The sequence below is a fragment of the Methanobrevibacter sp. genome (assembly GCF_015062985.1).
Lineage (GTDB): Archaea > Methanobacteriota > Methanobacteria > Methanobacteriales > Methanobacteriaceae > Methanocatella.
This window is the reverse complement of the sequence record NZ_SUTI01000007.1, coordinates 57,672-98,908: the sequence shown is the minus strand read 5'-3', so window position 1 is coordinate 98,908 and position 41,237 is coordinate 57,672. Positions and strand designations below refer to the sequence as shown.

Genomic DNA, 41,237 nt, shown 5'->3' with positions numbered 1-41,237 from the left:
GATTTGTTATGGACAAATTAGGAGAAGAAAGAGAAAGAGGAGTAACTATCGATTTAGCTCACCAAAAATTCTCCACCAACAAATACGACTACACTGTTGTAGACTGTCCTGGACACAGAGACTTCGTTAAAAACATGATTACCGGTGCATCCCAAGCTGACGCTGCTGTATTAGTAGTAGATGCTAAAGATGGTGTAATGCCACAAACCAAAGAACACATGTTTTTATCTATGACTTTAGGTATTAAACAAATCATCATTGCAGTCAACAAAATGGATATGGTTGATTACAGTGAAGAAAGATTCAATGAAGTTAAAGAAGAAGTTGGCGTTTTACTCAAATCCATTGGTAGAGATCCTGCTACCGTACCTTTCATCCCTCTTTCCGCATTTGAAGGAGACAACATTAAAGAAAAAAGTGACAACATGCCTTGGTACAAAGGTTCCCCTCTCATGGATGAATTAGACAAATTAACTCCACCTGAAAAACCTGTCGACTTACCATTAAGAATTCCTATTCAAGACGTTTACTCCATTACTGGTGTAGGTACCGTACCTGTAGGAAGAGTTGAAACTGGTATAATGAAAAAAGGTGAAAACGTTATCTTTGAACCTGCTGGAGCTTCCGGAGAAGTTAAATCTATCGAAATGCACCACGAAGTATTCGACGTAGCTGAACCTGGTGACAACATCGGATTCAACGTAAGAGGTGTTGGTAAAAACGATATCAGAAGAGGAGACGTAGCTGGACACACTTCTGACGCACCTACTGTTGCTAAAGAATTTACTGCACAAGTTGTTGTATTACAACACCCTGGTGTAATTACCGTTGGATACACTCCTGTATTCCACTGTCACACTTCCCAAACTGCATGTACTTTCTTAGAATTAACTTCAAAATTAGACCCTGCTACTGGTCAACCTCAAGCTGAAAAACCAGACTTCATCAGAACTGGTGACGCAGCTATCGTACAAATCAAACCTACCAAACCTATGGTTATGGAAGAAGCTAAAAACATTCCTCCTATGGGTAGATTTGCTATCAGAGATATGGGTCAAACTGTTGCTGCTGGTTTATGTCTTAAAGTTACCCCAGCAAAATAAGTTTGTAAACAATAATTAGAAAGTATTTTTTACTTTCTTTTATTTTTGTTTTTTGGAGGAAAATAAATGAATCAAGCAAGAATTAAGCTTACAGGAACAGATCCAGAAAAATTAGCTTATGTATGTGATCAACTCAAAAAAATTGCTGAAAGAACTGGTGTTGATTTATCTGGTCCTATCCCATTACCTACTAAAAAATTAGTAGTGCCTACAAGAAAATCTCCAGATGGAGAAGGTAAAGCTTCTTGGGAAAAATGGGAACTTAGAATTCATAAACGTTTAATCGGTATTGGAGCTGATGAACGTGCTATGAGACAAGTTATGAAAGTAAATGTTCCTGATAATGTAAGTATTGAAATTGAACTTAAAGGTTAAATATTTAGATCCTTTCTAAATATTCCTTTTCATATGCCGAGATAGTCTAGTCTGGTAAGGCGCAGGACTTGAAATCCTGTGAGGTAACCCTCGCCTGGGTTCAAATCCCAGTCTCGGCGTTTATTTTTATATCTATTTTTAAAAAAAGTTTTTTTAATTTGATGTCTAATTCATCCAAATTAGATACTACATCTTTTTTATTTAACTCATCTATTTTTGGTCTTTGTATCATGACTACTGCAATGTCTTTTTTGTTTGCGGCTTCTATTTTTTCGATTACACCGCCAACTTCACCGCTTTCCTTTGTAATCATGACACTTGCATTGTATCTTTCAATCAATTCGATGTTCTCTTCAGTAGTGGCGGCCCCTTTCATTGAGATTATGTGTTCCGGGTTTATTCCAAGGGAATTGCATTTTTCAATTGAACTTTCAACTTTCAAAATCCTTGGATAGAACCTTTCGCTTTCAACATTTTCCAGCACATCAGCCATGGTGTTGGCTCCTGCAAAATGCAGTACATTTCCTTGACTAAACTTTTCTGATATTAATTTTCCTGCTTCAACAAATGAATCTACATAATGAATATGGGAAGTGTCTATGTTTTCAAGGTTTGTGGTAGGTCTCTCAAAGCGGATATATGGAATTTTCAATTCATTTGCTACACTTATGCTGGTTTGTGTTATGTGTGATGCGAAGGGATGTGTAGCGTCAATCAGAATGTCATAATTTCCGTCAGCTATTATTTCAATTATCTCTTCTTTAGGTAGCGGACGAGCTATTGTATCGTCACTTCCGCCTTCACGAGCCAGTCTTGCACCATATTCGGTTGTGGTGGTTGTTAAAATGTATGCATCATAATTCTCTTTAATAAATTCTATGATGTTTATTGAGTCTTTGGTGCCTCCTAAAAGAAAGATTTTCATTTCATCACCTTATCCATTATTCTCTGTGAGACAAGTATTGTTGATGCAACAATTACTATGATAATCCATTCTGTTAATCCGATTGATGTTGTTCTGAATATGATTTGAAGCTGCGGCAAATAGATTATTAGTAATTGGAGTATAAATGAAAGTATGATTCCAATATATAGGTATTTGCTTGATTTTTCGGAGTTTGCCCTACAGTTAAATGCATTAAACAGCTGATAAACCACAAATAATGTGAATGCAACGGTCATTGCTTTTTGGGTTGAAACGCCACTTGTAATCTGCCACCAGAATACGATTACTGTTCCGATTGCCATTACAAGGCCTGCGCCAAATATCTGGAGCAATGTATTTTTCGTTATGATGTCTCCGGTTTCAGGTGGCCTTTCCATTGTGTCCTTTTCAGCTCCTTCGATACCTAATGTCTGTGCGGGAGGTCCGTCCATCACGATGTTGAGCCACAATAGCTGTGCAGGATTAAATGGCAGCGGCAGACTCAAAAGTGAAGTTCCGATTATTGTAAGTATCGCCCCGACATTTGTTGATACCTGGAATTTTACAAATCTTTTGATGTTGTCATAAATTTTACGTCCTTCTTTTATAGCTTTAACGATTGTTGTAAAGTCATTATCCTGTAAAATCATATCTGATGCTTCTTTAGCCACATCAGTTCCATCACCCATTGAAACTCCAATAGATGCTTTTTTAAGGGCAGGAGCATCATTGACTCCATCTCCTGTCATTGCAACAATGTTTCCTAATTTCTTAAGAGTTTCAACAATTCGCATTTTCTGTGCGGGCTTGACTCTTGCATAGACTTGAATGTCTTCTGCAATTGACAGATACTCCTCGTCTGTCAGTTCTTCCAGTTCGTCACCGGTTATCACTCTGCCTGTAGTCAATATTCCGAGGTCTTCTGCAATTGCGCATGCTGTTTTTTGGTGGTCTCCTGTAATCATTTTAACTTCGATTCCTGCTTTGATACAGTCATCGATTGATTTTTTCGCATTCTCTTTTGGAGGATCCATCAGTCCCAGCAATCCGGTAAATATTAAATTTTCTTCAGGATTTTCAGTTTCATTAATCTTATATGCAAATCCGATTACTCTTAGAGCATCGTCACTCATTTCGTCAATTTTTTTCAATATGTTTTCCTTTATTTGAGGAGTAATTATTTTTATACTTCCATCATCATCTATATGATTGCATTTGTCTAAAATTATTTCTGGAGCACCTTTGGTCAAGACAATGTTATTTTCATTATCTAGTCTATGTATAGTAGTCATCATTTTACGATAACTGTCAAGTGCGATTTCATCAACCCTTTCAAGGGAGGCTTCATAATCGTTTGAATATTTTAGGATAGCTCCATCTGTCTGGTCTCCAATTAGTTTACCATTGTTGATGGCTGCATTATTACATAATTTTGAAATTAAGAGTGTTTTATCCTCATTCAGGAAAAAACTATCCACAACAGTCATTTTATTTTCAGTCAGGGTGCCTGTTTTATCACTGCAGATTATTGTACATGAGCCCAATGTTTCCACTGACAATAATTTTTTAACGATGGCATTTGATTTTGCCATTTCGGACATCCCCAATGCGAGTGTTAAAGTCAAAACTGCAGGCAGGCCTTCGGGGATTGCGGCAACTGCAAGTGAAACGGCTGTCATAAAAGTTTCAACAAGTGATGTCCCCTGCAACAGTTCGATAATAAAGATTGCAACACAAACGACAATAGCTATTGCAGACAATATTTTTCCAAGTTTCCCCACTCTGATTTCAAGGGGTGTGGGATCTTCATCTTCCTGGACGATGCTTGCGATTTTCCCGATTTCTGTTTCCATTCCAATTTCACTCACGACTCCCAATGCATGTCCTGAAAGGATATTGGAATCCATATACACCTTATCATTGACTTCTTTTTTTACGGCTTCGGATTCTCCTGTAAGTGAAGATTCATCGCAACTCAAATTTTTCGTTTCAATTAGTATTAAATCTGCAGGTACCTTATTGCCTTCCTCCAAAACCACAATATCTCCGAGAGTTAATGTTTCGGAGTCAACTTCAATGGTAACATTGTTTCTTTTGACTATTGCTTTTTCAACGATTAAATTCTTAAGGCTTTCCACGGCTCTTTGTGATCTGTACTCCTGAATAAAACCCATTATCGTATTCAATAAAACGGCAAGGAGAATTACTCCAGCATCAATTATGTCTCCAACAAAAAATGCGGCAACTGCAGCAATTAACAACAACCCAATTAGGATATCGACGAACTGGGATAAGAATAAAACGATTAATGGTGTTGGTTTTTTTTCATCCAGCTTATTCAGCCCATATTTTTCATGTCTTTTCAGGACTTCTTCGTCGCTGAGCCCATTTATTGATGTATTGAACTTGGATAATATGTCACTCATCAAATCACCTTAAACAGTAAAAACTAGCTTTTTTAAAGTTTTTTAATTTCATTTTTATTTTACCAGTATTTAAATCTTCATTTGTCAATGGCTTAATTATAAGCTGCGAGTCGATTTTCATGGCCAGGTCTACGAGGTATGGCTGAAGTTCACTTGGAGGTCTGATGGAATATATGATGTCTACATCTCTGTAAAGGTCAAGATTGGGCTTGGTAATATCGTCTTTGATGATTGTATCGTCTGCCGGCAAAATGTCAATTTTAATAACGGTTATATTTTCTTTTTCTGATAGGGTTTCGGCAATTTTATCAAATTTTCCAACACCTATTTCCGCTATTTTAACCTCATTGTTCCCAATTTCATTCAGAATATAATCCTTGAAATCTTCCCACATGATTTTTTCCTCTAATTAAATATTAACAATACAAACTATTAAATACATTGTTTTTAATAATTAATGTTAATATGATTATTAGAAAGTTTGTTCCAACTGATTTAAAAAGAGTTTTTGAAATAGAAAACATGTCATTTAACCAATCTTATGGAATAAACATGTTTCAGCAGTTATATGAGATGGGAATAGGTTTTTTGGTGGCTGAAGATGAAGGATATGTTATTGGATATGTGATGTTCTGGGTCAAATATGAAAATCAGGGCCATATCATTTCAATAGCTGTTGATAAAAATTACAGAAGGAAAGGTGCCGGAACTCAGCTTTTAGTAAAGGCCATAGCCATATTGTCATTGTTGAATATTGATACTATTTTTCTTGAAGTAAATGAGAATAATGATGGTGCTGTTGAGTTTTATAAAAATTTTAATTTTAAAATAGACAGAACCGTTCCGGGATACTATGAAAATGGGGATGGCGCCATAATAATGTATCTGCCTTTAAAGAGAGCTAAAGTTGCCCGCTAATATTTGCTGATAATTGGTCAGTATGTCTCCGGAGAGATTTCCTGTTGCATAAAATATCGCAATTAAGAGTATGTAGAATCCGAAAATGGCCAATTGGATATGTCCATGTTTTCTGTATACGGGATCTTTTCTTGTTGAAAGGTATATTGCGATGATTAATCCTAGAATGCCTCCCAAAATTGAAAATACGTACCCGAATACTATAAGCCACATGTTCGGTTGTTTTGTCCTTTCAAATGAGTGGCTATTTAGGTCATTTTTTCTGATAATGACTGGTTTCACATCACTATTTTTGAAAATCAGTGGGGTTCCACACTTTACACAAAAATCGGCTTCATCAGGATTGGAATATCCGCATAATGGGCAGGTATTCTGTTCAGGTTCCATTTTTGGAAATTCATACCCGCACTTTATACAAAAACCATAGACATCATCGCTTGTTGAGCCGCATTGAGGGCATCTTCTTAAAACCATTTTATCACTTAATTATAATTAATAATGCTATGTATAAATAAAGGTTGTCTTAATATTTAAATTATTCATTCCGGCGCTGATGTTTTTAGAAAAATTGTTCGGAAGTTAATAGGAGATAATTATATTAAACTTGGTCAATATATTATTAAAGTAACCACTAATGATTATTTAACAATTATTGATATTTATGATTGAAAAAATAGAAATTACTCAGAGATTTAACTTTAAACGTCTTAACCGCCATTATGAATGTTTTACTATAGATTTCAATAGTAATATGGCGTATTATAAAATTTCTGAACGGGGAAGCGGTGATAAGTTTCTTGAGGAAAGTTCCCTTTGTGATGATTCATGGATAGATATATTGGTCGGTCTCAGGCGTAATATGACCAGTGAAATTCGCACATTCGATAATGAAAAGGCGGACAGGTTTCTTTTTGATTTCAATAAACTGGATTTGTTCGATAATTTTGAATCAGAGAAATTTTTCTATTTTGAAAAATTGGAATTGATCTATTCCTGCAATGTCATCATATACTCCAGCGATAATTATGAGGAGTACAGCTTTAAAAATAATTTTCCACAGGCCTGGGAGAGGTTTGGCGAATTATTAAGGGATTTTTTCGGTTTTGATGTTTTGCATTTGGATTATCAGAAGCATTTAGCAACTCCCCTGTATTATGATATTAAAAAGGATGGAGTTTACTTTAACGGAGTGAAGTTAAAAATCAGGACTATCGAATTCGGCCATTACCAGGCATATCCCTATGACATTCCAAAACCTCGGCTGATAATCAATTTTGATGAGAGGACAATTAACGGATATATTGAAAAGGAATTGTCGCCGGAGGATGAAAATAAAATTTTGGAACTTTTGGGGAACTTCCATGTTTACTCATGGATTTTCGATGAATATCATCTCAAATCCAATACTCGAGACCCTGATGATTTGGAAGGCTATGACTGGTATCTGGAAATAGTTTTTGAAGGTGATGTCATTTGGCATCTGTTTGGTTATAACGAATATCCGGACACATATGTTCATCTGGCTCGTGAAGTGCTTGAAATAACAGACATGGATTTGCTTGAATTGAACACCATTTCCGAAGAGGATATAAAATTATTTAATAAATTTGGAGATAAAATTTTATCTTAATCGCTATTTTTTAATTAATTATTTATATTCCTATTAACATAATTATAAATATTATATTAATTTAATTTTTATAGGGATAATATGTCAGGAGTTTCATCAAAAGAATTATATGAATTTAAAAAAACCTTAAAGGAATTAGCTCAAAAGAGAGGTAGAGGTACTGAGCTTGTTTCCGTATATATTCCACCAACCAAACAATTAAGTGATGTTGGTAAGCACATGAGAGATGAAATGGGTCAGAGTGCTAACATTAAGAGTAAACAGACAAGAAAAAATGTACAGTCTGCTATTGCTGTAATCTTGGAAAGCATAAAATTATACAGGCAACCTCCCGAAAACGGTCTGGTTTTATTTGTGGGTATGATTCCTAAAGGCGGTCCGGGTACCGAGAAAATGGAAAAATATATTATTGAGCCACCGGAACCGGTTACAACCTATTGGTATAAATGTAATAATGAATTCTTCTTAGAGCCTTTGGAATATATGATAGAGGAACGCGACATTTATGGGGTAGCAGTAATTGACAGAAACGAAGCTACATACGCTACATTAAAAGGTAAAAAAGAAACTATTCTTGGCCATATAACAAGCGGTGTTCCTGGAAAGCACAAAGCGGGTGGTCAATCACAAAGAAGGTTCGATCGTGTAATCGAAGATCTCGCTCACCAATTTTTGAAACGTATCGGAGACCATATGAACGAGGCATTCCTGCCAAATAAAGATGATTTGAAAGGAATCATCATTGGAGGACCTGGTTTCACTAAAAAAGACTTCTATGAAGGTGACTATCTTCATTATGAACTTAAAGAGAAAGTCATGTCCATTGTAGATACATCTTACACTGGTGAAGAGGGTATCCGTGAAGTTATAGCAAAATCAGCTGATGATTTGGCAACTCTTGATGTAATGCAAGAGAAAAAACTTGTTCAGAGATTCATTCAGGAATTGAGAAAGGATAAGGGGCTTTACTCATACGGTGAAGATGAGGTTAGAAAAAACTTGATTATGGGTGCTGTTGACACATTGCTCTTATCTGAAGACTTATCAAGCATGCGTAAAACCTTTGTTTGCCCAAGCTGCGGTACACAAAAGGAATTCACTGTCAAAACTCAAGCAGAAGCAGATAAAATTGAGGAAAGATGTCCTAATTGTAATGAACTGATGAAAGAGGAATCTTCCATGGATTTGGCAGAAGAATTCGTTGAAAAAGCTGAAGAAGTAAATACTGATGTCGAGTTTATTTCCACCGAAACTGAAGAAGGAATGCAACTTTTCAGAGCTTTTGGTGGAATAGGTGCGATTTTAAGATATTACGTTGAATATTAAGTATTAGGGGAATTTGGAGATTAATCCAAATTTTTTATAATATTCTCTTTTTTTTATTTTTTTTATGCATGTTTTGGGATTCATTTTAAATGTAATATTTTTTTTACAAAATCTGTTTCATATTCGGAATTTTTCGGTTGGCAAATATTTTCCGACTTTGTACATTAATTAATAATTATCATTAGACATTTTAAATTTTTACCTTAAAAGAAATATCCAGTTAATTATTTTTTTTAATATTTTTTATAATATGTTTAAGATATATTTACAATTTTATGAATAATATTCGATTATTTTATTAAAAATTGAAAAATATTTAAATATTAGAAGATGCATATAATTAAATATATTGTTAAATGTTGCTGAAATTCCAGTGACAAATTTGAAAATTTAATGATATCAAAAAATAAATCTAAATGTAATTTGGAGGAATATTTTTGTCATACGTAGATGAAGTAATTGAAACCATTATTGAACAAAACCCTTCAGAACCAGAATTCCATCAAGCTGTACGCGAAGTAATGGAATCCTTAAGGGTTGTAATTGAAGAAAACGAAGAAGAATACAGAAAAAATGCACTTCTTGAAAGATTGACAAATCCTGAAAGACAATTCAAATTCCGTGTCCCATGGATAGATGACAACGGACAAGTGCAAGTTAACACAGGATACCGTGTACAATTCAACAGTGCAATTGGACCTTACAAAGGTGGATTACGTTTCCACCCTTCTGTAAATTTAGGTATTATCAAATTCTTAGGTTTCGAACAAATTTTCAAAAATTCATTAACCGGCCTTCCAATTGGTGGAGGAAAAGGTGGATCCGACTTTGATCCTAAAGGAAAATCCGATAGGGAAATCATGGCATTCTGTCAAAGTTTCATGACTGAATTATGCAAATACATTGGAGCTGATACTGATGTGCCTGCAGGGGATATCGGTGTAGGCGGTCGCGAAATCGGTTTCTTATTTGGCCAATACAAAAGAATCAGAGGATTATATGAAGGAGTGCTAACCGGTAAAGGATTATCATTCGGTGGTTCCCTTGCAAGAACTGAAGCTACTGGATATGGATTATTATACTTCACTAACGCAATGTTAAAAGCTAATGATATTGATATTGCAGGAAAAACCATTGCAGTATCCGGTGCAGGTAATGTTGCAATTTACGCAATCGAAAAAGCTCAACAATTAGGCGGTAAACCTGTATCCTGTTCCGATTCAACCGGTTGGATTTACGACCCTGAAGGAATCGACGTTGAGTTATTAAAAGAAATCAAAGAAGTAAGAAGAGAAAGATTAACTGCATACGCTGAAGCAAGAGAAAGTGCTGAATACCATGAAGGTAAAGGCGTATGGACTATTAAATGTGATATCGCTCTTCCATGTGCTACCCAAAACGAATTACAATTAGAAGATGCAAAAACCTTAGTTGAAAATGGTGTAATTGCTGTGGCTGAAGGAGCAAACATGCCAACAACCATTGAAGCTACTGAATACTTACAAGAAAATGGAGTTTTATTCTCACCGGGTAAAGCATCCAATGCAGGTGGTGTAGCTACTTCTGCTTTAGAAATGTCACAAAACTCACAAAGATTATCATGGACCTTTGAAGAAGTAGACAACAGACTTCAAACAATCATGGAAGACATCTTTGCAAATGTTGCAGCTGCTGCTGAAGAATATGGTTTAGATAAAAACTATGTTGCAGGAGCAAACATTGCTGGATTCAAAAAAGTAGTTGACGCTATGAACGCACAAGGAATCGTATAGAGTTCCTTGTTTTTCTTTTCTTTTTTTATTTTCATGTCCTGAATTAATATTCGGATAATTTATTTAAAATGAACAACAATTTATTATTGGTAGATATTATGGCTAATTTCGAGTCAATTGAAGAAGCAAGAGAATTTTTTTACAAGGATAAATTTGCAGTAAACACTGGAGTAACATTGGATAGCTTAACAGAGGATGAAGCTATCTGCAGTCTGGAATTAACTGATGAACACAGGAACGCTTATGGAGGCGTGATGGGTGGTGTGATATTCACATTAGCCGATTTTGCTTTCGCAGTTTTGTCTAATCAAATTCACCAGTTAACTGTTGCTCAGCAAGTGAGCATTAATTATTTGTCCGCTCCAAAAGGGGATAAATTAATAGCTGAGGCATATTGCCGTAAAAATGGGAAAACTTCTTCCATAGTTATTGTAAATGTTTCAGATGATATCGGTCGTGATGTTGCTCAGTTTGTGGGAACCGGTTTCAAATTATAATTATTATCATCTTTTCATTGAAACCATTTAATTTATATTATATGACTTCAAAATATTAAATTGACTTATAAAACAAAGTCGTGAAAAATTTTGATTTCAGGGTTGTTTCAATGACTCTGAAATTTTTTATATATACTTATTTTTAGCAAAATCAACTTATTGATTAATTATGTTGATGGTGAGGTTGTTTTAGGTAAAAAATTATTTTTTAATAATAAAATCTGTTTTTACGCTTGTTTTTAATGAGTAGCTTATCAATAAAATCTAATTTTTCAGAAACAGTTAAATTTTTTAATATTTCATCAATCTTTTGGAATGATAATGTCTCATTGCTTGCGTATTCATATTGGAATATGTTGCTTTTGTATGTTGCATAATTGAGTGTGTCATCAGCGGTGCATGACCCTACGAAGTCTTTGGTGAAAAAGACATTTTCACGGACTATTTGAATTGGATTTCCCTGAGCGAGGATATTTGAATGAATCACTGCATTTGGAGGCAAGTAACTGTTCACGCCTATTATTGAACCTGAGCCTATTTGACTACCTTTAGAAACATAGGAACGGTTATCAATCCAAACATGGTCACCGATAAGGATACTGTCTGAAAAATTAACTCTCTGTTTTGTTTCGAAATCATAAATAGGATATGAATCACATGTTCTAATGCTGACTCCACTTCCAATGATGGAATCGTCACCGATGATTACGTTTTGATGTTCTTCAACATGAATCTCAGTGGATCCGATTTTATTGTTTTTTCCAATAAACAATGCAGAATTATTTCTGATTATTATATTGAAACGGTAGGTAACTTGAGAGTATGATAAATAAACGATTGAATTACTACCATTAAATGAAATATTTGCATTTGTTAGTTTTATGTCTCCTTCACAAACCAAGATATTGTTTGTTCCGGCAAACTGTATTCTTGTATTTATTAATTCGGGTTCGCCAATTAAACGATTATTTTCTAATTTACTAATGTCTTCTGAATTCCTAACTAATTCCATAAAATCCTATCCCTTTAGTTATTTAATATATAATCCAATAAATCTTGAAGTATAATTGTATTTATTTTAGTTTTTTTATATTATTTAAACTATCGTGTGTTTTTAAGGTAGTATTCTCGTTTTGTACCAAAATATGAAATTCTAAATTTAAATTATTCGGAAAACTTAGATATTTAAAGTGATTTTTTCTTTAGTTGATTCATTTCAGCAAGTTATTTTTAAGTTCATTGCTTTCAGTTTCTTCTTTGTTGTATAGATATGTTTTAACAAATTCCCTGATAATATCTACGGATTTTTGAACAGGAAGGGGACCATGTGTTGAATCCTTAATTTCTCTATAAAAGTGAATTATCAAATCATTGTTGAAGTAAGGAAGTTTTTTAATATCATTGATGAAAGGAATACAATGGTTATAAAGGTCATCATCTGATTCAACATTTACGTAATAAGTGATGGGCGGTACATATTTTTCTTTTCTGAATAACTTGACCATGTCTAGCCTATGGCCTATCTTATTGATAATTTGGTTTTTTGTTAAGCCCGGAAATTCCTTATATAATATTCTGAAAAGATGGTCGATGTGGAATTCATGATAATTCATAACATTCATTTGGGAATTATTAACCAAAACCTTAGATCCTTTTATTAGAGCTCCAAGCCCAATTGAAGTAAATCCTCCTCCAGAACTGCTGTAAAATAAGATATTATTGGTATAAATGTTTTGATTCTTACAGATTTTTTTGATTATCTCTGAAAGAGTTTCGAGATACCATTGGTTTTTGTCTCCAACTAGCCATCCTAGGGTAATTCGTTCATCATAAAAGAAAATCGGGTCTGCATATGCAATAAATGATTCATCGAAATATTTGAACCATGACCATCGATGAATAAATGGAGGTTTTTTATATTTGCCGTCTGAGGTCTTCACGGTTCTTCCATGAGCTCCGGGTCCGCAGCAAATTAAATTTTTATTATTGGAGGATAATCTAATAACAAGACAATACTTAATGCCTTTATAGTTAACTTCCAGTCCAAAAGGTTCATCTAATGGAAAATTATAATTTTCCACATCATCATAATCTAATTCGATAACTTTATCAACTAAGTTTTTCATATTTTTCCCATTTTTTTTAATTTCATTATTCATAACGTCATTTTACAGATTCGTTAAGTTTAAATCTGAATGAATTGCAAATTATCCATTTAATTAATTCATTCTTAATAATTATAATTTGTATTTCATTATTTATAATCAATACGGGTTGTTGTTGTATCAAATTTAGTTTTTACATTATGATTTCATCATTTTTTAATTATTAAAAAAGATTATGCCATATTCTGAAATTATACTAAATATTTAAATAATTTATTTTAGAGAAGTATATGTATAATATAAATTTTTATTAAAAAATATAAAATGTGGGCTTTTATGAAAGTAGGTAGTAAAGGCAATTTTTTTCTTTTGGAAGAGATAGTTAAGAAAAATTTTGCATCAAAATATAAAGATTCCGTACTTGGAATTTTGTGGAGTGTTTTAAAACCATTATTAATAATGATTTTATTAACAATCATTTTCTCTACAATATTTGGACGTAGAATTGAGAATTATCCTGTTTATTTCTTAGCAGGTAAATGTTTATTTGATTTTTTCACTGCAGGAACAAATATGTGTATGAATGCTATTAAGGGCAATCAGAATATTTTGGTAAAAACTGCAGCTCCAAAAAGTGTTTTTGTTTTGGGAAGTGTTATTTCAGAATTTTTAAATTTCATAATTACATTAATCATTCTTGCTGTAGTTATGGTTGCTACTAGAGCACCGTTCCACTTTAATACAATACCTTTTTCAATCATACCTATAATTTCATTAATAATGATGATAACTGGTATAGGGCTCGTATTATCAATTTTATGTGTTTATTACACTGATATTAAACATTTATGGGGTGTAGTAACCATGATGCTGATGTATGCATCTGCGTTATTTTATCCAATGGAAATTATTCCAGAACCATATCATCAATATATGATTCTTAACCCTACATTCTGGGTTATAGATCAATTTAGACATTTTGCAATTTGGGGAACAATTCCGGATGTATTGAATATCATTAATTCATTATTGCTTTCCTCAATATTTTTAGTATTCGGTATTATTATCTTTAAAAAATATCAATACAAAGTAGCAATGAAGTTTTAGAGGGGATTTAAATGAGTCAGGATAAAAAAATAACCTTTGGAAAATCATTAAATAGCGATTCCATTAATGAAAATAATGCACCTCAAAATGAAAATTCTAATGAGGGTCAAAGACAAAGAATAATAAGGAAATTAATGGAAAAATATGATATTTCTCAAGAAGAAGCTGAAGCAGTATTGCAACGCATAGAAAATAAAGGCCAGACTCCTTCTGAGAAATCAAATGCACAACCTGCTAAAAAAGATAATCAAGTAATTAATAAGGTTGTTGATGAAAAGGATTCTATGGGCAATGTCAATCCGGCTAAAAAGTCTGTAAAAGATAATAATCAAGTCAGTGATAATGTTAAATCTAAAGAAAAGTCTGAAAACACTTCTAAACCAACTAAAAAACCTATGAAAAAGTCTAATTTACAAAAATTAGACACTCATGATGATGCTGATGTAATCATTCCGCAACATGTTTTGGATAGGGAAAAACAAGAAAATCAAGAAAAATCTGCTGTTTCTGATTCAAGAAAAATAAGTGATATTATTCCTGAAATTTCAGAGGGCTATGACAAATCAGGCCCTGATGAGGAAGTTTCTTTGAAGGATAAGTTTATGGAAGATAATGCATCTGAAGTGAATTCCTTGAAAAAGGAAGATGATGTTGAAAACAAAGGTAAATTCAGTTCTTTAAAGAAAATTGTTTCTAATGTTGGTTCCAAACCTAAGCCTTTGAAGAAGGATGCTGATGTTCCGGTATCTGAACCTAAGCCTTTGAAGAATGTTGAGGAAGTTGATGGTAAAGATGATGCAGAAAATTCTTCAGACGAAAATAAATCCTTGGAGAAGGCGGATGTAGTTGGAGACACTTCCACTGTTGATTCTTTAGTTTCAGATATTGTTCCAGGATATCAATCCGATGTTTCTATTGAAGTAGAACATGTTGATTTAAGCTTTGATGTTGCTACTGATAGAATTGATACTCTTAAAGAATCTGTTATTCGTACAATTAAAAGAACAAAACATAAAAAAATCAAATTCCAAGCATTAAAAGATATTTCTTTTAAAATTTACCAGGGTGAAAAAGTAGGTATTATAGGATATAATGGTGCAGGTAAATCCACTTTATTAAAAGTCATTACTGGTATTTATCCTCCAGATGAAGGTAAAGTCGTAACTCGTGGTAATATTTCACCATTGCTTTCATTAGGTGCTGGTTTTGACCGTAATTACTCCGGTCGAAAAAATATTTATCTTAATGGGGCCGTTCTGGGTTATAGTAAGAAATTCTTACAAGAAAAAGAAGATGAAATCATTGAATTTTCAGAATTGGGTGAGTTCATCGATTTCCCAATCAGGAATTACTCTTCAGGTATGATTGCAAAACTTGGTTTTTCAATCGCAACCATGGTAAATCCGGACATTTTGATAATCGATGAAATTTTATCTGTTGGTGATGTGAATTTTAAAAGAAAAAGTAGTGATAAAATCAAATCTTTAATGGATGGTAAAACTACAGTGGTTCTTGTTTCACATTCTATTCCTCAAATAAGATCCTTATGTGATAGGGCTATTTGGATAGACAAAGGAGAAATCAGGGAGATTGGGGATGTGAATGATGTATGTAACCATTATCTAAAAGATTCTGAAAAAGCAAGCAAAGAGCAATTAAGAAATATTCAATTTAGATAATTCATTAATTGAATATTTTTTTATTTTTTTTTAAATCATACTTTAATAGAAGAAAATTTGCTTTTAATTTTTTTCAATTTTTATTATTATTTTTGGTGTTATTTAGGAATTTTTATTATTCTTCTTTCGTATTCGATTAATTTTCAAGGTTTTTATTTAAATTCAGTTCATTTTTCTTTATTGTTGCTATAACAACATTATACATATTTATTTATATTATGTTAATTATAATAAATTTATATGAACAATGAGGACTCTTTTATTTTTTCAATAGTGATTGCAATTTATAATACGGAAGATTATTTAAAGGAAGCTATTGATTCTATTATTAATCAGACTTTAGATTTTAAAGAGAATACTCAATTGATACTTGTTAATGATGGGAGTTTGGATAATTCTTTGGATATTGCATTAGATTATCAAAAGAAATTTCCCGACAATATTGTTCTGTTATCTCAAGAAAATCAAGGTCAAGCAAGTGCCCGTAATAATGGTCTAGATTATGTTAAGGGAAAGTATGTAAATTTCTTAGACAGTGATGACCGATTATCCGAAACTACCTTGGAAGAAGTAAATAATCTTTTCTCAGCTAATTTTGATGCAATTGATGTGGTTGCTATTAAAATTATGGAGTTTGAAAGAAGCAATAAGCCTCACCCATTAAATTTTAGGTTTGACTCTGATCGTATTATAGATTTGGAAAAAGAACCAAAGAATCCTCAATTATCTGTTTCAAGTGCATTCATTAAAAAATCTGCAATCGGAGAGCAAAAATTCAAAACAAATCTTGTAAGTTCTGAAGATTCTAATTTTATGAATAGGATATTATTAAATAAAAAAGCATATGGTGTATTAAAAGAGCCTACTTATTATTATAGGAAACGTATGGATAGTTCTTCATCTGTTGATACTAATTTAACTAAAAAAGGATATTTTACAGATAGGTTAAAGTATCATTTTATGGATTTAATAGAATATTCTTTAGACAAAGAAGGCAGAATTCCTAAATTTTTGGAATATACCTTGGCATATAACATACAATGGATGGTCACCCGGGAGTTCCCTCCGTTTGATACTGAAGAAGAAGCTAATGAATTCAGGTATTATTTTAGTAAAGTTTTAAAATATTTGTCTATTGACTCCTTAACTTCTAAAAAATTGATTAAAAGCAGTCCTCTTAGGAATTATCTGATTTCAAAGCACAATGATGACATACATATGGATTTTGATTTAAAAAAGAATGATGCATATATCCGAAGTAAAAAAAGACAGTTCGATAGATTGGGCAATCACCAGTTATGGATAGATATTGTTGAACTGAAGGACAATCATCTTAATATATCAGGTTCCTTAAATTCATTTTTCCATCCGAAATATATTGCAATTAAAGCAGTTAGGAAAGATAGGGATAATAATACTTTTATTTATGGTTCAAAAACAGTTGAGTATACTGCCAGAAAAAACCTTACTTATTTCTCCGAGACAATGCAATATAAAAATAATTTTGACCTTTCTATTCCATTGGATGAAGGAATAGATTATCAAATCGGAATTAAAGTAATGTTTTATAAAAATGGGGACATTAATGATTTTAAAAAAGGAAATGTATTGTCCCATTTCTTAAACATAGGTTTTAGAAGGCATTCGGCAATTTCAAAATATTGCAATTATTTTGTAAAAGATTCCAGAATTGTTTCATTTAGAGATAATAAATTTTATGTTAAAAATTATAAGTATTCTGATGTAGTTCATCATGAAAGGGAGACCTTGAAGACAATTAAGGAGGCGAAACTGCCTAATTTCAGGAGTATCGCATTTATCAGGTGGTTGGCGATATTTTTATATCCTCTATTCAAATATCAGACTAAAGGTAAAAAAACTTACTTATTCATGGATCGCGTTGATAAGGCAGATGACAATGCAGAACATTTATATAGGTATGCACTCAATCAAAAGGATGATATTAATAAGTATTATGCAATTTCTTCTGATTGTAATGATTATTCCCGTTTAAATAAGGAATTAAAGCATGTTGTCAAGTTTGCTTCATTAAAACATAAATTATTATTCTTATATGCGGATAAAGTTATTTCATCAAATCCTGAAGATGGTGTTGTAAACCCATTTGATGTTTCTGGTGAGATATTGCCGTTTTCTAATTCCATTAAAGTTCCAAAATATTATATTAGGCATGGTGTTACTCAGGGGAACATGTCTAATTGGTTAAGGAAATATGATAAGAATTTATCTTTATTATTGACTTCTTCAACAATTGAAAGAAACTCATTCCTGGATTCAGGTTACGGTTATAATGAAGATAGGATTGAAGTATTGGGTCTTCCAAGATTCGATAATTTGAGAAATGATAATGTAAAAAAACAGATTCTCATCATTCCGACTTGGAGGAACTATTTGGCAGGCAATAAAGATAGATTTTTAGAATCTGACTATTTCAGATGTTTAAATGACTTATTAAATGATGATGATTTCGTCAATATGGCTGAAAAGCAAGGTTATGAAATTGTATTTAAGCCACACCCTAATTTGGAAAAGGTAATTGGGGATACTGATGAGCGTTTTATTGATTTATTTGATATTCATGATAAAATAACTGTTTCTCGTGAAGGAGACTATCAAAAGCTATTTAGAGAATCCGCTATTATGATAACAGATTTTTCATCAGTATTTTTCGATTTCGGATATTTGAAGAAACCTATTGTATATTATCAACCTAATGATGACCATTCATTCAGCGGAGGATATTTTGATTATGAAACCATGGGATTTGGTGAGGTTACTAAAAACTTATTAGATTTGAAGTCTAAAATTAAATATTATATTGAATCAGATTGTAAAATTGAAAAAATGTATGAGGATAGAATAAATAACTTCTTCGACAATATTGATCAGAATAATTGTGAAAGAGTTTATACTTGGATTAACAATCATTAATATTATTAAAGAATAATTATTTTATTGGGGTTTTATATGTTCAGTGATTTATTAAATAAAGACAAGAAAATTGCAGTTGTTGGATTAGGCTATGTTGGACTACCATTGGCCAAATTACTATCTACTAAATTCGACGTTATCGGTTTTGATATTAGCGAATTTAAGATAGAAAGTTATAAAAATGGAATTGATATAATTGAAGGAGATTCACTGGATGAATATGATATTCATTTCACTAGTGATGAAAAAGAGTTGTCTAATGCCAATTTCATAATTGTCACAGTTCCAACACCGATTACTGATGATAATGTGCCGGATTTAAGTTTCATTGAATCATCTACTGAGACAGTTGCCAGAAACATGCCAAAAGATTCCATTGTTGTTTATGAATCAACAGTTTATCCTGGCGTCACTGAAGATATCTGTATTCCAATTCTTGAAGAAGGTTCTGGATATAAATGCGGTGAAGATTTCAAAGTAGGATATTCCCCTGAAAGAGTAAACCCTGGTAAAAATAATAAAAGAATAGAGGAAATCACTAAAATCGTATCTGGAATGGATGACGAATCACTGGATATTATTGCTAATGTATATGATTCTGTTTTAAATAATGGAATATTTAAAGCCAAATCAATTAAGATTGCTGAAGCTGCTAAAATCACTGAAAACATTCAAAGAGATGTGAATATTGCTTTAGTCAATGAACTTTCAAAAATTTATAATACAATGGGCATCAATATTAATGATGTGATAGAAGCTGCAGGAACCAAATGGAATTTCGTTAAATACCAGCCGGGTCTTGTAGGCGGACATTGTATTGGAATTGATCCTTATTATTTAATTTATCAATCAGACAAGTTGGATTGCGATGCTAATTTGATGAAAACAAGCAGGCAAGTCAATGAATCCATGATTGATTATGTTCATGATAATATTGTAAACACATTGGCCCAAAATGATGTTGACATTAATGATGCGGATATTTTGGTATGCGGTGTTACTTTTAAAGAAAACTGTAATGACATTCGTAATAGTAAAATAATCGAAATTATTCAAAAATTAAAAGATAGTGGAGCTAATATAGTTTTGAATGATCCAAATGCAATCCCTGAGGAATTAGAAAGGATACATAATTTGAATTTATCTGAAAAGTATGATACTAATTTTGATGCAATTGTCATTGGTGTAGCTCACTCAGAATATGAAAATTTAACTGTTGATGATTTGGAGAACATATCAAAAGATAAAATAGTTTTATTTGATTTAAAAGAAACTGTTCGCGAAGAGTTTGAAAATAAAGATGATGTCATATATTGGTCTTTATAATTTTTTTTATTCAGAGAGGGGGTTTGAATGAGAGTAGAAATTCTGAATAAATCACTAAATATTAGAAGTCCATTTGTATATAGGTTAAGAACAAATGCAACTAGTTTTAAAATTTTTTATGAACTTGAATATGTGAGAAAAGGCACATTTCCTCATATAGGTGTTACTGCAAGAGAAGGTCTTTTAGTAATGTTTAAAAGGCCTAAAGATAAGTCTTGGATGGTTGTAAATGCATATTCCCGTAAGTCTCCAGTAACAGTCAATATGAAACTTGTAGTTAATGAGGGGGAGGAATATGACTTATTGATTTATGGCCCTATGCTGGCAACGTTTTCAGAATTATATCTGGATATCCCTGAAGGTTGTCCTATTGTAAGCATTGAAGAAAATGAAATTGATAGGATCTTAATTGCTGGTGGAAATAATAGTTTCGGTGTTGGATGTACAACAACAAGCATGTTATTTTCAAACATAATAGGTAGAAAAACTAATTCCATTATAAATAATTTCTCTATAAATAAAAATAATTTCCTTAAAGAGTACCATGCAATGTATATTGGGGGAAATAGAAAAGTGCCGATGCATGACTTCTGTATTTTAGAACTTGATTCATATCCTCAGTCTGAAGAAGACCTTGAAAAATATCTGAAGGATGTTGTTGATTTATTTAAGTCACGTTGTAAAAAATTAATCTGTTGGTTTGCTTTGCCCCCTGAAAATGAATCAAAAAAATATCTGATTAAGGAATTATTGAAGGATTATGAAGATGAAATCATAATTGAAGACATATCCTGCATTTTTAGCAAGGAATACGCAGATATGTGTGTTTATAGTAATAGATTTATTAATGACACAGCGAATGTGATGATTTATAAAAAATTAAGTAAATGGTTGGATTAGTATGGAATATCTAACATCAGTTCATGATAAATTAGAAAAAATTAATGAGGACTCTATTGAGTATATTGACCTTTTCGAACATCCGGAATATATTTATGGAACTATTAACTTTGCTTCCTCAATAACAGACTTTTCAAAATTTCCTAAGAAATCTCAGATGGAAATGGAAGAATTCGGGGGATCTGCGGTTAAGGAGATGGGTGATTTCCATAATGGTGCTTCCGGAACAAGATTGCGTTTTAAAACCAATTCAAAATGGATTATTTTCAAAGTCCAATTGCGCAGAAAATGGGGATATAAAAAATTAGTTAACTGGAATGCAATGGGTTTTGATATTTATGAAGTAAGCGATGATGGGGAATACACTCATGTCGGTGTCTTCGGGCCAAAAGATGGTGAAAATATATTTGCAGAAAGAATTAAAGTTCCAAAAAGTGGCCAAATCTGTATTTTTTTACCTAATTATAATACAATTCAAGAATTTTTATTAGGTCTGGAAAAAGGTTCCTCCTTAGAAACCTTTGATTATCCTGTCGAAAAAAGGTTGCCTGTTTTATTTTATGGAAACTCTGTAACTCAAGGTGCTGCAGCTTCCAGAAGTTCAAATGCATTTCCTAATGTTGTTAGTAAGAAATTAAATAGGGATATAATTAATTTATCCGTCTCTTCAGGTTGTAGGGGAAATGAGAATATTGCCGACACTATTGGTAAAATCAATTGTCATAGTATTATTATTGATTATACTAGAAATGCAGGGGCTTTAAGTGAATTTAGAAAGATGTATGAACCATTTTATAAAAGAATTCGCATGTATCATCCGGACAAGACAATCGTGCTCATGACTTCAACATCATACAATAAGAAGAACTTTTACAAAAGATTGGATCAGCATGTTATTGAAGTCTATGAAAAAGCTGTGGAACGTGGTGAAAATACCAAATTGCTACATCAAACAGATTTATTTGATGAAGAAGACTATGATCTCGTATCTGTAGATGAGTCTCATTATATTGATTGGGCCATGTTTAAAATTGCAGATAAAATTTGCGAACTAATTGATTGATTACAAATTTTTTTAACAGGATTGGTACAATAAAATTAAATATAATTATTAATATATTCTATATTAGGTGCATAAGATGTCAAAAAAATATTTATTGTTAATTGTTTTATGTGTTATAGCAGTGGCTGGGGCATTGATTTATACACAGATGCCTGCTCACGATTTAAAAGTCGGTTCTAGTGTAGTGGAAATACCTAAAGGTTACACTATCTTACAGCAATCTGAGCATGGTGGAGTATTTGTTAATGGACAAAACAAGATAACTGTTTACGAAAATGAGAACTCTACTCAGGATTCTATAAAGGATTATGCTAAAAAACATAAAAAAGATTTATTGAAGAATAGTACAGAAAAAATAGCGGGTGTTACTGTATACAAGTTTGTATTAAAGGATAATTCAACTAATCAGACTAAAATTACCCATTTATTCTTTGATAAACATTCTACACCATATCATATCTTTTTCAGAGGAGAATATGATGCCAAGGCTATGAATTCAATAATTAATTCATTATAATAACTTTTATTTCACTTAAAAGTTATTTATTTTTTTTATTTGACAATTTTTAGTTTGAAAAAAATTTTCCGATACGGCCATATATTGGGGTTATATTTTATATTATGGGGGCATATTAATTGGGATTTAAATTTTCTGTTGTGATGGCAGCATATAATTCTGAAAATGACATTGCAGAAGCTTTAGATTCAATAATTAATCAGAGTCTTGATTTTAAGGATAATATTCAAATTATCGTAGTTAATGATGCAAGTAAAGATGGTACAAAGGACGTTGTACAGAAATACTGTGAAGAATATCCTCAAAATATTATTTTAATTAATAATGAGTCTAATAAAGGTGCAGCAGGCACCAGGAATGTTGGGTTATCCGAAGTTCAGGGGGAATATGTTAATTTCTTGGACAGTGATGACACCATCTCTAAAAATACTTTTGAAACTGTATATGACTTTTTAACAGAGCATGATGATGTAGATATTGTTTCCATTCCTATTTACTTTTTTGGAGATAAGCGAGGCGGACATGTCTTGAATTATAAATATGGGAAAACTCAAGTCGTTGATTTATTGGAAAACCCTGATTACATTCAACTTTCAGGAGCATCATCTTTTTTTAGAGCATCCAAAATTAAAGATCATAGATTTTCAACCGAATTGGAGGTTTCAGAAGACCCGTTATTCATCAATCAGCTGCTTTTAAAAAATCCGAAAATGGGTTTTATTAGGGAAGGCAGATATAATTATAGGAAAAACAATCAGCAAAGTTCTTTAATTTCCTCATCAATCTATAAAAAATCTTATTTCACTTCAAGAATAGACAATTACTTTTTAAAAATTATAAATGATGCATTGGAAGTTTGTGGTGAAGTTCCTAAATTTATTCAACATCTTGTGACATATGATTTATATTGGCTTGTCAACATTAGATCTGTCGGCGGTTTGTTGGATGAGGATGAACTTAAGGTATTATACAGTAAATTGGTCAAAATTTTATCATACGTTGATGATGATGTTATTTATAATATGCGATTCGGAGTTGATTTTCTTAAGGCGCATATGTTACTTATTAAACATTTCAAGGAAGATTACTTGAATTATGAATTTTCAAATTTCAGACTTGAAGGTCCGTTAAGGGATGAACTTTTGGATCATTTTGTTTTAAATCAAGCTCGTCTGGATATCTTCGAGTTTAAGAATAAAAATGAAATATATATTTCAGGAATTTATAAATCGTTGCTGCCTCAGGAATCCGACCTTTATGTTGTTTTGGATGACAAGGAATTGATTCCAGTTTCTGAAATAAGGTACCCTCAAAGGGATTCCTCTTCCCTTGATTATTCCTATGGTCATAATCATTGTTTTGAAGTCACAATTCCAGTTTCCAGTAAGATATCCTTCAGGACTAATGAAAAGGATTTGATTATGGGTTACAATCATCCTTCCAGAATTTCCCCATTTTCAAAATATATGCTATCTAAGGATTATATAGCAATGGACTGTGAAGACCATATTGAAGTTACCAATAAAACATTTTCCAAAGTTTTGAAAATTGAATTTAAAATTTTAAAAACAATGCTGAGTAGAAAAAGGAGAGGTTGGAGAACCGGTGTACTGTTAAGAGTATTATATTTTGTTTTATATCCGTTTTTCATTAATAAAAGAATCTGGCTATTTGGTGATTTACCAGGCAGGGCAGATGACAATGGATTCAAATTTTTCCAATATGCCTTGAATTTCGAGAAGGATGTAAAGAAGTATTTTGTTGTTAAGAAATCCTATGACAATTATTTCAGGCTTTCAAATTTTGAAAAATTGATGGTGTTGTTAGGTTGGGATAAGCCAAATTCAGAATATCTCAAAGTTAAAAAGGCTGGGCCAGTCATTCCATATGGTTCTCTTAAACATAGGTTTTATTCATTATATGCTGAACTGATTATTACTTCCCACCCGGACAATCCGATTATTTATCCGTTCTGGGGTAATTTCAGGCATTTGGCAGGTCTTGTAAGGTCAAAAACAGTTTTCCTGCAACATGGGGTAACCTTGCATGATGTTTCATTTTGGCTCAATAAATTTGATAAAAACTTGGCAATGTTAGGCACAGTTTCCCGAAAGGAATATGAATCCTTTTTACAATCCAATTATGGATATTCAGAAGATATCATTAAATTATGTGGATTCCCTAGATTTGATTATCTGGAAAAATTAGAGGATGAAAAGGAAATTGTAATCATGCCAACCTGGAGGCGTAAATACAATAGGGTTAGTGAAGATGAATTCGTAAAATCCGAATTATTTGAAAACTTCAATACTCTTTTGAATGATGAGGAATTAATTAGTTATTTGGATTCAAAAGGTTACAAATTGGTATTCAAGCCACATCCAAACTTAATGAAGTTCATTGATAGTTTTGATAGGCATCCTCTGGTTGAATTCAGTGATAAAACCTATGCAGATATTTTTAACCATTCTTCCTTATTGATTACCGATTTTTCATCTGTAGCATTTGACTTTGCTTATCTTAAAAAACCATTAATCTATTATCATTATGATATTGACGAGTTTCATTTTGATATTGATAAGGCATATTTCAAATATGACACTATGGGATTCGGTCCAATCGTTCAAACTCCGGATGATTTAAAGAACCATATCATCGATTTGGTTGATAATGACTGTCAAATGGAGGATTTATACAAATCCCGTGTTGATGATTTCTTTGAATACACTGATAAGAATAACTGTAAACGCGTTTTGGATGAAATCAAAAAGATTGATAATTACTATTAATTTAATCTTTTTATATCATGAAATTCTTATTTTTAAATATGATGTTAACAGATTTAATGCTTAAAAGAAGAAGCACTCGAAAGTTTAATGATGATCCTATCACTAAAGAAGAGCTTGAAAAAATATTGGAGGCTGCACTTCTTGCACCAACAAGCATGAACAGGAAGCCATGCAACTTTATGGTTGTTGAAAGAAAAGAAGTTTTAAAGGAATTGTCCGAGTGCAAAGACCATGGAGCAAATTTAATAGAAGGTGCCGATAAAGCTATTGTAGTTATTGCAGATACATTGATAGCTGATACCTGGATTGAAGATTCATCAATCGCATTGACTCATATGCATCTAATGGCAACGGAATTGGATATTGGCAGCTGTTGGGTTCAGGTTCATCTAAGAAATAAAGATGGTGAAGACTCAGAGGAGATTGTTAAAAATATCCTAAAAATCGATGATCACTATAGGATTGTGGGCATTTTGGCATTGGGCCATTCAGATGACATTCCGGAACCTCACACATTATCCGAATTGGATAAGTCAAAGATTCATTTTCTTGTTTAACCAATTTAACCCTTTAAAAGTGACAAAATCTTTAAATAGATTCCATTGTTAATTATAATTAAGGATACAAGGAGACTTTTAAGATGCATGTAAAAGATTTATTGGACGATTTAGGATTAAGACTCAAATTACCTCAACATTGGTATTCCACAGACATTAGTAATGATTTTGAAGAGCCACAATTAATTCAAAATGATGATATTGTCAAGATTCAGGCTGAGGGTGAAAAGAATATAAAAGTAATAGTTATTGATGTTAATGATGGTATGAGTGTTGTAACCAAATTCCCTGATGGAAAGGTTATAGGTGTAAAATACCTTGATAATAAGGACGATTTTGAATATATCGGTCATCCATCAGAGTTATATTTTTAATTTTAAAACGATAACTCCGCTTATAATACCAACCATCATCCCAACCAAAACATCACCAGGAAAATGCACTCCACAATAAACTCTTGAAAATGGGATTATTAAACTGAAAATTGCTAAAGCTACCACTAAGGGTTTGTTTTCCCGAAATTCATGGATTAAAACTGTTGCAATACTGAATATTGATGAAGTGTGGCCGGATGGAAATGAATTAGGTTCGCTCGGAACCACCAATTGTCGAACATTATTTAAAGTCACGAAAGGTCTTTCTTCAGCAATTGCTAATTTTAAACATAATGTAATTCCTCCTGATATTAATAGGGCAAATAAACACAATTTTGCTATTCTAAAGTATTTTTCATTTTTGTAATGTCGGGTTATGAGCAAACAGGCAATACAAATCAGAAGCAATCCTGCAAAACTTCCAAAATTAGTAAATATTGGCATTATAAAATCAAATATTGGATTTTGAAAATTGTGGTTAATTATGTAGAAAAGTTCGACGTTAAAATTCATAAATATCTATTGGATTTATGTATTTATATAATATTCTGATTACAAGTATACTTACAAAATATTTAAATATACTTAAAATATATCTTTATTCAACAAAATATTAGGAGGATTTTCTCATGGCTGATAAAAAAGCTCCCGCTGATGGTTGGCCTGTAATTAGTGGAGATTACATAGTAGGTGACCCTGAAAGTCCAGTAGCTGTTACAACTCTTGCTTCTCACATTGAAGCTGAATTAAGTGGTGCAGCAATTGCAGGGCCATGCAAAACAGAAAACTTAGGTATTGAAAAAGTTGTCGCAAATATCATTTCTAATCCAAATATCAGATTTTTAATTTTGGCAGGTGCTGAAGTGCAAGGCCATATTACTGGTCAAAGTATTCAAGCATTATATGATAATGGTGCAGATCCGGACAAGAAGAAAATTATCGGCGCTACAGGTGCTATTCCTTTCGTAGAAAATGTCCCTCTCGACGGTATTGAAAGGTTCCAACAACAATTGGAAATTGTTGATTTAATCGATACTGAAGATATTGGGGCCATTCAATCAAAAATCAACGAATGCGTAGAAAAAGATCCTGGTGCTTTAGAGGAAGACCCTATCGTCATGGAAGTTGATGAAGAAAACGAAAGAATGGTCATCGTTGACAAAAAAGATAAAAAAGATAAAAAAGAGGAAGCTGAAGAATAGTTTGGCTTTCTTATTTACCATTTTTTTTAATATCAAACCATACCACACCATACTATGCAAGTATTTTTGTAAGTTTCAGTGATAATTTTCGCTTCTGTTTTTTTGCTTTTTCTTATAAAATACAAAAAGTTTATATACTATGACGAATATATTGTTACTCACGCACAAAAATTATGTATTTTTCATAAAAATGCGTGCTAAAAAAGTTAAGTTTATATACTATGGTGTACAACTTATGATTACAAATTTGTATTTTTATTTCAAAAGTACATTATATTGGTAATTATATTTTGGAGAAGAAATGTTGAATGCAGTTCCCAAAAAGGGATTAAAAAAATAGAAGGTGATAATGTGAACAGTTATCCGACAAACTCCATCAACTGGAGCGAAAAAGTTAAAGATTTAGATGCAAACATCAGACGTGAAATTGGACTCGAAGATGATAATGAGGCTAAACATATTCTTATCAGAGTTCAAACCAAATCAGCCGAAGCCATTGAACCAGCATTCATAGTAGGGGAAGACGAAACATTCCTTGATTTATTTGTCCTATCTCCGCAGGGGCCGGGAATCACTTCCACAGCCGTCCTTAAAAATAACATTCAAAGTGTTGGTGTTATTGGTGGGGTTTCTGCTGAAAAGTTGGATCCATCTGAAGTTCCGGATGAGAAGCCAATGATTGATGAAGTAAGTGCATTGTACCAATAGGAGGAGCAATGTCCAGATATAGGTGTTATAAATCAACTAAGAAAAGGAATAATGTGTATTTTGAAAGGGAGAAGCTAATTAACAGGAAGATTAGAGAGTTTAAAAACAATTATTATAATCTTTCAAATCCTCCAATCGCATCTGAATACCACGAAATGGATGTGTTAAGGAGGGAGATTAAGCATTTACTTAGACTTCAAGAGTATCAAGTATGGCAAAGGTCATACAGACGCAAACATGCTTATTTCAGCCAACTCACCTTATTCAAATCAATTTATATGATGTGGAAAAGATTTACCTGCTTTGTTTACCTTGAAGAGTATCATCATGTTCCACACCATATAGCAATGTGGGCCAAATATATTGGCTCAACCTTGGTTCCGGGCAGGTGCTTCGGAACCTAATCTTTTATATTTTAATAAATAAAACTATTACTAGTGAGAAAAATGCAAAAAGTAAAACTGGGAGATATTGCAGAGGTATATTCCGGATTATCATATAGGCGTTACCTTGATGATAATGGAATCAAATGCAATGTCATTGTGCAGCGATCAATTAAAGCTGATGGACAATTATCTGATTTTGAAGAATTGAAACTTAGGGACAATATTAAGGACAGGTTTTTTTCAAAACCTGGCGATGTATTGATGAAACTGCCATATCCGTTTGATGTAGTTAAGGTCAATACACCGGGCCTAGTCATCAGCGACAGAATAGCAATTATAAGAATGAAAAAAGGGTATTTTGACCCAACATTCATTTCACACCTTTTAACCAATGCCCATGTAAAAAAACAGCTCCATGAAGCCGGAGGTACAGAAAGGCTTTCCCACGTCTCCATTAAGGAAATCAAGGAACTTGAACTTAATCTTCCAGACATTGAAACACAAATGAAATACGGGGAGCTATTAAACACCATTAATGAAAAGATTATCCAGGACCAAAAGGTTGTTGAATATGACAGGCGCCTCAAAGAGGGGATTTTAAACAAGATTTGGGGTGAGTGTGATGATTGAGAAATCACGATATTCAAATAACTATAACATATATAGAACCATCAAATCAAAATTAAGGCAATCTAAAATGCCTAGGGATTTATCTTATCTTTTAGTTTTAACTTTTCTTTATAAATATTGCTCTGACTCTCTAAAAGACCACTTTTTATTATCAATAAAAGATAAAGGGATTACATTAGATGAAGCCTTCAAAAATGACCGGATTGAAATGGAATTTGAAGACGATGCATTTCATATGTACGGGTATTATATTAAAAATCCGAAAGCATTTATTGATGAGGTAATAGAGAATACATTCGAAGACAAATGGTTTATACAAAGGATGTATGTCACTTTTAGAGATAATGTTTCTTTTGTCAAAGGTTCAAACTATGAGAAATACTTTGATTTCATCTTTAATTGCATTGAAAGCCAATGCAAGTTGGAGAGAATTGAATACGACCCAAAAATCAATTTTGTCATTAAGGATATCATATATTCAATTTCAAAATTGGATATTTACGAACAGGAATTCACATATGAGGATGTTTTTAATGGAATATGTAGTTTAAGACCTATTCTGGTTAACAGTGATCCTGATTATATGAATGAAATACTGGCAGAGATTGTATTTTCAACAAAATCCACACCAATGGATGTTTACACCCCATTTTTAAATGATGCTTCCTTATTAGTTAAGATGTTTTCAAAAACAAACTTCGGATATGGAAAATCCTTTGCTAAGGGATATGATCCAATAACATTCTGTTGTGCCATCGCCAAACTTTTCATTCATTACTTTAATTTGGATAATGTATTTTTGGAATTTGAAAATGCATTCGATTCAATAGACTTTTATGGAAATTCATTTGATGTTATAGTGTCAAACCTGCCGTCTTTTGGAGGATGGAGTTCCAAATCAATAAATACAAACAGAGAACATGAAATTTTAAAAATAAATAGGCGTCGCCAGCTTCAGAATATGTTAAGTGAACAATTCAACGTTAATGAAGACTCTTTTGCTGAAGATAATAAATTAAGCAGTGCTCTTGAAAGCATAATTGATGAAATTGATTTAAGTAATGCCAATAACTTCACCGGGGAATATGAATCGCTTAAGGATAATGAATATCTGTTTTTAATAAATTTGATTGATTCTCTCAAGGATGATGGGGTAATGGTCGTATCTATCGCTCAAAGTTTTCTATTTAAAAACTCTCTTGAAACATTGCGCAAATACTTGACTTATGAAAATAACTATATTGACTGCGTTATAAGTATTCCTGGAGATTCCCGAAGGTATATGAGGCCGGAGATAATCTGCGTATTTAAGAAGAACAGACTTTCGGAAGACGTTCTCTTCATTGATTTGGCTAAAGAAGACATCATTAAAAAAGTTCCTCTCTCAAGAATAACTAGTGCTAGAAAATACAGTCAATTAAATGATGAAATAATTAAAAGACTCATTGATACTTATACAAAAAGGAAAGTCATTGACAAATACTCAAATGTTGCAAGCATTTCAGAAATTGAAGCAAATGGATTTAACCTATCAGTTTCAAGATATGTTGATACTTTTGAAGGTGAGTTTATACAGTTAAATGACTTGGCCAATGAAAAGGAAGAAATCACATCCAAGATTAAGGAACTCAACAAAAAAATAGATGAAATGATGGAAGATTTGGATATTAAGTTTTAGCAATCTATATTCCCATATCCATATTTTTATTTTTTTCATACTAGTTCATTTTAACAAAAGCATCGCCTGATAAAATGAAGTAGTTGTTATGTAGAATAGTTTTTAATGGGGTTAATTTTCAAGTAAATCTATTGATGATGGGTCTGGTATTTTTTCTAAAAAAATAAGGGGATAGTAGAATTATAATCTACTAACTTTTATTAAAGATTCAACAGGAATTCCTTCAATTTCAGAGAGTCCTGCCTTATCGATGAGTACAACAACACAAAGAGGTTCTCCACCTAAGTCTTTTACTGTATGGATAACTTCTTTTGCGGTTTTTCCACTGGTAATGACGTCATCAACGATAACAACTTTTTTACCTTCCACGCTTCCGAAGTTGGTACTGATGGTTCCTTCATCATCAGTTTCATCATTATCTTTTCTGTGTTTGTTTGGGTGGAAGATGGCTAAAGAAGTATCGGTACCGGTCATGTCTTCCATGAAATCAGCCATTACGGTTGCAAATGGAACTCCACTAACTGCAATACCGACAACACTATCAGCATCCCCATGTGATAATGCCATATCGCTTAATGCTCCTGAAACGTAACTTAAACGGGTGGAATTTCCTCCAATGCTTTTCCAATTAATAGCAAAGTCAACTGGTGCATCAATCTTTTCTTCGGTAGTTTTTTGGAGTATCAACCATCTTGCGGTATCCATACTTACGTTAAGTTCATCAGCAATTTCACCGGTAGTGAATCCATGTTGTCTTAATTCTTGTGCTTTTGCAATTAATTTTTGTTTCACATTATCACCTTAATCATAATTCTTCAAAGCTAATTGGTTTGTGTTCTTTTGATGATCTATTTGCAGCAATAACCATTTTAAGAGCTTTGAGTCCATCTTCACCAGTAATTTCTGGTTCAATATTATTAACCACTGCATTTAAGAAGGATTTTAATTCACCTTTAAGAGGTTCTTCGTGTTTGATTTGGATATCTTGAGCAAATTTCCCATAAACTTCAATACTTTGTTTGATGTAATCTACAGATATTATTCCTGCAGTACCTGTAAGTTCCAATTCTCTTCTTTTATATGGAGTTAACCAGTTCACTTCAATAATTCCAGTGGATTCATTGTCGAAACTGACCATTATTTCCGCATGGTCTTCAAACTCGCTGTCATCAAAACTGGAATTCATGGTTCCATAAACCTGTGTCACTTCTTCTTCAAATAAATAATTCATAATGTCTAAATCATGTATAGCTAAATCTATTGAAACACCTACATCCTTAATTCTAGGTGGAAGAGGCCCTACTCTTTTTGCAAATGCGGAAACTATATCTCCAATAACTCCATCATCAATAAGCTCTTTAGCTTTTTGAACAGCAGGATTAAATCTTTCAACATGTCCTGTTGCAAGAAGAACATTTGCTTCTTTAGCGGCTGCAATCATTTCTTCGGCTTCAGATAATGTGAATGCTATAGGTTTTTCTACTAAAACATGTTTTCCATGTTTTATTGCTTCCATTACGACTGAATGGTGGAATGTAGTCGGTACACATACACTCACAGCTTCTATTTCAGGATTTTCAAGTAATTCACTATATTCAGTAAAACCGGTAGCACCGTATTTTTTCTCGATTTTTTTAAGTGCCCTTTCGCTCACATCACTTACAGCAACTAAATTTGCTTCTTCCATTTTGTGGTAGACACGAACATGGTTTTCACCCATTGCACCTACCCCAATAACTCCTACGTTAACAGTTTTCAATTAAATTCCTCCGTTTAAACATAATCTTGGAAAAGCTCGCCGATACGTCTGCCAAGTTCAACCGCATCTCTAATTGAACCTTTCTCAGTTTGCTTTTTAAGGATTTCTCCTTCTTTAGTTAATAATATTGAGTAAATATTAAATTCTTTGTCTTTCATTTGAGCTATAGCACCAATTGGCCATTGGCAACCAACACCAAGCTCCTCAAGAACTTTTTTTTCTGCAAGAACTTCTTGCATGGATATGTAATCATTTAATTTTTTGATAACCTCTTTTTTATCAGAGTCTTTTCGTGTAATGATAGCTAAAGCTCCTTGTCCTGCAGGGGGTGTAATGTAATCCAGAGGGAATACATTTTTTATGTACTTTGTAAGACCTAACCTTTTAAGGCCGGCTTCTGCCATTATGGTAGCATCCAAATCACTATCTAAGGCTTTTTGGATTCTAGTTTCAATGTTTCCTCTGATAGGTTTCAAATCAAATTCTTTTTCATAAAGATTACAGAATGCTTCTCGTCTAAGGCTGCTTGTACCTAATTTAGACCCAGGTCCAAGTTCATCCCAAGATTTTGAAGATATAAGTACTTCATGTGGAGATTCACGCTTCGGAACAGCAACTATTTCCAAATCCTCATCGAGTTCGGTTGGCAGATCCTTAAAACTGTGAACAGTAAAATCAACTTCCTCTTCTAAAAGGGCAATATCCAATTCTTTGGTAAATAACCCTTTTGAATCCATATTGTATAATTGAGAAGTAGTAATTTTATCGCCTTTAGTTTTAATTATTTCAACGTCAATAGTTTTGCCGGTTATTTTGCTCAAATCAGAACATACTTGATTTGTTTGGGCTAAAGCTAATTGACTTCCACGTGTTCCAACAATCATGCATTATCTCCAATTTTTAAAATTTGTCAATAAGTTTTCACTTATAACTTTTGTTACATTGTTAATTTTTGGAATTAATATTTATTAAATGTTTCAATTTTTTTAAGGACTCATCTTTGTGAAATTTTCCTGTAGTCCGAACGGTATATAAAAAGAAGGTTTCTGTTATTGCTTATCGCAATATCGTATACGTCATTATAATCTTTGATTACATTAACTTTTTTGGCCATTTTTTTTGAAATGGAACATCCCACATCTCCGGTCAGAATGATTTCGCAGGATATACCATCCAGATACTTGCTAACTTGCGTTTCATCAATTTCTTCGCAGGTTATTCCATAGTCTCCTCCCACAGCTATGTAGTAATCATCTAAATTGCTGATCATTTCAATGGATTCTTTTATGGCCTTTGTGTTGATTCCGGGGTTGATTTCTTCAATGATTATGGAGTTTTCAATTACTTTCTTATTTGTCCTTCCTGGAATGCCCTTGTATCTGTTTATACCATTGATAATTGAATCTGTGTCAATCTCCAGGCACAATGCGGTTAAAATCACTCCTAAAACATTGCTGACATTATGTTTTCCGGGAGCAAATGCCTTTAAACTCATTTGCCCATTAATGACATTGCCGTTTATGGTCTTAACGTCATGATATGTCATATCCATTCTTGTTTCATCTAAGGTGTATTCCGCATGGTTCAAATAAAGATTCGCAGTATTGTCATTCAAGGAGAATGTGTTCACCTTATCATGTTTCACATCGCGGTAGTAATTGTCATATGCTTCCTTTTCGCACACGACAGTATCGCATCTAAACACCTGTTTTTTAGCTTTTGATGCGGAACTTCTGCCTTTAGCTATCGGATAGTCTTCTGCAATATTCAATAGAACGCCAACATCTCCAATGCCGCTCACCCCCAATGATGATTCGAATATTGCTGAGTTGTATTTCCTCAGGTTTTCGCTTTTTACTTTTCCCTCTGCAATCTGGCATATCGGGTTGGCGATTTTATATGCAAGGTCAACAGTTTCTTTAATGTTTGCAGGAGCTATTGAGATGTCGCGCTTTAAGATGTATTTTTTGTCATTTTCATAAAGCAATGCGCCAAGGCTTGAAAGAATTAGGGGATTTTTATCTAGCAGGATTTCCTTAAGCATAAAGACTGAAGATGTTTTTCCTTTAACTCCTGTAATTTCAACTTTCAGTATGTCATCTCCCCAGTCGCAGAGCAGTTCCCCAATTATTTCATGATGGGTTTTGAAAGTATAATTCAGGTCGGGGTTGTATGATTCAATCTCCTCAAAGGTCAGGGGCATATGAATGGGATAGATAATGTTCATATCTCCCTTAAAATATGATAAATTTTCTAATTCGATTAATTGGACATCGTATATTTCCAGCATCTGGGCATCAATCGAATTCAGTGTTTTGTAAATGTCATAAGCAAGAACATTTTTTCCCTTTTTTGCCAGGCTTATGGCAATCTTAACTCCGCCATGGGTTAAATCGATTACGAGGTTATTCATTTTTACACCTAGGAGATGTATCCAGTCCCCCTTCGTTCAGTTTATCTTTAACTTTTTCATAGAAGTATTTGGTTGATGTCCTGATGAAATAAGCACTTTTATCTGCTTTTTTGAATTTTATTTCTTCTCCATAGTCTGCTTCTTCATTTATTTGCCCATCCATTACGAAAACAGCACTTTTACCTTTTTTAAGTAGCTTGACAGTTATTTCACTATTGTCTGACACTACAAAAGGTCTTGCTCCAAGTTTGTAAGGACAAATTGGGATAATTACAAATCCTGCAACTTTCGGATCAACAATTGGTCCTCCCGCAGACATTGCATAAGCTGTAGAACCGCTTGGTGTGGAAATAATTAATCCGTCTGCTCTCACTTCTTCAATAATTTCTCCGTCTACCAGTATTTCAAAATGAAGCATTTTTGCAGGCTTGTCAGTCATTACAACCACTTCATTCATTGCAGTGAAGTTATGGTTGTCGTGTGAAACGACAAGTCTTGTTCTTTTTTCTTTGTAATAATCTCCTTTTAATATGGAATTTAGGGCTTCAAATGTATGTGAAACTTCAATTTCAGTTAAAAATCCGACCGTTCCCATATTGATTCCGAATATTGGAATTTCAGGGTTCATTTTTGCTTGTGCTCTGAGAAGTGTCCCGTCTCCTCCCAGTATTAATGCCATATCGCATTCAAAGTCAAAGAGGTTTTCGGCAAGTTGACCATATTCGATATTCAAGTTAAGGTCATCAAGCATTTCTCCAATTTCGGGATGTTCTTCCCTGATATTTTGGACGATATTGTCTAAATCTGGGTTTTCCTTCAATTTGGTTAATTCCTGAGCCAAACGCTTTTCAATTACCACTTCACGACCGTTGGTTAAGAGATAATCAATTATTTTTGCTGAAAAAAGTATAGGTCTTGTCTGATCGATTCTTGAAATGATTCCTACTTTGCCTATAAAATCAGTCTGGTTGTCATTCAGAATATCAATCATCTGCTTATGCATTATTTTATTGTTTGCTGCAACGACAACAGCCTTTTCGTAAATACTTAATGTATTATCAAGTTTTTGACCGTATTTGTTGGTGATGATGCCTCCCGCTTCTTCAAGGATTAGTTTGGATGCAGCAATATCGATTATTCTACTTCCCCTCAAATCCAGAAACGCATCATATTTTCCACTTGCGACATATGATAATTCCAATACTACGCTTCCAAGAACTCTCATACGGCGTGCATTATCAACCAGTTTGGAAGCTTGGCTTGTTCCACTTTTTGTAAATCCTCCAAGTGTCATCTTACTGATATTGACGTTCTCACTTGGTTTCACTTCTTCATTATTCAACCAGCATCCTTTTCCCTTTTCAGCTTCAAAGAAGTTACCGTTTGCAAAGTTACTGATGAATCCAAGTTCCACATCATTTAAGGTTGCAAGTCTTCCTTGTGTAACGTTTGCCACAGCTATTGAGATGCCGTAGGCAGGGATTTCCTTTATTGCGTTGTTTGTTCCATCGATAGGATCGACTAAAAATATGAATTTTGGGATTTCCTCTTCTTTCAAATCTTTCCTTCTAAGTTCCTGGGTAAGTTTGATGCTTCTTTTTGTGCCTTTCCCAAGTTTCAATTCGCCGATTTCTTCACTAACTATATATGAAAGAACAGGTGCATTTTTTAAAATGTTAATCAGTTTGTCTTCGGCTATTATATCAATTAAAGATGTTGGTGTGCCGTCCGCTCCTATTTTTATCTTTTCACCGGATTCCGGTTTGCCCACATAGGGTCTGATTGCTCTTGACACTTCTCGGATAATTTCATAAGCCAGGTCTGTAGCTATTTGTTTGTCTTTTGCATCCATTTTTATCACTCGATAATTTCATTGTTTAAATAGATAACTGATGCAACAACTGATGCAATTTCTTTAACAGTAGTTGTTGAGGATTTTATAATCAAATCTTTTATTTCAACTTTGCGTTTATCCATCATATATTCAACCATCATTTTCGCTTCATCAATCAGGTCATCGGGGTTTTTATCAATGCCCTTTGTTTCTACAACACAACCTAATTCTTCACCAATAGCAACTGCTATGACAGCAGTAATATTGTCTCCAGGATTATCTGAAGTAATTTCTGATAAAACACAATTTACCATGGCTCCAGCTTTTAGTTTAGGCAATTCACTGATTTTGGCATTGCCTGCAAGCATGCTGGATACTTTTATTAGGTTTACATCTCCAATTCCAGCATCTGATAGAGCATTATCGAATGCATTTAATTTGGTTGGTCCTTCACTTTTTCCGGATACAATAGCTATTTTCATTTTATCACTGGTTTTTAGATTTGTATTTTATATATTAAAAAGATATTTAAATGATAAAAATGTAAATTATTTTAGGTGTCCCTAATGATTTTAAACAAATCCCTTTCGATAATATTATCAGCATGCTTTTTTATGCTATTGATGCTTGTGGCATCTTCAATAATAGCAGTATTCTTTAAAGGGAGAGCTGTTCCGTTTATAGGACTATTTTTTGTCGTAGTTTTCTATTTTTTATCACGTGCTTTTTATAATTATTTAAGAAACGATGAGCTTTATAAGAATAACCGCAAAAGAACCAGCGACATGCCTGATGAAAAATACATTGTTAAAGGGCAGAAGGATGCTAAAAAGATATTTATCATAGTATGGGTCATTGTTATCTTAATATTGGCGGCTATTTCTTTGTGGCTGTATTCAATCAATAATGGATTAGTATAGTCATCTTCAAATTAATTTTTTTTAATCTTATAATTATTCATTACAATTTCTTTTTTAAACGAATACTTTATATAAAATGGAAAAGATAATTTATATTAATCTAATAATAATCCTTTATTATCAGATTAAAAACCGGTTTTTATTTAATGGAGGAAAAATTAATGTCAACAAAAGTTGTAGAAATTAAAACATTAAAAGTTGGAAAATATATTGTTTTAGGAGGAGAAGCTTGTAAAATAGTTAGCTATTCTACTTCATCTCCAGGTAAACACGGAGCTGCAAAAGCTAGAATCGAAGCTATCGGTGTATTCGATGGTCAAAAAAGAAGTCTTGTAAAACCTGTAGACAGTAAAGTGGACACTCCAATCATCGATAAAAGATTAGGACAAGTTATTTCTATCCAAGGCGACACTGTTCAATTAATGGACATGGAAAATTATGATACTATTGACTTACCAATGCCTGAAGAATTAAAAGATTCTATCGTAGAAGGTATTGAAGTAGAATACATTGTCGCTTTAGGAAATATGAAAATAATGAGAACTAGAGGATCTAACTAGAGATTCTATTTCTCTTATATTTTCCTTTAAGATTAATTATGCTATTAAATACATATGAACCATGGAAATTTGCATTCTCAGGGGAAATTGAGGATTTAAAAGAAAATTCATTTGGAATTATCGGAGTTCCATTTGACAGTACTACTTCTTATCATTCCGGTGCACGTTTAGGACCAATTGTTGTAAGGGAAGCATCATTTGGTTTTGAAAAATATAATTCTGTTTTTAATAAAGACTTAACAACTGATTTTTATGATTTTGGCGATGTTAATGTAGTTCCTGGAAACTGCGAGTCAACTTGTCAGATTGTAGAGGATACAGTCAATGAACTGATTGATTTGAATATTAAGCCGATTATCATAGGTGGGGAGCATTCCGCATCAATTGGTGCCATTAAGGCATTATATGAAAAACATGAAAAATTAACAGTTATTCATTTGGACGCTCATAGAGATTTGGCGTTCAGTTTCATTGGCGAGAAATATTCCCATGCCACAGTCATGAGAAGAGTCCATGAGATGGGAGTAAATCTGGTCCAGATTGGCATTCGTTCATCATCTCAGGATGAAGAGGAATTCGTGAAATCAACTTATAATATTCAAACATTCAGAAACAAGGATGTTCACAGGCATATGGATGCAATAGAATATTATCTGATAAATATTGATGGTCCGATTTACATTTCAGTTGATATGGATGTTGTGGATCCGGCGTTCGCTCCAAATGTAGGCAACCCTACTCCTGGAGGTTTATTTGTCTCTGAAATAGAAACAATACTCGAATCATTAGTTCGTAAAAATGTAGTCGGTTTTGACGTTGTCGAGACTGCCAGCAACAAGCTTGGAGACAGTACAGCCATTGTCGCCGCTAAAATAATCTATGACTTTTTAACATTGGTCGAATAGATTGCTTTTTCATTTCGAATTTTTTTTGAATTTGAATTTTTATAGTTAAATTTAATACTACTTTTTTTTATAAATAATACTATCAGAAGGTATATGTTTTTCTGATGAGGTGTTATATGTTGGAAAATTTTTTCAAATTTAAGGAAAATGGAACTGATTTTAAAACAGAAATTCTTGCAGGTATCACAACATTTCTCGCTATGGCTTACATTTTAGGTGTAAACCCTGTAATCTTGGCTGATGGTGGTATGCCTGCTACCGGAGTATTTTTTGCTACCGCGATTGCTTCCGGTGTGGCTAGTATAATTATGGGGCTAGTTGCTAAATACCCAGTTGGATTAGCTCCAGGTATGGGACTTAATGCATTATTTACATATACAATCATTTTAGGAATGGGAAACACTTGGGAAACTGCGCTTGCAGCAGTATTCATTTCAAGCATTATCTTTTTAATCATTACCATTTCTGGTTTAAGGGAAGCTATTTTAAATGCTATTCCTCTTGATTTAAAACTTGGTATTGGTGCTGCAATTGGATTTTTCTTAGCATTCCTTGGTCTTAAAGGTGCAGGAATCATTGTCGCTGATCCTTCTACTTTTGTTACTATGGGATCACTCTTGTCTGCTCCAGCACTTCTTGCATTAATTGGTATTATTATTACTTTAGTTTTATTTGTAAAAAAAGTACCAGCTGCTGTATTTATCGGATTAGTTGTAACTGCTATTATTGGTGTAATATTCACTGCATTAGGATATGGTGCAGGTGACATGTTAATGCCATCCATTCCAGCACAATTCATTTCAGCTAATTTTGATGTATCATTATTTGCAGGATTTACCAAAGGATTTGGACAGTTATTCTCAAACATTCCAAACTTGATAATGATGTTGTTCTCACTTGTATTCGTAACATTCTTCGATACAACTGGAACTTTAATGGCATTAGGTAGACAATGTGGATTTATCGATGAAGAAGGTCAGGCTGTCGGAATTGAAAATGCATTCTTAGCTGATGCTGTTGGGGGTATTGTTGGTGCAGCATTCGGTACAAGTACCGTTACAGCATATGTAGAAAGTGCAACCGGTATTGGTCTCGGTGGTAAAACTGGTTTAACAGCTGTTGTCACCGGTATTTTATTTATCCTTTCAATATTCTTTGCTCCATTGGTATTAGCATTATTCACTTCTCCTGTTACTTGTGCAGCACTTGTAATTGTAGGTGTCTTAATGATTGGACAATTAAAAGATGTTGAATGGGATAACTTAATTGTTGCAGCTTCTGTATTCATTACCATTGTCATGATGATTTTAACCTACTCCATTTCACTAGGTATTGCTTGGGGATTCGTTATTTACGCAGTTGCAAGCTTAGCCAGTGGAAAAGCAAAAGAGCTAGGTTGGGGTATCTGGTTAATGGTTATTGTATTTATAATATACCTGTTCTTCGGACTTTAAACTCACTTTTGTGAGTTTAAATTTTTTCTTTTTTTTTAAAAATTAGTCTTTATAATCTTTTTCTACTTTATCCAAGTAGTATTTGCCTTTATCGGTAATGCTGTAAAATCTGTATCGTTTATCGTTTTCGTTAAGGCATTCTACTAGCTCCGCTTCCTTCAATGTCTTTAGATATTTTGACACGTGATTGCTGTTGTCATCAATATCTTTGCTTATTTTTGATGGAATTTTATCTTCGTTTTCCAATGATTTCAGAACCTTGATTCTTTTTTTGGAACGTGCCAGTAGGGATATGATGCTCATATCATCTTTTTTGTTCATGATTTTTAATTTTTATTTTAGCTATTTAATAGATATCTATATGATATTAGCATGCTAATAGCAATGTTTATATTATGTGTGTAACATATTTATCATTACAAATTATGGAGGTTTTCTATGAATAGA

Annotated in this window: 39 protein-coding genes, 1 tRNA gene and 1 pseudogene; 27 read left to right on the top strand and 14 right to left on the bottom strand. The window is 33.0% G+C overall.

Annotated elements, in window-relative coordinates; all coding sequences use genetic code 11:
* The 3 genes from tuf to E7Z77_RS04845 form a co-directional block, all read left to right on the top strand.
* Nucleotides 1–1,103: translation elongation factor EF-1 subunit alpha (gene tuf / locus E7Z77_RS04855; RefSeq protein ID WP_292750839.1), on the top strand; the 1,103-nt coding region annotated here is incomplete at its 5' end.
* Between the two features lie 66 nt (nt 1,104–1,169).
* Nucleotides 1,170–1,478: a 30S ribosomal protein S10 gene (gene rpsJ / locus E7Z77_RS04850; protein WP_042691424.1), complete on the top strand. Its 309-nt coding sequence runs from the start codon at nt 1,170–1,172 to the stop codon at nt 1,476–1,478.
* Nucleotides 1,479–1,513: 35 nt separating this feature from the next.
* Nucleotides 1,514–1,597, top strand: a tRNA-Ser gene (locus tag E7Z77_RS04845).
* On the opposite strand, the gene cobK is transcribed toward E7Z77_RS04845, so the two are convergent.
* The 3 genes from cobK to E7Z77_RS04830 are packed head-to-tail and all read right to left on the bottom strand — an operon-like array spanning nt 1,579 to nt 5,223.
* Complete coding sequence (cobK, locus tag E7Z77_RS04840) at nt 1,579–2,403, bottom strand: precorrin-6A reductase (protein WP_292750837.1); 825 nt, start codon at nt 2,401–2,403, stop codon at nt 1,579–1,581. The two genes, E7Z77_RS04845 and cobK, sit on opposite strands and share 19 nt — an antisense overlap.
* Nucleotides 2,400–4,829 (bottom strand): calcium-translocating P-type ATPase, PMCA-type, encoded by a 2,430-nt coding sequence (locus E7Z77_RS04835; protein ID WP_292750835.1) that lies wholly within the window; start codon nt 4,827–4,829, stop codon nt 2,400–2,402. The genes cobK and E7Z77_RS04835 overlap by 4 nt, the downstream gene beginning before the upstream one ends.
* Before the next feature lie 4 nt (nt 4,830–4,833).
* On the bottom strand, nt 4,834–5,223 hold the full coding sequence (locus E7Z77_RS04830; RefSeq protein ID WP_292750834.1) for a UPF0146 family protein: 390 nt from the start codon (nt 5,221–5,223) through the stop codon (nt 4,834–4,836).
* Between the two features lie 71 nt (nt 5,224–5,294).
* On the opposite strand from E7Z77_RS04830, the gene rimI reads away from it, so the two are divergent.
* Nucleotides 5,295–5,747: a ribosomal protein S18-alanine N-acetyltransferase gene (gene rimI, locus E7Z77_RS04825; RefSeq protein ID WP_292750833.1), complete on the top strand. Its 453-nt coding sequence runs from the start codon at nt 5,295–5,297 to the stop codon at nt 5,745–5,747.
* On the opposite strand, the gene E7Z77_RS04820 is transcribed toward rimI, so the two are convergent.
* A complete protein-coding gene (locus E7Z77_RS04820; protein ID WP_292750832.1) occupies nt 5,721–6,221 on the bottom strand; it encodes a zinc ribbon domain-containing protein in 501 nt (166 codons plus the stop codon). The two genes, rimI and E7Z77_RS04820, sit on opposite strands and share 27 nt — an antisense overlap.
* A 277-nt stretch (nt 6,222–6,498) precedes the next feature.
* On the opposite strand from E7Z77_RS04820, the gene E7Z77_RS04815 reads away from it, so the two are divergent.
* The 4 genes from E7Z77_RS04815 to E7Z77_RS04800 all read left to right on the top strand — a co-directional run bounded on the left by E7Z77_RS04815 (nt 6,499) and on the right by E7Z77_RS04800 (nt 10,972).
* Entirely contained in the window at nt 6,499–7,377 is an 879-nt protein-coding gene (locus E7Z77_RS04815) for a hypothetical protein (RefSeq protein WP_292750831.1), read from the top strand.
* Nucleotides 7,378–7,458: 81 nt separating this feature from the next.
* A complete protein-coding gene (gene prf1 / locus E7Z77_RS04810; protein WP_292750829.1) occupies nt 7,459–8,703 on the top strand; it encodes a peptide chain release factor aRF-1 in 1,245 nt (414 codons plus the stop codon).
* 437 nt (nt 8,704–9,140) lie between these two features.
* The gene (gene gdhA / locus E7Z77_RS04805; protein WP_292750827.1) at nt 9,141–10,475 is read left to right on the top strand and encodes an NADP-specific glutamate dehydrogenase; all 1,335 of its coding nucleotides are present in this window, start codon (nt 9,141–9,143) and stop codon (nt 10,473–10,475) included.
* Nucleotides 10,476–10,573: 98 nt separating this feature from the next.
* Entirely contained in the window at nt 10,574–10,972 is a 399-nt protein-coding gene (locus E7Z77_RS04800) for a PaaI family thioesterase (protein WP_292750825.1), read from the top strand.
* Nucleotides 10,973–11,180: 208 nt separating this feature from the next.
* Here the strand turns inward: E7Z77_RS04800 and E7Z77_RS04795 are convergent, their stop codons facing one another.
* Both E7Z77_RS04795 and E7Z77_RS04790 read right to left on the bottom strand, forming a co-directional pair.
* Nucleotides 11,181–11,984: an acetyltransferase gene (locus tag E7Z77_RS04795; protein ID WP_292750823.1), complete on the bottom strand. Its 804-nt coding sequence runs from the start codon at nt 11,982–11,984 to the stop codon at nt 11,181–11,183.
* A gap of 199 nt (nt 11,985–12,183) precedes the next feature.
* Nucleotides 12,184–13,098: a hypothetical protein gene (locus E7Z77_RS04790; protein WP_292750821.1), complete on the bottom strand. Its 915-nt coding sequence runs from the start codon at nt 13,096–13,098 to the stop codon at nt 12,184–12,186.
* Nucleotides 13,099–13,413: 315 nt separating this feature from the next.
* Here E7Z77_RS04790 and E7Z77_RS04785 point away from each other — a divergent pair, with 315 nt between their 5' ends.
* From E7Z77_RS04785 to E7Z77_RS04740, 10 genes and pseudogenes are all read left to right on the top strand, one after another.
* Nucleotides 13,414–14,184 carry an ABC transporter permease gene (locus E7Z77_RS04785; RefSeq protein ID WP_292750819.1) on the top strand — a complete coding sequence of 257 codons (771 nt, stop codon included), beginning with the start codon at nt 13,414–13,416 and terminating at the stop codon, nt 14,182–14,184.
* Nucleotides 14,185–15,047: 863 nt separating this feature from the next.
* Nucleotides 15,048–15,863, top strand: a pseudogene (locus E7Z77_RS09800) (ABC transporter ATP-binding protein); the annotation flags it as partial.
* Between the two features lie 240 nt (nt 15,864–16,103).
* A complete protein-coding gene (locus tag E7Z77_RS04775) occupies nt 16,104–18,815 on the top strand; it encodes a CDP-glycerol glycerophosphotransferase family protein (RefSeq protein WP_292750815.1) in 2,712 nt (903 codons plus the stop codon).
* A gap of 36 nt (nt 18,816–18,851) precedes the next feature.
* On the top strand, nt 18,852–20,141 hold the full coding sequence (locus E7Z77_RS04770) for a nucleotide sugar dehydrogenase (protein ID WP_292750813.1): 1,290 nt from the start codon (nt 18,852–18,854) through the stop codon (nt 20,139–20,141).
* Between the two features lie 27 nt (nt 20,142–20,168).
* On the top strand, nt 20,169–21,041 hold the full coding sequence (locus tag E7Z77_RS04765; RefSeq protein ID WP_292750811.1) for a hypothetical protein: 873 nt from the start codon (nt 20,169–20,171) through the stop codon (nt 21,039–21,041).
* Nucleotide 21,042: 1 nt separating this feature from the next.
* Nucleotides 21,043–22,104, top strand: coding sequence for an SGNH/GDSL hydrolase family protein (locus E7Z77_RS04760; RefSeq protein ID WP_292750809.1), 1,062 nt, complete (start codon nt 21,043–21,045; stop codon nt 22,102–22,104).
* A gap of 76 nt (nt 22,105–22,180) precedes the next feature.
* The gene (locus E7Z77_RS04755; RefSeq protein WP_292750808.1) at nt 22,181–22,621 is read left to right on the top strand and encodes a hypothetical protein; all 441 of its coding nucleotides are present in this window, start codon (nt 22,181–22,183) and stop codon (nt 22,619–22,621) included.
* Nucleotides 22,622–22,740: 119 nt separating this feature from the next.
* Complete coding sequence (locus E7Z77_RS04750) at nt 22,741–25,410, top strand: CDP-glycerol glycerophosphotransferase family protein (protein WP_292750807.1); 2,670 nt, start codon at nt 22,741–22,743, stop codon at nt 25,408–25,410.
* 38 nt (nt 25,411–25,448) lie between these two features.
* Entirely contained in the window at nt 25,449–25,967 is a 519-nt protein-coding gene (locus E7Z77_RS04745) for a nitroreductase family protein (protein ID WP_292750806.1), read from the top strand.
* An 83-nt stretch (nt 25,968–26,050) separates the two neighbouring features.
* Nucleotides 26,051–26,341, top strand: coding sequence for a hypothetical protein (locus E7Z77_RS04740; RefSeq protein WP_292750805.1), 291 nt, complete (start codon nt 26,051–26,053; stop codon nt 26,339–26,341).
* On the opposite strand, the gene E7Z77_RS04735 is transcribed toward E7Z77_RS04740, so the two are convergent.
* The gene (locus E7Z77_RS04735) at nt 26,330–26,785 is read right to left on the bottom strand and encodes a phosphatase PAP2 family protein (RefSeq protein ID WP_292750804.1); all 456 of its coding nucleotides are present in this window, start codon (nt 26,783–26,785) and stop codon (nt 26,330–26,332) included. The two genes, E7Z77_RS04740 and E7Z77_RS04735, sit on opposite strands and share 12 nt — an antisense overlap.
* 185 nt (nt 26,786–26,970) lie before the next feature.
* Here E7Z77_RS04735 and mtrA point away from each other — a divergent pair, with 185 nt between their 5' ends.
* The 5 genes from mtrA (at nt 26,971) to E7Z77_RS04710 (ending at nt 30,945) form a co-directional block, all read left to right on the top strand.
* Nucleotides 26,971–27,543, top strand: a complete 573-nt coding sequence (gene mtrA / locus E7Z77_RS04730; RefSeq protein WP_292750803.1) for a tetrahydromethanopterin S-methyltransferase subunit A — start codon at nt 26,971–26,973, stop codon at nt 27,541–27,543.
* A gap of 351 nt (nt 27,544–27,894) precedes the next feature.
* Nucleotides 27,895–28,251 carry a hypothetical protein gene (locus tag E7Z77_RS04725; protein ID WP_292750802.1) on the top strand — a complete coding sequence of 119 codons (357 nt, stop codon included), beginning with the start codon at nt 27,895–27,897 and terminating at the stop codon, nt 28,249–28,251.
* A gap of 8 nt (nt 28,252–28,259) precedes the next feature.
* Nucleotides 28,260–28,655, top strand: coding sequence for a hypothetical protein (locus E7Z77_RS04720; protein WP_292750801.1), 396 nt, complete (start codon nt 28,260–28,262; stop codon nt 28,653–28,655).
* Between the two features lie 42 nt (nt 28,656–28,697).
* On the top strand, nt 28,698–29,267 hold the full coding sequence (locus E7Z77_RS04715) for a restriction endonuclease subunit S (protein ID WP_292750800.1): 570 nt from the start codon (nt 28,698–28,700) through the stop codon (nt 29,265–29,267).
* Nucleotides 29,260–30,945: an N-6 DNA methylase gene (locus E7Z77_RS04710; protein ID WP_292750799.1), complete on the top strand. Its 1,686-nt coding sequence runs from the start codon at nt 29,260–29,262 to the stop codon at nt 30,943–30,945. Before E7Z77_RS04715 ends, E7Z77_RS04710 begins: the two co-directional genes overlap by 8 nt.
* Before the next feature lie 180 nt (nt 30,946–31,125).
* Here the strand turns inward: E7Z77_RS04710 and E7Z77_RS04705 are convergent, their stop codons facing one another.
* From E7Z77_RS04705 to E7Z77_RS04680, 6 genes are all read right to left on the bottom strand, one after another.
* A complete protein-coding gene (locus E7Z77_RS04705) occupies nt 31,126–31,737 on the bottom strand; it encodes an orotate phosphoribosyltransferase-like protein (RefSeq protein ID WP_292750798.1) in 612 nt (203 codons plus the stop codon).
* A gap of 13 nt (nt 31,738–31,750) precedes the next feature.
* Nucleotides 31,751–32,704, bottom strand: a complete 954-nt coding sequence (locus E7Z77_RS04700) for a Gfo/Idh/MocA family oxidoreductase (protein WP_292750797.1) — start codon at nt 32,702–32,704, stop codon at nt 31,751–31,753.
* A gap of 14 nt (nt 32,705–32,718) precedes the next feature.
* Nucleotides 32,719–33,588, bottom strand: a complete 870-nt coding sequence (gene hemC, locus E7Z77_RS04695; RefSeq protein WP_292750796.1) for a hydroxymethylbilane synthase — start codon at nt 33,586–33,588, stop codon at nt 32,719–32,721.
* A 110-nt stretch (nt 33,589–33,698) separates the two neighbouring features.
* Nucleotides 33,699–35,117, bottom strand: a complete 1,419-nt coding sequence (gene cfbE / locus E7Z77_RS04690; protein ID WP_292750795.1) for a coenzyme F430 synthase — start codon at nt 35,115–35,117, stop codon at nt 33,699–33,701.
* Complete coding sequence (locus E7Z77_RS04685) at nt 35,110–36,969, bottom strand: bifunctional NADP phosphatase/NAD kinase (protein WP_292750794.1); 1,860 nt, start codon at nt 36,967–36,969, stop codon at nt 35,110–35,112. The genes cfbE and E7Z77_RS04685 overlap by 8 nt, the downstream gene beginning before the upstream one ends.
* 5 nt (nt 36,970–36,974) lie before the next feature.
* Nucleotides 36,975–37,433, bottom strand: coding sequence for an arginine decarboxylase, pyruvoyl-dependent (locus E7Z77_RS04680; protein WP_292750793.1), 459 nt, complete (start codon nt 37,431–37,433; stop codon nt 36,975–36,977).
* An 84-nt stretch (nt 37,434–37,517) separates the two neighbouring features.
* Here E7Z77_RS04680 and E7Z77_RS04675 point away from each other — a divergent pair, with 84 nt between their 5' ends.
* The 4 genes from E7Z77_RS04675 to E7Z77_RS04660 all read left to right on the top strand — a co-directional run bounded on the left by E7Z77_RS04675 (nt 37,518) and on the right by E7Z77_RS04660 (nt 40,790).
* Nucleotides 37,518–37,871, top strand: a complete 354-nt coding sequence (locus E7Z77_RS04675; RefSeq protein WP_292750792.1) for a hypothetical protein — start codon at nt 37,518–37,520, stop codon at nt 37,869–37,871.
* Nucleotides 37,872–38,032: 161 nt separating this feature from the next.
* Complete coding sequence (locus tag E7Z77_RS04670) at nt 38,033–38,431, top strand: translation initiation factor IF-5A (protein WP_292750791.1); 399 nt, start codon at nt 38,033–38,035, stop codon at nt 38,429–38,431.
* A gap of 38 nt (nt 38,432–38,469) precedes the next feature.
* Nucleotides 38,470–39,336, top strand: a complete 867-nt coding sequence (speB, locus tag E7Z77_RS04665; protein ID WP_292750790.1) for an agmatinase — start codon at nt 38,470–38,472, stop codon at nt 39,334–39,336.
* Nucleotides 39,337–39,452: 116 nt separating this feature from the next.
* Nucleotides 39,453–40,790, top strand: a complete 1,338-nt coding sequence (locus tag E7Z77_RS04660; RefSeq protein ID WP_292750789.1) for an NCS2 family permease — start codon at nt 39,453–39,455, stop codon at nt 40,788–40,790.
* A 42-nt stretch (nt 40,791–40,832) separates the two neighbouring features.
* Here E7Z77_RS04660 and E7Z77_RS04655 read toward each other — a convergent pair whose 3' ends face one another.
* Nucleotides 40,833–41,111 carry a winged helix-turn-helix domain-containing protein gene (locus tag E7Z77_RS04655; RefSeq protein ID WP_292750787.1) on the bottom strand — a complete coding sequence of 93 codons (279 nt, stop codon included), beginning with the start codon at nt 41,109–41,111 and terminating at the stop codon, nt 40,833–40,835.
* Between the last annotated feature and the right edge of the window lie 126 nt (nt 41,112–41,237).

Coding starts and splice junctions, on each gene's coding strand:
- E7Z77_RS04775 (WP_292750815.1), top strand. CDS start 16,104: ATGAACAATGAGGACTCTTTTATTTTTTCAATAGTGATTGCAATTTAT.
- E7Z77_RS04740 (WP_292750805.1), top strand. CDS start 26,051: ATGCATGTAAAAGATTTATTGGACGATTTAGGATTAAGACTCAAATTA.
- E7Z77_RS04770 (WP_292750813.1), top strand. CDS start 18,852: ATGTTCAGTGATTTATTAAATAAAGACAAGAAAATTGCAGTTGTTGGA.
- E7Z77_RS04680 (WP_292750793.1), bottom strand. CDS start 37,433: ATGAAAATAGCTATTGTATCCGGAAAAAGTGAAGGACCAACCAAATTA.
- E7Z77_RS04795 (WP_292750823.1), bottom strand. CDS start 11,984: ATGGAATTAGTTAGGAATTCAGAAGACATTAGTAAATTAGAAAATAAT.
- E7Z77_RS04765 (WP_292750811.1), top strand. CDS start 20,169: ATGAGAGTAGAAATTCTGAATAAATCACTAAATATTAGAAGTCCATTT.
- prf1 (WP_292750829.1), top strand. CDS start 7,459: ATGTCAGGAGTTTCATCAAAAGAATTATATGAATTTAAAAAAACCTTA.
- E7Z77_RS04800 (WP_292750825.1), top strand. CDS start 10,574: ATGGCTAATTTCGAGTCAATTGAAGAAGCAAGAGAATTTTTTTACAAG.
- E7Z77_RS04790 (WP_292750821.1), bottom strand. CDS start 13,098: ATGAAAAACTTAGTTGATAAAGTTATCGAATTAGATTATGATGATGTG.
- cfbE (WP_292750795.1), bottom strand. CDS start 35,117: ATGAATAACCTCGTAATCGATTTAACCCATGGCGGAGTTAAGATTGCC.
- E7Z77_RS04755 (WP_292750808.1), top strand. CDS start 22,181: ATGTCAAAAAAATATTTATTGTTAATTGTTTTATGTGTTATAGCAGTG.
- rpsJ (WP_042691424.1), top strand. CDS start 1,170: ATGAATCAAGCAAGAATTAAGCTTACAGGAACAGATCCAGAAAAATTA.
- E7Z77_RS04735 (WP_292750804.1), bottom strand. CDS start 26,785: ATGCCAATATTTACTAATTTTGGAAGTTTTGCAGGATTGCTTCTGATT.
- E7Z77_RS04820 (WP_292750832.1), bottom strand. CDS start 6,221: ATGGTTTTAAGAAGATGCCCTCAATGCGGCTCAACAAGCGATGATGTC.
- E7Z77_RS04785 (WP_292750819.1), top strand. CDS start 13,414: ATGAAAGTAGGTAGTAAAGGCAATTTTTTTCTTTTGGAAGAGATAGTT.
- E7Z77_RS04835 (WP_292750835.1), bottom strand. CDS start 4,829: ATGAGTGACATATTATCCAAGTTCAATACATCAATAAATGGGCTCAGC.
- speB (WP_292750790.1), top strand. CDS start 38,470: ATGCTATTAAATACATATGAACCATGGAAATTTGCATTCTCAGGGGAA.
- E7Z77_RS04655 (WP_292750787.1), bottom strand. CDS start 41,111: ATGAACAAAAAAGATGATATGAGCATCATATCCCTACTGGCACGTTCC.
- hemC (WP_292750796.1), bottom strand. CDS start 33,588: ATGATTGTTGGAACACGTGGAAGTCAATTAGCTTTAGCCCAAACAAAT.
- rimI (WP_292750833.1), top strand. CDS start 5,295: ATGATTATTAGAAAGTTTGTTCCAACTGATTTAAAAAGAGTTTTTGAA.
- E7Z77_RS04715 (WP_292750800.1), top strand. CDS start 28,698: ATGCAAAAAGTAAAACTGGGAGATATTGCAGAGGTATATTCCGGATTA.
- E7Z77_RS04830 (WP_292750834.1), bottom strand. CDS start 5,223: ATGTGGGAAGATTTCAAGGATTATATTCTGAATGAAATTGGGAACAAT.
- E7Z77_RS04760 (WP_292750809.1), top strand. CDS start 21,043: ATGGAATATCTAACATCAGTTCATGATAAATTAGAAAAAATTAATGAG.
- cobK (WP_292750837.1), bottom strand. CDS start 2,403: ATGAAAATCTTTCTTTTAGGAGGCACCAAAGACTCAATAAACATCATA.
- E7Z77_RS04675 (WP_292750792.1), top strand. CDS start 37,518: ATGATTTTAAACAAATCCCTTTCGATAATATTATCAGCATGCTTTTTT.
- E7Z77_RS04660 (WP_292750789.1), top strand. CDS start 39,453: ATGTTGGAAAATTTTTTCAAATTTAAGGAAAATGGAACTGATTTTAAA.
- E7Z77_RS04670 (WP_292750791.1), top strand. CDS start 38,033: ATGTCAACAAAAGTTGTAGAAATTAAAACATTAAAAGTTGGAAAATAT.
- E7Z77_RS04685 (WP_292750794.1), bottom strand. CDS start 36,969: ATGGATGCAAAAGACAAACAAATAGCTACAGACCTGGCTTATGAAATT.
- E7Z77_RS04720 (WP_292750801.1), top strand. CDS start 28,260: ATGTCCAGATATAGGTGTTATAAATCAACTAAGAAAAGGAATAATGTG.
- mtrA (WP_292750803.1), top strand. CDS start 26,971: ATGGCTGATAAAAAAGCTCCCGCTGATGGTTGGCCTGTAATTAGTGGA.
- E7Z77_RS04745 (WP_292750806.1), top strand. CDS start 25,449: ATGATGTTAACAGATTTAATGCTTAAAAGAAGAAGCACTCGAAAGTTT.
- E7Z77_RS04815 (WP_292750831.1), top strand. CDS start 6,499: ATGGCGTATTATAAAATTTCTGAACGGGGAAGCGGTGATAAGTTTCTT.
- E7Z77_RS04710 (WP_292750799.1), top strand. CDS start 29,260: ATGATTGAGAAATCACGATATTCAAATAACTATAACATATATAGAACC.